Source organism: Acidovorax sp. GW835-FHT14G06 (assembly GCF_058793595.1).
This window is the reverse complement of record NZ_JBXAGA010000013.1, coordinates 1-57671: the sequence shown is the minus strand read 5'-3', so window position 1 is coordinate 57671 and position 57671 is coordinate 1. Positions and strand designations below refer to the sequence as shown.

Sequence of the window (57671 nt, the reverse complement as noted above, 5' to 3'; positions counted from 1 at the left end):
CACAAGGCGGCTGTGCCTGCTGCCACCGCGATCAGCACCGACAGGGCCACGGTGCGCAGGTCCCAGTTGATGTAGCCGCCAATCTTCATGCCGTACATGCCAAGGTAATGCATGCCCGCCACGCCCAGGCCCAGCAGCAGTCCTGCGCCCAGAATGCGTGCCGGCTCCCGGGGTGCCCTGGACACCACAATGAGTGCTGCCGAGGTGCAGGCCACGGCAGCCACCAGCGACACAGCGCTTTCGACGATGCCGTAACTGCTGGCTACATCCAGCCGCAGCGCCACCATGCCCACAAAGTGCATGGACCACACCCCAATGCCGCCCAGTGCCACACCCGCTGTTACAGCAGCTGCGCGGTTGAGCGAGCCGTCCGTGTGGCGGATGCGGCGAGTGACCATCAGCGCGATCAGCGAACCAATGAACGCCAAAGCAAACGAAATGGCGACGAGGTGGGGGCGGTATTCGGAGACGACGGTGGGGTCCATGTAGAGCTGCCTGTGAGGGGTGGAAGTGGCGTTTCACACCGCTCGCTGAGCAGTTGAAACCAATTGTTTCTATATTAGACTAATTGGTTATTTTTTGCTCCGAATGGTTATTTAGCGGAAAAATGCCGCTATTGCCCGCTTGTGCAGGGTTCTCTATGTGGAGGTGGCAGGATGGTGAGATCGCCTGCTATCGGGCATCAGCGAGGCCAAGGGTCCGGCCTGCCGCGCCGCTGGCGCCGGATCAGAGCTGCAGCAGGAACGCCCGCAGCAGGCGCCAATGCTCCTGGCAGGCCTCGGCAGCAGACTCGGCGGCTGCGTTTTCCAACTGGCGGGCGCGCACGCTTTGGGCCGGGTGGCCCAGGGTGAGCAGCACGGTGGCTAGGCTGTGTGCCAGACGGCGCAGCGCAGGCCAGTCTTGCGCTGCACTGGCCGCGTCACCTTGCCGCACGTCGGTAGGGAACTGCTGCAGGCAGCTGGCTCGGTAGGCCTTGAACAGAAACTCGTCGCCAGCAAAGTGAGTGGCAATGGCCTGCGCCTCGTCGTCAGCCGCTTCATTGGCGAGCGTTGCAGCTGCTGCAGGTGCATTGGCGGGGGGCTCGGTCGCCAGTGCCAGCGCATCGGTCACGCAGGCCTCCAGTTCTGCCACCGACGCAGGTTTGGACACCATGCGCCACACCTTCATGGCCTGCAGTTGCTCGCGCACCGGCGGCGTCAGGCCTGCGCTGAACACCGCCACCGGAGTGCGGCGTTTGTGGACAGGCTCCTGCAGCAGCCGCTGTACCAGGTCAATGCCAGACTCGCCCGGCAGCATGAGGTCGGTGATGATGAGTTCCACACCCCCCGCGTGCAGCGCATGCATGGCGTCGGGTACGTTGGTGCAGGTCACCAGCTCGATGGGCAGTTCTTCCAGTGCCATCTGCACAAAGCGCGCGATGGAGCTGTCGTCTTCGACCAGCAGGACCTTGGGGGGGCTCATGCGGGCACCTGGGCCTGGGGAATACAGGCGGCCAGCGCGCTGGGTAGCTCGGCCACCAGCCGGGGTTTGTGGATCACCTTCACGCCCTGCAAGGCAAAAGCGTAGGGTTCGCGCTGCTGTTCGTCGAGCGAGGTGACCACGATGAGGTGGCTGCGCGAAAACTGGGGGTGCGAGCGCAGCGTGGTGATGAGGGTGGCGCCATCGATGCCCGGCAGCAGGATGTCCACGATCAGTACCTCGGGCTGTGTCTGTCCATACAGCGCCAGACCGGTGATGCCATCGTTGGCTACGTGTAGTTGAGCGCCCGGAAAGTGCTGCTGCACGATGAGACCCACAAGGTTCTGGAAGTGGATCGAATCCTCGATCAGCAGGATTTTGGGGGCACGCCCCTTGGCTGGAGCTACCGGCGTGGCCAGGGGCGGTCGGGTGGTCACCGGGGTGCCGGCGGCCAGTGCCTGGGGTGCACCACCTGCGCCATGGGCGGTCATCCACCGTTCCACCGATGCGCGGGAGATGCGGCGGTGTCCGCCTGGCGTCTTCCAGGCCTCCAGTTCGTTGCGGTCCACCATCAGCTGGACCGACCGCACGGCCATGCCCAGCATTTTGGCGACTTCCAGCGTGGTGTAGTGGTCGGCCATGGCGTGCTCCGCGTGGGAATTGTCAGATTGCATAGATCGCGCATTTTCTCCCAATTTTATTTCCTTCAGGCTTGCATTTGATAAAAATGATTGATATGATTCATGCAACAGCAAAAAAATCTCCTTAGAACGATTTTTTTGTATTTGTCAGCTGCCTCCAGGCCTCAAACAGCTACCGTCATGAAAAAAATCCTCATCGTCGAAGACCACATCGATATCCGCAAACTGCTCAAGATGACGCTGGAGTTTGATGACTTCGAGATCCACGAAGCTGCCACGGGCGATGCTGGCTGGCTACTGGCCTGCGAGCTACAGCCCGACATCGTGCTGCTCGATGTGATGATGCCTGGCACCCTGAACGGCCTGGACGTGTGCCGCCGCATCAAGTCCGACCCTGGCATGCGCCACACCAAGGTGATCATGCTGACGGCCCGGGTGCAGTCCAGCGACAAGGAGGCGGGCTTTGCTGCGGGGGTCGACGACTACCTGATGAAGCCCTTCAGCACCCTGCAGGTACTGGAAACCATCTACCGCATGGAGGCATCGCAGTGACCTCACTGTCATCTCTGGAGCCTGCGCCCCTGGCATTCACGGACACTCGCTGCTTTGACGAGGCAGCGGCGGCGCAGATGGAGCGGTTTGTGCGCGACTTCGGGCGCATGTACCGAGAGCGCAACGAAGCCCTGCGCGAGGTCACCCGCGCACACCATGCGGCATTGCTGCACTTGTCGGCAGCGGCTGACCTCAAGGACGACGACACCGGCGTGCATATCGTGCGCATTGGCTACCTGGCGGAGGCCCTGGCTCTGGCCCTGGGGCAAACCGCAGGCTATGCGCGCATTCTGCGCAAGGCTGCACCGATGCATGACATCGGCAAGATTGGCACACCAGACAGCGTGCTCAAAAAGCCCGGCAAGCTCACCCCCGAAGAGCGGCAGACCATGAACTGCCACGCTGCCATGGGCGCCGAGATACTGGGGCGATCGAACATACCGGTGTTTCGCATGGCGGCCGAGGTGGCGCTCACGCACCACGAGCGTTACGACGGCCAGGGCTACCCTGCTGGGCTGTCTGGCGATGCGATTCCTCTGTCGGGCCGCATCACGGCAGTGGTGGATTTTTTTGACGCGCTGACCATGGACCGGGTGTACCGTCCCGCCTTTGCGGTGCCGGTGGCGCTGGAGATGCTGGCTGCTGAGCGCGGACGCGCTTTTGACCCGGTGATCGTGGACACATTTTTGGAACATGCTGAGGCCATCGATGCGCTGCGGTGCAAGATCACGCAGGAATGCCCTTCTTTTGATGCACTGATCGACGCCCCCTGACGCCTCTTTCTACCAACCGCTGTGTGGCGGCCCCCGCAGCACTGGCAGCTTTTGTTGATCCAAGGATTTCTCATGACGAAAACGACGAAGTGGCTGAAGCACTGGGTGTTGACTGCCGTCAGTATTGCGCTGGTCGCCCATGCCACCGGTGCGCAGGCTGGGCCCGTGGCCGACCGGGTACAGAGCCAGTCGGTGTTGCGCGTGTGTGTGTGGCCCGACTACTATGGCGTGACCTATCGCCACCCGCGTACGCAGCAGATGGTGGGCATCGACATTGACCTGTCTGTCGAGCTGGCCCGCGACCTCAAGGCCAAGGTGGAGTACGTGGACTCGTCCTTTCCCACTCTTATCGAAGACCTGAACCAGGACAGGTGTGACGTGGCCATGTTTGCCATCGGCATGCTGCCCCAGCGCATGGAAAAACTGGCTTTTACCCAGCCCTACATGCGCAGCGACATCTACGGCATCACCACCAAGACCAATGCGGTCGTCAAACAGTGGGCCGACATCGACAAGCTGGGCGTGCTGGTGGGTGTACAGGCGGGCACGTTCATGGAGCCCATCATGGCCCAGCGCCTCAAGCAGGCCACCCTGGTGCGTATCCAGCTGCCCGCTACCCGCGAGCGCGAACTCACAGCAGGGCGCATTGATGTGTTCATGACCGACTACCCCTACAGCCGACGTCTGATGGATAACGCCGACTGGGCCCGGCTCATCGAGTCGCCCGAACCGTTCTCGGTGCTGCCCTATGGCTATGCGGTCAAACGTGGCGATACCGCCTGGCTGGCCACTGTAGAGGCCTTCGTGGCGCGCATCAAGGCCGACGGCCGCCTGCAGCGTGCTGCTTCCCAAAATGGCCTGAACGCCGTCGTGGTGCGCTGATATGGCGGGTCTCCCGCTCCCTCTGGTCTGGGTGAAGCTACGTGCGTGGGTGTTGCAAACCAGCCATCTGGTCCTCATCACCGGAGGACTGTCGGCATTAGCGGCTCTGGTGGCCGTCAGCGCATTGGCCGTAAACGACTTCCGCACCGTGCGCATCAGCCACCAAAACCATGCCGCCGTGCTGGCCCGGGTGCTGGAGGATCAGGCCACGCGCACCATGCAGACGGCCGAGCTGGCCCTGGAGTCGCTGGCCACATCGACAGCCCTCACGGCTGTGGTCTCTGAGCCCCGGCGCATGCAAGATGCACTGGGCCAGTCATTGGCGGCGCTGCCATTTTTGCGTGGACTGGCCGTGGTGGATGCCGGTGGTCGTGTGGTCGCAAGCACCTTCCCCGGCGATACCGAGAGTTTTGTGGACTTGGCCAGGCTCGGCCCCCCGGTTGCCGTGGGGCGGATGGTTCAGGGCGACCTCACACCCGGCCGCAGCCTGCAAAGTGTGCGCCTTGGAGGCGCCGCGGTGGCGGTTCCTGCGGGCGTGGCTTTCATCCCCGTGATGCACGGCTACAGGAATGAAGCCGGGCAGACGCTGGTGCTGGTGGCGCTGGTCAACCCCGATTCGCTGTCCAACTTTCAGCATCTGACGCTGGAGTCCGAGATTTTTGATTCGGTGGTGACCTCGTACAACGGCCAGGTGCTGGCCACCTCGGGCGCAGCGGCCGCGCTGACAGGTACGCGAGTGAACAGCATCCCCGTGTTCAGCCAGTTTCTGCCAAGGCACGAGCACGCGACGTACTTGGGCGCAGGCGTGCTGGGCGATCGGCAGATTGTCAGCTTCCGAACTTCATCTGCCATGCCGCTGGTGGTCGTGGTCGAGACCTCGTACCGGGCTGCCGTGCAGAGCTGGCTGGCAGATGCCCACGCGCTGATCGGTATTGGCCTGGCCGTGGTGGCCCTGGTGCTGGGCCTGACCTTTGCAGTGTGGCGGGGCCAGCGCACCCGTGATCTGGCTCGGCTGGCCATTGATGCGGCACAGGCCCGCATTGCCCGCAACGAGCGGGATCTGTCTGTGCTGATGCGCAGCGTGCAGGAGCTGATTTTTCGCACCGATGCCCAGGGCGTTATCACCTATGTTAATGCGCATTGGACGGTGGTGACGGGCACAGCGCCTGATCGCGCCATAGGCAAGCGCCTGCACGACCTGGTAGAGCCACAAAGCCGCAACGATGTGGTCCGGGCCATCGACTCCCGGTCGCCGGATGGAGTGCGGGTATGCCAGGTGGTGTCCCGTTCTGCCGAGGGCAGGGAGATGATGTTTCAGGTGGCGGTGGTGCCCCTGGTGGCTGCCGGGCGTGTGATCGGTTTTGCAGGCAGCGCGGTGGATGAGACCCAGCGCTGGGTGGCCCAGCAGCAGCTGCAGGCGCAGATCGCTTTCCAGGACCTGCTGCTGGAGACCAACCCGCTGCCCATCTCTGTAACCGACGCACAGGACCGGTTCGTGCGCGTGAACAAGGCCTGGGAAGAATACAAGGGCCGTGCGCGCTCCACCGTGCTGGGTAATGCCGTGGCCGAGTGCCTGCCGCCGGACGAGGTCAAGGTGCACTTGTCGGCGAACAAACAGCTCTTGCGCTGGGGTGGGCGTGCCCTGGTCGAAGCCAAAATACGCCATGGCGACGGATCGCGCCGCGACACACGCGTGGTCAAGGCGGCGATTGCCGATGAGCATGGCCAGGTCACAGGTGTGCTCACCATCCTGATGGATGTGAGCGAATTCCGCGAGGCAGAGCGTGCTACCCAGGAGGCACGCGATGCGGCCGAAGAGGCGTCTCGTGCCAAGTCGGAGTTTGTGGCCAACATGAGCCACGAGCTTCGCACGCCGCTGCAGTCCATTCTGGGCTTTGCCGAACTGGGCATGCTGCGTGGTCGCGCGCAGCCCAAGCTGGCGGACATGTTTGAAGACATCCATTCGGCGGGCCAGCGCATGCTTATGCTGGTGAACGACCTGTTGGAGGTTTCCAAGCTGGAGAGCACTGTGGGCACTTTCCACATGGAGCGTATCGACCTGCGCGGCGTGGTGCGCCCGGTGATCCGCGAGCTGGAGCCTTTGCTCGAACGCAGCCACCTGATGTTGGACTTGCGCATGCCCGACCTTCCGCTGGTGGCCAAGGCCGACCCGCTGCGCTTTCAGCAGGTGATCCGGAACGTGGTGGCCAATGCCATCAAGTTTTCCCCGCCTGGCAGCACGATCACGCTGGAAGGATACGCGGATTCCCTGGGCCAGACGCATCTGGTGGTGCGCGACGAGGGCCCGGGCATCCCTCCGTCAGAGCTGCAAAGCATATTTGAGGCCTTTGTGCAGTCCAGCAAAACCAAGGATGGATCAGGCGGCACGGGCCTGGGCCTGGCCATTTGCCGCAAGATCGTCGAGGCCATGGGTGGACGGATCTTTGCTGAGAACGTTCCGGCCAGCGGTGCGGCATTTCACATCGTCCTGCCCGCCAGAGGACAGGTGGAAACCATGCCTGCACCGTTGGAGTAAGCGGTGCACCGCCCACAAAAAAGCCCTCTGACGAGGGCTTTTTTGTGGATGCTGGCGGGGCGCCGCAGCGCCCCCGGAGGACTGATCAGCCGCCCTTGCGCGAACGCTTGCCAGGGTTCTTCTTGCTGCGCGTGGCGACGCCACGCTCCAGGCTCACGCGCTGGCCACGGCCGGGGGTGTTCAGCGTCACACCGGGCAACGGCTTGGGTTGGGGGGTGCGCTTGCGGTCTGCTTCGGTGACGATCTTGTTGCCCATGGTAGGTCTCTGAGAAAGTGGAGAAAAGGGGCATATTAGGCCACAGCCGCAATCAGGGGCGGCCAGCAGGCCTTTCTAAGGTCTTGTTGTGGTGGCAGAGGGAGTGCAAAATCCCTATTGCGCGACGAAGCGGGCCCCGTACGACGTACCCTGGTCGGTGGACAGTGCCTCGGCACAGTGGTAGGGCAGCACCCACCCCTGGGTGGGGTCTTCGACCGCAAGGGTGTGGATGGTGGGAGGCTGTGCGCGCACCCCGCCAAAGATGGTGGCAAATGCCACGTCGGCGGCATCACGGCCGGTGCCAAAACGCAGCAGCCCCATGGGGATGGCCGTGCCTGAGGGGTCGAACAGATACCACCGGTCGCCCAGGTACACCTCCACATAGGCATGAAAGTCCGGCGGGCCCAGTGCAGGGTCGGCGCCGTAGTCTGTGCCCGTGGTAAAGCGGGCCGGAATGTTCACCGCACGGCACAGTGCAATCATCAGGTGGGCGAAATCGCGGCACACCCCCACCTGTTCCACCAGCGTATCGACAGCCGAGGTGTTGGAGTTGGAGGTGTTGGACGTGAACGCCACATGCCGGTTCACCCAGTCGCGGATCGCCTGCACGCGGCTGTGGCCCTGCCACAAGGCGCCAAACTCGTTCAGCGCCAGCCGCAGCAGGCGGTCGGACTGGCAATAGCGGCTGGGGTAGATGTAGCCCATCACATGCGGCGGCAGGTGTCGCACAGGCACCTCGGCCAGCTCGGTGGGATCGGTGCGGTGGTGGCGGATGTCCACCGTGGCGCTGTAGGTCAGCGCCAGCGTGCCAGGCTCGCCATGCAGGCGCAGATAGCGGTTGCCCGTGGCCGGATCGGTGTGGATCTGGTGAGGAATGTCCTGGCTGAGCACCAGGCGCTCGTTGTGGACGATCTGGTGGGGTGTTTGTGCGGCGTGGATGTTGAACACGAAATCGGCGCCATAGCTGTCGATCTCATAGCGCAGGTCGATCTGCAGCTCCATGCGAACACCACGCTGGCTGCCGGGGATGGTCTGTGCTGACGGTGCGCCGGCGTTCGCAGGCCATTGCGCTGGCTCGTTGGACGCGGTAGTGAGGCGAGGGGCGCTGGAGAGGAATGCCATGGCAGTTCTCAGCGGCAGTGCCCGCAAGGCGCGGGCTTACCCAGTGTGTGGGACGGTGTCATCTGCAGCTCCTGGGTGTGCGCCGCGCCGGGGTATCCGGCAGGGCAAAGAACCTTCAGGATACGCCCCGGTGCATCGCCCGCGTGTAGGCCGAAGGCCCCAGTCGGGCTCAGCCCGTCACTGATAGTTTGGCCAACACCTGCAACTCGCCGGCTCGAGGGGCGCGCAGTATCAGCGCCTCGCCCGAGCTGGTGCTGTCGCGTGCCAGATCAGACTGCACAAACATGTGGCTGAACCACACTTCAAACCGGCCATTGCGCGCAGACGCCCCAGCCAGCGCCTGGCGCAGCTCGCGCAGGTGGCTCTCACCCGTGGTCTCGGAGTAACCCCTGGGCGAGCCCAGAGCAGCCCACACCTGCGGCGCACCAAAGGCCAGGGTGGCACTGTCGATGCAGCGGCACCAGGGGCTTGAGAGCACCTTCTCCGGCTGCAGTTGCCGCGCCTGGAACCACTCACCGATGCGCCGGGCCTGGGCCCGGCCTTCATCGTTCAGGTTGCGCTGGGTGCTGCAGTCGCCAAGGCGAAACCCCGGCGGATCGAAAGTGCCGGGGGCCAGCGCGTGGCGAAACAACGCCACCACCCCGCCTTGGCGCAGCAAGGCCTCGGTACCAGCATCCTGGGCCGCCCAGGTCTGTAGGGCTGTGAGGGCCAAGCCGCTGCCCAGTGCGCCCGCCGCGCCCCTGCCCAGCAGGGTGCGCCGTGTGACGCGCGTGCCTGTGGTCGCCGCAGTACCCGCAGCAGCCTCGGTATCAGGCGGCAGGCTGGAAGGCATAGCCGTTGCCCGCCGCCGCAACGCGGCCAAACGCAGGGAAGGGGAAGTGGAAGCCGCCCAGCATGGCGTTGCTGGCGGTGATGCGCTGGAACACCTCGCGGCGTACCTTGCGGGCTGCCTCTGCATCCATGTCAAAAGTCACGGCCCAATCGGGGTTGCGGGCGAACAGGGCGGGAACGTTGGTCAGGTCTGCCACATAGAAGAAGTTCTGGCCTGCAGACTTCAGCTCGAACAACGTGTGGCCGGGCGTATGGCCGTAAGCAGCCACCGACTGGATGCCCGGTGCCACTTCAGCGCCCGCTGCAAACTGCACCAGCGTGTCGGCCGGCATGGTGGCAAAGGTGCGGCGCACGTTGTCAAACGCGCCCTTCATGCCGGCGGGGGCTGCGGCCATGCGCGCATCGTCCATCCAGAAGGCATGTTCGGCAGCAGGCACCATCACCTTGGCCTTCGGGAACACCAGCTCACCCGCCTTGTTGCGAATGCCATTGATGTGGTCGCCGTGGTAGTGGCTGATGAGTACGGTGTCGATGTCGGAAGCCTGCATGCCTGCCGCACGCAGGCTATCCAGCAGCTTGCCGGTCGTTGCGCCACCAAACTCGCCCAGGCCGGTATCGATGAGGATCTTGCGTGCGCCCGCCACCACCAGGAAGGGGGTGTAAGGCACGTCGATGTACTCGGTCGGCAGGCCCTGCGACGCGAGCAGCGCACGCACTTCGGCCAGCGGTGCGTTCTTCACAAATTCTTCCCCCAAAGGGCGGCGCGTGATGCCGTCGTTCAGGGCGATCACTTCCACATCCCCCACCTTCATGCGACGGAAGCCTGGGCTGGGCAGGGTGGGCGTACCGAAATTGGGTGCGTTCTGCGCCCACACGGGAACAAACGATCCCGCAGCGTAAACGGTGGTGGCCAGGCTTGCGCCCAGGAAGTGACGGCGTGACAGCATGAAACTCTCCAGTCTCGGGTTGAACTAATGAGTCGCAACTGTAACGATATGCCCAGCGAAAGCGCAGCCCAGCGCGCTAACCTGTTTGCAACGTGGGGCCTTTTGCCGCTAACTGGGGTTAACCCTTGACCAGTGTCTGCGCAGGGTGTCTCTTTCAAGGCTTTTGCGGAGTTCTGCCAGGATCGCCAGCCGCGTTTCAACCCATGTCGAAGGCTTCGCGCAGGGCGGCGCAAAAGTCGTTGCTCCCGCTGAGGGTGAGCGTCAGGGTCGTGCGCGGCGGTGCCGTGTTGCCCACCGCCACGCGCAGCTGCCCGGTGGCTTCATCAAACGCCAGGTCCAGCGGGCTTTGGACTTCCTGCACGCCTTGCAGGTCGAAGTGCCAGCTGCCGCCATCTTCCAGCGGCGCGCAGGTGCCCGGCCAATGCGCATGCGCCCAGGCCAATACGCCCGTGATCTCGCCCTGTAACGCTGGCAGCTGCGGGGGCAATGCGCTGGCCATGGCATCCAATGTGCCGTTGCCGTCGGCGTCTTCGCTGTATTCAAAGTCGAGGTAGTTCAATTGCATGGTGAGAGTGGGCTTTGAGAACCTGTTCAAGATCTTTTCGGGGTCGCACAAGTACCTTGCCGGGAGGGGATGCAAGGTAGGGTGGGCGGCACGATAGCTCGTGCTATCGGCAAGCGCCGGGTTCTTGAAGTGCCGGGTGTTCATGGTTCAAGCCCAGGTGCGGCCCAGGGCCTGTGCGGACTCCCCCAGGCGGGGCACCAGTTGCAGGGCCCGAGCCAGCGGCATGCGGGCAGAGGGCGCCTGCAATGCCACGGCGCTGCGCACCTGTCGCCGCCCCCCCGCCATCACGGGCACGGCCACGCAGACGAGGCCGTCCACAAATTCCTCGGCGTCGGTGGCATAGCCTTGCCTCAGGATCTGCTCGAGCTCAGCCTCCAGTGCGGCGCGGTCGGTCAGTGTGGTGGACGTGTGGCGGGTGAGGGGCAGGCCGTCGAGGATGGCTGCCCTGCGCGCGGCGGACAGGTGGGCCAGAAACAGCTTGCCGCTGGCCGAGCAGTGGATAGGCACACGGGTGCCGGGCCGCAGTTCCATACGCAGCGGAAAGGCCGACTCCACCCGGTCCAGGTAGATCACTTCGGCGCCACTCAACGCAGTCAGGTTGCAGCTCTCGCCAATGTCCGCCACCAGCTGGCGCAGCACGGCGTGGCGCACCCCATGCTGGGTGCCAGCGCTCAGTGTGCTCTCGGCCAGGTGGAGCAGGCGCGGAGCGGGCGTATAGCGTCGACCGTCTGGCTCGCGCGCCAGCAGGCCGCCGGCCTCCAACTGGCCCAGCATGCGGTGCACGCTGGGTTTGGGCCAACCGGTGGCCTCGATGGCGTCGGCCAGGCTGAAGGGCTGGCCCTGGGCGCACATCGTCTCCAGCAATTCAAACAAGCGCAGGCTGGGCGGTGTGCTGTTCATAAATCTCGGAATTCGAGACGAATTCATAAAACATTTCGGGATTATTCAGCATTGTGGCTAAGCTGCAAACCCAATTCACCGGGAGCTTCATGACCGTCTCATTCCAGAACGTAGTTCTCACTGGCGCCTGTGGCGGACTGGGCCAGGCGCTGGCGCGCGAGCTGATCGGCAAGGGTGCTGCCGTGGCGTTGGTAGGCCTGGACACACCCGTGCTGCAAGCACTGGCGGCGCTGGCGCCAGAACGTTGCGCTGTCTATACCCCCGACGTGGCGGACACCGCCGCCATGCAGGCAATGGCCGCGGACTGGATGGGCAGCCGGGGAACGCCCGACCTCGTCATCGCCAACGCGGGGGTGGCAGGGGGCTTTGACACGGCGCAGACCGATGACCTGGCCGTGATGCGGCGCATGCTGGAGATCAACCTGCTGGGCGCAGCCACCACCTTTCAGCCTTTTGTGACTGCCATGCGCGCTCAGCGGCGCGGCGCGCTGGTGGGGGTGGCCAGCATTGCGGGCTGGCGGGGTATGCCCGGCAATGGGGCGTATTGCGCGAGCAAGGGCGGGCTGATCCGTTACCTGGAGAGTCTGCGTGCCGAGCTGCGCAGTGATTCCATCGTGGTCAGCACGGTCAGCCCCGGCTATCTGCGCACCGCGCTGACCGCCGGTAACCGCTTTGCCATGCCCGGCCTGATGGAGCCCGAGGACGCAGCGCATGCCCTGCTGGCCGCGGTGGCCCGGGGGCGCACCCACATCGTGCTGCCTGCGCGCATCGGTTGGCTGGCGCGCCTGCTGAACCTGTTGCCCGAAGCACTGCACGACCGGCTGCTTCTGGGTCAGCCGCGCAAGCCACGCGTGGGCGAGGCTGGGGCAACGGCCATCCCCGGTCTACCCGTTTCCGTCGACAAGACGATCGACCCCTGAAAGAGAAAAAAGCGAATGACGACAACAACAATGACGCCGGAGACAGAAACCGCCATGCCTTTGGCAGCAGAGGACACGCGCAGCCGCATCGCACTCATCGGTGCGGGCCCGAGTGGCCTGGCCGCTGCACGCAATTTGCAGAAGCTCGGCATATCTTTCCAGGGCTTCGAGGCCCATACCGATGTAGGTGGGCTGTGGAACATCGACAACCCGCGCAGCACGGTCTATGAGTCGGCCCACCTGATCTCCAGCAAGCACACCACGGAGTTCACCGAGTTTCCCATGCGCCCCGACGTGGCCGACTACCCGAGCCACCGGGACATGCGCCAGTATTTCTTCGATTTTTCGGAGCACTTCGGCCTGCGCCCGCACTACTGGTTCGGCACTCGCGTGCTCAAGGTCGAGCCGGTGGGCGAGGGCGCCGCGCCGCTTTGGCGAGTGACCTGGACGCAGCACGGCGGCCCTGCACAGACGGCGGAGTTCAAGGGCGTGGTGATTGCCAATGGCACGCTGGCAGAGCCCAACATGCCCCGCTTCGAGGGCCAGTTTGACGGCGAGCTGTTGCACACCAGTGCCTACAAAAGTGCCGAGCTGTTCAAGGGCAAACGCGTGCTGGTGGTGGGCGCGGGCAACTCGGGCTGCGACATTGCGGTGGATGCGGTGCACTACGCGCGCAGCGTGGACATCTCGGTGCGGCGCGGCTACTACTTCGTGCCCAAGTACGTGTTCGGAAAGCCGGCCGATACGCTGGGGGGAAAGTTCAAGATGCCGCCCTGGCTCAAGCAAAAGGTCGACAGCGTTGTGTTGCAGTGGTTCACCGGCGACCCTGTGCGCTTTGGCCTGCCCAAGCCCGACTACAAGATGTACGAGTCGCACCCGGTAGTGAACTCGCTGGTGCTGCACCACCTGGGCCACGGCGACATCCACGTCAGGCCCGACATTGCGCGTTTCGAGGGCCATACGGTGCGCTTCAAGGACGGCAGCGCGCAGGACTACGACCTGGTGCTCTGCGCCACGGGCTACAAGCTGCATTACCCCTTCATCGACCACAGCCTGCTCAACTGGCAGGGCATGGCGCCGCAGCTTTACCTCAACATCCTGTCGCCCCGTTTCGACAATCTGGCCGTGATGGGCATGATCGAGGCCAGTGGCATTGGCTGGCAGGGGCGCTATGAGCAGGCCGAGCTGGTGGCGCGCTTCTTCAAGGCGCAGGCAGAGGGCTCGCCGCGCGCCGAGGCCCTGCGTCAGGCCAAGGCCGGCCCGCAGCCTGACCTGTCGGGCGGCTTCAAATACCTGAAGCTCGAACGCATGGCGTACTACGTGCACAAAGACACCTACCGCAACGCCGTGCGCGCAGCCTCAGCTGGCCTGGCCTGAAAGGACCGACGCCATGCTGCCCGTCGACGAAATACGCCTGAACTTCAACCCTGCATCGCTCGTGGTGCTCAACGTGGTGCTGGGTTTCCTCATGTTCGGCATTGCGCTTGACACGCGCGTAGCGGACTTCAAGCGCGTGCTGCGCATGCCTGGCGCCATGGCGGTGGGCATTGCCGCTCAGTTCATCGTGCTGCCTGCGGTGACCTTCGGGCTCACGCTGCTGCTAAAGCCTGGCCCCAGCATTGCGCTGGGCATGATCCTGGTGGCCTGCTGTCCGCCGGGCAATGTGAGCAACATCCTCACGCACCGGGCCGGGGGCAATGTGGCGCTCTCAGTGTCGATGACGGCCATCTCGAATGCGCTGGCCATCGTGCTCATGCCGCTCAATTTCGCCTTCTGGGGGGGCATGCACCCCACGGCGGCGACGCTGCTGCGCAGCATTGCGCTCGACCCCCTGGAGATGGCTGGGCACATAGTGGTGATCATCGGGCTGCCCTTTGTACTGGGCATCCTGTGCGCAGAAAAGCTGCCGCGCTTCACGCAGCGCGTGAACAAGCCCGTACGCATCCTCAGCTTTCTGTGTCTCATCGGTTTCATCGTGGGCGCGGTGGCGGGCAACTGGCGCTATTTCCTCGACTACGTGGGCCTGGTGCTGCTGGCCGTGGCGCTGCACGATGCGCTGGCCTTTGGCACCGGCTACGCCTGCGCAAGGCTCAGTGGCTTGCCGGACTACGACCGGCGCGCGGTGAGCATCGAGGTGGGTATCCGCAACGCAGGGCTGGGTCTGGTGCTGATCTTCAGCTTCTTTGGCGGGCTGGGGGGCATGGCCGTGGTGGCGGGTGTCTGGGGCTTCTGGGACATCATCGCGGGGCTGGCGCTGGCAGGCTGGTGGGGGCGCCGGCCCGCCGAACTACCGGCGGCCGATGCCCGCAAGGAGCAGCGCACATGACCGGCATGGGGTGGATAAGCCGCCGCATTCTGGTCACAGGCGCCGACGGTTTTCTGGGCCGCAGCGTGGTGGCTGCACTGGCGCGTGAAGGGGTCGGGACCATTGTGGCGACCGATGTGCGCGATGTGCCCGCCGAGCGCCGCCTGCCCGGTGTGACCTATCGGGTCCAAGACGTGCGCGACCCCGGTCTGGCGCAGACGCTGGCAGACACCGCCATCGACAGCGTGGTGCACCTGGCGTCCATCGTCACCCCCGGCAAGGGTTCCAGCCGCGAGTTCGAATATTCGGTGGACGTGCTGGGCAGCCAGAACGTGCTGGATGCCTGTGTGGCCACCGGCGTGAAGCAGCTCGTCGTCAGCTCCAGTGGCGCGGCCTATGGCTACCACGCCGACCACCCCGCGTGGCTGCGCGAGACGGATGCTCTGCGGGGCAACGAGGTTTTTGCCTATTCGCACCACAAGCGGCTGGTGGAGGAGATGCTGGCGCAGTACCGCATGCGGCACCCGGCGCTGGCGCAGACGGTGCTGCGCATCGGCACCATCCTGGGCGAACGGGTGGACAACCAGATCACCGCGCTCTTTGAAAAACCGCGCCTGCTGGCCATCCGGGGCAGTGCCAGTCCCTTTGTTTTTATCTGGGACGACGACGTGACCGGCGCCATCCTGCATGCGCTGCGCATGCAGCGCGCCGGGTGCTTCAACCTGGCCGGTGACGGCGCCTTGCCCCTGCGCGAGATCGCCCAGCGCCTGGGCAAGCCTGTGCTGGAGCTGCCTGCCGGGTTGCTGCGCACCGCACTGGCCGTGGGCTCCGCGCTGGGGATGAGCCGCTATGGCCCTGAGCAGCTCGACTTTCTGCGCTACCGGCCGGTGCTGCTGAATACCGCGCTCAAGGAAGTACTGGGCTATGTGCCGGGCAAGACCAGCGCGCAGGCGTTTGAGGCCTTCGTCGCTGCCCGGGCGCGGCAGGGCCGCCCCGTAGCTGCGGGCGTGTCCGTGGAGGCCGCATGAGTACGCCAGCGGCCTTGAGCCGTGGCGACCTGTTGCGTGCCCTGGCGGTGGTGGTCATCTGGGGGCTGAACTTTGTGGTGATGAAGCTCGGCCTGCAGGGCCTGAGTCCCATGCTGCTGGGCGCGCTGCGCTTTACGGCGGCATCGCTGCCCTTCTTGCTCTTCGTACCGCGCCCGGTTTTGCCTTGGCGCTTTGTGGTGGGCTACGGGATGGCGCAGGGGCTGGGGCAATTCGGCTTTCTGTTTCTGGGGCTGCAGCTGGGGATGACGGCGGGCATGGCGTCGGTGGTGATGCAGACCCAGGCGTTCTTCACTTTGCTGCTGGCCGCGCCATTGCTGGGAGAGCGTGCCAAGCCCTGGCAGTGGGGGGGCTTGTTGCTGGCGTTCGGCGGTTTGATGACCATCGGCCTCGCGCATGGTGAGGGGCCGGGCCAGATGACGCTGGCGGGGTTTGTGCTCACCCTCGGCGCCGCATTCATGTGGGCGGTGTCCAATCTGGTGGCGCGCCGCGCGGCACAGGCCGGGGCGTATGCGCCGTTTCCCTTCATCGTGTGGAGCAGCGTGGTGCCCATCGGGCCGTTTTTTGCGCTGGCGTTGTGGAGCGAGGGCTCCACCGCCGTCTGGGCACAGCTGCAGTCTTTGAACGGCACCGGGTTGCTGGCCGTGGCCTACCTGGCCTTTTTGGCAACGCTGCTGGCCTACACGCTGTGGACGCAGCTGTTGCAACGCCATGCAGCGGGGCGGGTCACGCCGTTTTCGCTGCTGGTGCCGGTGGTGGGGCTGTGGGCGGCCTATGCCTTTCTGGGTGAAACCCCGGCGCCTCTGCAGTGGTTGGGCGCAGCCGCAGTGCTCTGCGGGCTGGTGGTGAACCAGGTGGGAGGCTTGTGGTGGGCCCGGCGTGCTGCAGCTTCCTAGAATGTTCGCTTTCCGCATCGAGGAGACAGGGTGGCTGAGAGCGTGTTTTTGTGGGTGAAGGGGTTGCGGTTTGCGTACCCGGAGTGTGCGGTGCTGGACAACCTGTCGCTGGCCTGGCCCCCGGGTCTGGCTCTGGTGCGCGGTGATGGAAGCACCGGCAAGACCACGTTGCTGCGTCTGCTGGCTGGCGAGCTGACGGCGCAGGCTGGCAGCATCAGGCTGCAAGGGGTGGACCTGAACCAGGCCGCCAAGGCCTCGGCACCACGGGTCTTCTGGGTGGACCCGCGATCCAGCGAGTGGGACCCGCTCACTGCCAGGGGTTGGCTCGACAGCCTGCCCGCACGCTACCCCCGATGGGATGTGGCAGCCTTGGTGGAGCACATCGACGGGTTCAGCCTGCACGAGCACCTGGACAAGCCCTTTTACGCCCTGTCTACCGGCAGCAAGCGCAAGGTGCTCATGGCAGGGGCCTTGGCCTCGAATGCACCATTGACCTTGATCGACGAGCCCGTGGGGGGGCTGGACAAGCCCTCCATTCGCTACCTGGCGCAGGCCCTGGCATCCCAAGCGGCCAGACCAGACCGCCTGACCGTGGTGGCGCATTACGAAGCCCTGCCCGATGTGCCTTGGGGCTCGGTGCTGGATCTGTAAGAACCTGTCCTAAGGCGTTGTGAGGTGGTAGAGGGCGCCTTGGGGGCATGTGCCCTGGGGTCGGCCGTGTAGGCAGGGTCTGCCGTAGACTGCGGTGCTGACCGTTTCCCCTCACACACGCCTCACCCTGCAAGGACCGTCCCATGGATGCGCTGCTATTTGTTCCGGTTGCCATCGCCATCTCGCTCACCCCGGGGCCCAATAATTTCTGTGGCCTCAACAACGGCATCCGCGCAGGCGTGGGCCCCGCGATGATCGCCACGGTGGGCCGGGCAGCGGCGTTCGCGATCTTTCTGACGGTGTCTGCGGTTGGCCTGGGGGCGATGCTGCTGGCGTCCGAAGCGGCGTTCACGGCGGTGAAGTGGGTGGGTGCTGCCTACCTGTTCTGGCTGGGCTGGAAGGCCTGGCACAGCCGCGAGTTCAGCGGCTTGGCGCTGGAGGATGCACCTGGCAGTGGCCAGGCGTCGGGTCAACCGGCCCAGTTCCATCTGCGTGCTCTCATCGCGCAGGAGTTTTTGCTGGGCATCACCAACCCCAAGGCGATCATCCTGTTCGCGGCGATCTTTCCGCAGTTCATCGACCCCGCGCAGCCTGCAGCGCGCCAGTTTCTGGTGCTGGGCTCCATCTATCTGGGCAGCGAATTCGTCTCGACGGCCGTGTACGCCAGCTTCGGGCGCCAGATCCGCCGCTTCATCCGCACCTCGCGCGGTGTGGCCCGCCTGAACAAGGCCACCGGCGGTTTCTTCATGGGTGCTGGCGGCCTTCTGCTGGCCACCAACCGCTGATTGCTGCCCCCTGGCGGGGCTGAGCCGATACATCGGTAAACCCCGCCCAAAGCGCGCGTAAATCCCCGGTAAAGGGTACCCGCCGGGCGGCAGCCCCGGGGGGTGCGCTGGCTACCATACCCGTTCGCTCATTCCTCGTTGCGCCCCACCATGCCCCTGAACCGTTCGTTGACCCGTCCACAGAGGCCCGCAAGATTGCAGTCTGGCAAGCTGCGCTGGATCTCCGCGTTGTTACTGGCCTCCGTGGCGCTGGCTGCGGTGGGAGGTTGTGCCTGGTGGTGGAAACAGCGCCAGGATGCAGCGGCCGCGGCCAGCGCTGGCGGTGCCGCCACGGGGCCCAACGCGGCGCGCAAGCCCGGCAGTGGGCCCGGGCGCTTTGGTGGGGGCAACGTACAGCCCGTGTCGGTAGGCACCGTGCAGCGGGGCGATGTGCGGGTGGTGGTGAGCGCCATCGGCACCATGAGCGCACGCGCCACCGCCGTGGTGCGCGCCAAGGTCGGCGGCGAGCTGACGTCGGTGCGCTTCAAGGAAGGTGACGAGGTGCGTGCAGGCCAGGTGCTGGCCGAGATCGATGCGCGCAGCTACCAGGCGGCGCTGTCGCAGGCGCAGGGCACGCTGCAGCGTGACCAGGCGCTGCTCAAGAATGCGCAGCTCGACCTCAAGCGTTATCAGGACCTGCTGGCGCGCGACTCCATCGCCAGCCAGCAGGTAGACACCCAGGCCGCACTGGTGCGGCAGCTGGAAGGCACCGTGGCCTCGGACCAGGCGCAGGTGGACGCCGCGCGCCTGCAACTGAGCTACACCCAGGTCACCGCACCATTTGCCGGCCGCCTGGGCTTGCGCCAGGCGGACCGGGGCAACGTGGTGGGGCCGAGCGACGCGAACGGCATCGTCACCATCAACCAGGTGCGGCCCATCGATGCAGCGTTCTCCGTGCCCGAGGCGCACCTGCCCCAGATGCGTCGCCGCATGGCCGCAGGCGAAGAGCTGAGCGTGGAGCTGTGGGACCGCGACAGCCGCCGCCAGCTGGCCAAGGGCCGTGTGGTGGCGCTGGACAACGCCATTGACAGCGCCACCGGCACCATCAAGGTGAAGGCCGCTTTTGCGAATGAAGACGGCGCCCTGTACCCCAACCAGTTCGTCAACGTGCGCCTGCAGGTCAACCTGCTCCAGGGCGTGCTGACTGTGCCGGCCACGGCCGTGCAGAACAACTATGTCTACTTGGTGCAGGAAGACAGCACCGTGACCCAGCGCCGCATCCGCGTGGGCGTTACCGACGGCGACCGGGTGAGCGTCGAAGGCGAGCTGCGCGAGGGCGAGCAGGTGGTCACGGACGGCATCGACCGCCTGCGTGAAGGCGCCAAGGTCGCCGTCATCGATGCCGGTGCTGTCACCCGTGCCGACCAGGCGGCGCAGGACCAGGCCGCGCAGCGCCGCGCCTTCATCGCATCGCTGCCCCCCGATGTGCGTGAAAAGCTGCAGAAGATGAGCCCCGAAGAGCGCCGCGCCTTCTTGCGCGAGCGGCGAGCGCAGATGGGCGCGGGCGGCGCAGCGGCTCCAGCGTCGGCGGCGTCTGCTGCAGCCTCTTCGGCGTCGGGTGTGGGTGCTCCCGGCGCTGCCCCGGCGTCTGCCCCGCAGGCCTCTGCTGCGCCACAACAGCAGCGCAGCGAAGCACCACCCAGAGCAGCTGCACCACAAGCATCCCCAGGCGCTGCACCGCCTGCACCGCATGCAGCCCCCGCAGCGCCTGCAGACCGTAGCTCCGAACCCCCAAGGGGCATCCCTCCGCAGGTGAAGGCACTGCTGGACCAGATGCCCGCCGACGAGCGCGCCCGCGTGATGGCAATGCCGCAGGAGGAGCGCCGTGCCTACATCCGCGAGCGGCTGCAACAGCAGCCGCCGTCCCAGGGTGGCGCAGCCAGCCCGGCGCGCTGAGCGCAGCGGCACCCCGGTTTCTCCCCTGCCTGTCTTGCCAGCGCACCCGCCGCCATGAATCTGTCGCGCCTTTTCATCCTGCGCCCCATCGCCACCGCGCTGCTGATGGTGGCCATCCTGATCGCGGGGCTGATGGCCTACCGGCTGCTGCCCACCTCGGCCCTGCCCGAGGTGGACTACCCCACCATCCAGGTCACCACGCTGTACCCGGGCGCGAGCCCCGACGTGATGACCTCCAACGTCACGGCCCCGCTGGAGCGGCAGTTCGGGCAGATGCCGGGGCTGTCGCAAATGTCGTCCACCAGCTCGGGCGGGGCTTCGGTGATCACGCTGCGTTTTGCGCTCGACATGGCGCTGGACGTGGCCGAGCAGCAGGTGCAGGCGGCCATCAACGCGGGCAGCAACCTGCTGCCCAGCGACCTGCCCATGCCCCCGCTGTACAGCAAGGTCAACCCGGCCGATGCGCCCGTCCTCACGCTGGCCATCACCTCGCCCTCGCTGCCTGTGATCCGCGTGAACGACCTGGTGGAAAACCGCCTGGCACCCAAACTCTCGCAGGTGCAGGGCGTGGGCCTGGTGGCGATTGCGGGCGGGCGCCGCCCGGCCGTGCGCATCCAGGCCAACCCCACGGCACTGGCGCAGCTGGGCCTCACGCTGGAAGACGTGCGCACCTCCATCGCAGCCGCCAACGTCAAGCAGGCCAAGGGAGGCTTCGACGGCCCGGCCCGTGCATCCACCATTGATGCCAACGACCAGCTGCAGTCGGCTGCCGAATACCGCGACCTCATCATCGCCTTCAAGAATGGCGCCCCCGTGCGCCTGAAGGACGTGGCCGAAACGGTGGACGATGCCGAGAACACGCGCCTCGCCGCCTGGGCGGGCACGGCAGACACCGGGGCCAAACCCGGCGTGATCCTCAACATCCGCCGCCAGCCCGGCGCCAACGTGATCGACACGGTGGACCGCATCAAGGCCCTGCTGCCGCAGCTGCAAAGCACCTTGCCCGCGTCGCTGGATGTGCAGGTGCTGACGGACCGCACGGTGACGGTGCGCGCCTCGGTGCGCGACATGCAGGTGGAGCTGGGCCTGGCCGTGCTGCTGGTGGTGGCGGTGATCTTTGTCTTCCTGCGCAGCCCCTCGGCCACGCTGATCCCGAGCGTGGCCGTGCCGCTGTCGCTCATTGGCACCTGTGGCGTGATGTACCTCGCGGGGTTCTCCATCAACAACCTCACGCTGATGGCGCTGACCATCTCCACCGGCTTTGTGGTGGACGATGCCATCGTGATGATCGAAAACATTGCCCGGCATCTCGAGATGCCGGGCAATGTTTCGGCGCAGGCTCATGGGGACGAAGGCCCCGTGAAGGACGCGGTAGCGTCCGGCCGCAGCCAGAACGCTCCCGCACTCCACATCACCCCCTTGGAGGCTGCGCTCAAGGGCTCGCAGCAGATCGGCTTCACCATCATCTCGCTCACCATCTCGCTGATCGCCGTGCTGATCCCGCTGCTGTTCATGGGCGATGTGGTGGGCCGGCTGTTCCACGAGTTCGCCATCACGCTGGCCGTGTCCATCCTGATCTCGGCCGTGGTGTCGCTCACGCTCACGCCCATGCTGTGCGCGCGCCTGCTGCGCCACACGCCCGAGGAGAGCCACGGCCGCCTGTACCGCGCCACGGGACATTTTTTTGATCACACCATCGCAGGCTATGGCCGCATGCTGGGCTGGGTGCTGAACCACCGGGGCACCACCTGGCTGGTGTTTGCGGCCACCCTGGCGCTCACCGTGGTGCTGTATCTGTTCATCCCCAAGGGCTTCTTTCCGGTGCAGGACACTGGCACGCTGCAGGCCACCACCGAGGCCGACCAGTCGATCTCGTTTGCGGGCATGGCCGAGCGCCAGCAAGCCGTGGCCGAGCGCCTTCTGCAAGACCCGGCCGTGCGCAGCGTCTCGTCGTTCATCGGCGTCGATGGCGCCAACACCACGCTCAACACAGGACGCCTGCTGATCGACCTGCAGCCGCACGCGCAGCGCGCCAAGGCCGATGTGGTGCAGCAGCGCCTCGCCGAGCGGGTGCAGAACCTGCCGGGCGTCCGCCTGTTCATCCAGCCTGTGCAGGACCTGACCATTGAGGACCGGGTGGCACGCACGCAATACCAATGGCTGCTGTCGTCGCCCGACATGCAGCAGCTCACCACCAGCACCACCGAGCTACTACGCCGCCTGCGTGCCTTGCCAGAGCTGACCGACGTGGCCAGCGACCTGCAAGACCAGGGCCGCCAGGCCTATGTGCAGATCGACCGTGCCCAGGCCAGCCGCCTGGGCGTGACGGTTGCGGGCATTGATGCGGCGCTGTACAACGCCTTCGGCCAGCGGCTGATTTCGACCATCTTCACGCAGTCCAACCAGTACCGTGTGGTGCTGGAGGTGGCGCCCCAGTTCAAGGTGGGCCCCGAGGCGTTGCAGAGCATCTATGTGCCCTCCAGCATCGGCGCGCCGGTGCCGCTGTCATCGGTGGCACGCATCGAAGAGCGCAACATGCCGCTGGTGGTCAACCATGTGGGCCAGCTGCCGGCTGCGACGATTTCGTTCAACACCGCGCCGGGTGTGTCGCTGGGCAATGCAGTGGCTGCCATAGAGCGGGAGAAGGCCGCTGTGCAGGCCGAGGGGCAGTTGCCGCTGTCGGTGGAGACGAGTTTTCAGGGGGCGGCGCTGGCGTTCCAGGCGTCGTTGTCGAACACGTTGCTGCTGATCCTGGCGGCGGTGGTCACCATGTACATCGTGCTGGGCGTGCTGTACGAGAGTACGGTGCACCCGGTGACGATCTTGTCCACGCTGCCCTCTGCTGGGGTAGGGGCGTTGCTGGCGTTGATGGCAGCGCGGCTGGACCTGGACATCATTGCCATCATCGGCATCGTGCTGCTGATCGGCATCGTGAAGAAGAACGCGATCATGATGATCGACTTTGCGCTGGAGGCGCAGCGGGACGAGGGCTTGAGTGCGCGCGATGCGATCTACCAGGCCTGTCTTTTGCGGTTCCGGCCCATCTTGATGACGACATTGGCGGCTTTGCTGGGTGCCTTGCCGATGATGTTGGGCACGGGGGTGGGCAGTGAGCTGCGGCATCCGCTGGGGGTGACGATGGTGGGGGGGCTGATCCTGAGTCAGTTGCTCACGCTGTTCACTACCCCGGTGATTTACCTCACGTTTGAGGAGTGGGCGCAGCGGTGGCGTGGGCGTTTCGAGGTAGTGAATGCCTGAAGCGTTGCTGTTTATGAATGGCGTGCTTAGTTTGAGCGCGGGAGCCGGGTTGTCGCCCCGGCGGGCGAGGTACTTTTCTTTGCTTCGCCAAAGAAAAGTACCCAAAAGAAAGGCGACCCCCAGTCTGCGACCCCTTCGCGTTGCGAAGGGGCAAACCTGCGGCGGGGCGGTTGCGGGGTGCGCCGTGGAACTCGCTTTGCGCTGCCGCGCGCCGCTCGGACAGCCACGGCGAGTCAGTTCACGAAGCATGGGCGCTTCGACGCCCATGCTCACCCCGCAACCGCCCCGCCGCAGGCGCAGCCAGCAGGGGGTGGACAGCCGAACATCCAAACAGCCGGACATCCATTCGGGCCATCGCTTTGCTCGGCCCAGGCTGCGCAGCGCGCGGCGTTTGCGCCCGCGAGGTGGGGCCGAGCGAAGCAAAGGCCCGTGTGGATGTTCTGCTCCCTTGCCCCTCTGGATGCGCCGAGGAGCGCAGGGTTTGGCGGACCAGGGCTCGCGTGTGTCTGAGCGACGCGCAGCGGCGCGAGTTGAGCGAGACCCCGCCAAACCCGAGCACCGCAGGTTGCCCCGTAGCGAAGCGCAGGGGACGCAGACAGCGGGGTCGCCCTTTCTTTGGTTCCTTTCTTTCGGCGACGCGAAAGAAAGGGACTCGCACGCCGGGCGACTCCCGGCCTCCGCCCTCAACAAAGGCATGCGGCCCAATCAGCGCCCAAAAGAAAACACTACAAAAACAATAGCTGCCAGCGCATATTCCACTAGCGCATCAAGCCAAAAACATCCAAAAACCACCCGGAGAGCCCACCCATGAGCCTCTCCACCCCCTTCATCCACCGCCCCATCGGCACCATGCTTCTCACCCTGGGCCTGGCCCTGGCGGGTGCGGTGTCGTTCTTCCTGCTGCCCGTGGCCCCATTGCCGCAGGTGGACTACCCCACCATCTCGGTCAGCGCCAGCCTGCCCGGGGCCAGCCCCGACACCATGGCCGCCACCGTCGCCACGCCGCTGGAGCGGTCGCTGGGCGCGATTGCGGGCGTGACCGAGATCACCTCGCGCTCCATTCTGGGCAGCACTTCCATCACGCTGCAGTTCGACCTGGACCGCAACGTGGACAGCGCAGCGCGCGATGTGCAGGCCGCCATCAACGCCGCGCGCACGCTGCTGCCCACGGGCATGCCCAGCAACCCGACCTACCGCAAGGTCAACCCGGCCGACTCTCCCATCATGATCCTGGCGCTCACGTCGGACCTGCTCACACGCGGGCAGATGTACGACGCGGCATCTACCGTGCTGGCGCAAAAGCTCTCGCAGGTCGAGGGCGTGGGCCAGGCCACGGTGAGCGGGGGCGCGCTGCCCGCCGTGCGCGTGGAGCTGGACCCGGTGCGGCTCGCGTCCAACGGCATCTCGCTGGAACAGGTGCGCAGTGCCATCGTCAGCACCAACGCCAACCGCCCGCTGGGCGCGGTGGAGCGGGAAGACCACTACTGGCAGGTGGCCACCAACGACCAGGCCCGTGTGGCGGCCGACTACGCGCCCCTGGTGCTGCGCTGGAAGAACGGCCAGGCCGTGCGGCTGCAGGACGTGGCCGAGGTGGTGGACTCGGTGCAGGATGTACGCAACTTTGGCGTGGCCAATGGCAAACCGGCGGTGCTGCTGCAGGTGTACAAGCAGCCTGGCGCCAACATCCTCGAAGCCGTGGAGCGCGTGCGTTCGCTGCTGCCCGCGCTGCAGGCCTCCATCCCGGCGGCCATCGACATCGAGGTGGTGTCCGACCGTACGCCCACGCTGCGCGCCTCCGTCAAGGAGGTGGAGCGCGCGCTGCTGATCGCCGTGGCGCTGGTGGTGCTGGTGGTGTTCCTGTTCTTGCGCAACGGGCGTGCCACGCTCATCCCCAGCGTGGCGGTGCCGGTGTCGCTGGCAGGCACGTTTGGCGTGATGTACCTGGCGGGCTACACGCTCGACAACCTCTCGCTGATGGCGCTCACGGTGGCCACGGGCTTTGTGGTGGACGACGCGATCGTGGTGCTGGAGAACATCATGCGCCATATGGAGCGGGGCAAGACCGCGCTGCGGGCGTCGCTGGACGGCGCGCGCGAGATCGGCTTCACCGTGGTGTCCATGAGCATTTCGCTGATTGCGGTGTTTGTTCCCATCTTGTTCATGGGTGGGATCGTGGGGCGGTTTTTCCGCGAGTTCGCCATCGTCATGTCCTCGGCCATCCTGGTGTCGATGGTGGTGTCGCTCACCACCACGCCCATGATGTGCGCCGCGCTGCTCAAGCCCCACAGTCCGGCAACGGCGCGGCGCAGGGGCTGGGCTGCGGCCTTCAGCCATCGGATCGGTCGCTGGGTGGATCGTATGCAGGTGCGGGGCATGCGCCTGTACCGCCGCAGCCTGGCCTGGTGCCTGCGCCATCAGCCGGTGGCCCTGCTGGCGCTGGTGTGTGTGGTGGGGCTCAACGTGTACCTCTACACCGCCATCGACAAGGGCTTCATGCCCGAGCAGGACACCGGGCGCATCTCGGGCTTCATCCGGGCCGACCAGGCCACGTCCTACCAGGCCATGGAGCAGCGGCTGCAGCGTTTCCTGTCCATCGTGCAGGCCGACCCGGCCGTGGAGCATGTGACCGGCTTCACGGGGGGCTGGCAGCGCAATGCGGCGCAAATGTTCATGACCCTCAAGCGTGGGCCCGGGCAGGAGAGTTCGGAGGCCGTGATAACGCGGCTGCGCGAGCAACTCAAGAACGAGCCGGGCGCGCGCCTGTTCATGGTGCCGCAGCGCGACATCCGCATTGGCGGGCGCCAGAGTGGTGCCTCGTTCGACTACACCCTGCAGGCCGACGACATTGGCGACCTGCGCACCTGGGAGCCACGCATCCGCCAGGTGCTGAGCCAGCTGCCCGAGCTGGAGGACGTGAACAGCGACGTGCAGGACTTTGGTCTGCAGACCTCGCTGGTCATCGACCGCGATGCCGTGACCCGGATGGGCCTGACCATGGCGCAGATCGACGCCACACTCAACAACGCCTTCGGCCAGCGCCAGGTGGGCGTGATCTACAACCCGCTCAACCAGTACCGCGTGGTCATGGAGGCCGCGCCGCGCTACCTGCAGAACCCCGAGACGCTGCGCGGCTTCTTTTTCGTCAACAGCCAGGGGCAGCAGATTCCGCTCACAGCGTTTGCGCGCATCACCACCACCAACACACCGCTGTCGGTCAATCACGACCGGGGCACACCCGCCAGCAGCATCAGCTTCAGCCTGGCGCCGGGGGTGTCGCTGTCGCAGGCCACCGAGGCGGTGAACAACGCGGTGGCCGAGCTGGGCGTGCCGGTGTCGGTGCGTGGCTCGTTCAGCGGCACGGCGGGGGCGTTCCAGGACGCGCTGGCGGGTCAGCCGTTGCTGATCCTGGCAGCCATCATCACCATCTACCTAGTGCTGGGCATGTTGTACGAGAGCCTGGTGCACCCCATCACCATTCTGTCCACGCTGCCGTCTGCAGGCGTGGGCGCGTTGCTGGCGCTCATGCTGTTCAAGACCGAGTTCTCGCTCATCGCACTCATTGGCGTGATCCTGCTGATCGGCATCGTGAAGAAGAACGCGATCATGATGATTGACTTTGCCCTCACGCGGCAACGCCAGCAGGGCGAGCCGGGCCGGGTGCCTGTCACGGCGGCGCAGGCCATCTACCGCGCGTGCAATCTGCGATTGCGCCCCATCCTGATGACCACCGTGGCCGCCATCTTTGGGGCCTTGCCGCTGGCCCTGGGGCGGGGCGACGGTGCCGAGCTGCGGCAGCCGCTGGGCATTGCGATTGTGGGTGGCCTGCTGGTAAGCCAGTGGCTCACGCTCTACACCACGCCGGTGGTGTATGTGGCGCTCGACCGGCTGCGTGCGCGCGTGCTGCGCGCGGTGGGGCGGCGCCGCAAGCCAGCGGGCGCCGCGCCTGCGGCCCCGGTGGTATTGCAAGGAAATGACGGATGACCTCTTTCACTTTTTCACGTCGGGTCGCCTGGCCTGCGCTGGTGGCCAGCGGCCTGTGGCTGGCGGGCTGCGCGCAGACGCCGCCGTACGAGCGGCCCACCATGGACATTCCGGCCGCCTACAAAGAGCAGGCCGCAGCCCAGGCCCAGGGCATCTGGAAGCCTGCGCAGCCACAGGCCTCCACCGCCTTGCCCGAGACCTGGTGGACCGTGTACGGCGACGCTGTGCTGGACCGCCTGCAGCAGCAGGCCGAGGCCAACAGCCCCACCCTGGCGCAGAGCGCTGCCCGCCTGCGTGCGGCCCAGGCGGCTGTGACCAGCAGTGGCGCTGCGGCCTTGCCCACCGTGGGGGCCAATGCCAGCAGCAGCCGCGCGCGCAGCGGCACGCAGCTGAACAATCAGGCGGATGGCAGCAGCACCGCGCGCATCAGCACCAGCCATTCGCTGGGCCTGTCTGCCAGCTGGGAGCTGGACCTGTGGGGCCGCATCTCTGCCGGGGTGAGTGCGGCGCAGGCCAGCGCCCAGGCCAGCGCCGACGACCTGGCTGCCGCCCGCCTGTCGTTGCAGGCCACCGTGACACAGACCTATTTTTCTTTGTGTGCCGCGGAGGCACAGGCCGCGCTGCTGGCCGAAACCCTGAAGGCCTACGACCGCAGCTGGGAGCTGACGCGCAACCGCCAGGCGGCCGGTGTGGCCTCCAGCGCCGATGTGGCGCAGGCGGAGGCACAGTACAAATCCACCCAGGTGCAGCTGCTGGAGGCGCAAACCACGCGCAGCCAGCTGGAGCACGCGCTGGCCGCGCTGCTGGGGCAGGCGCCTGCCGCCTTCGCGCTGGAGGCCACGGCCACATTGCCGGCACCTGCGACCGTACCACAAGCCCTGCCGTCCGACCTGCTGCAGCGCCGTCCCGACATTGCTGCCGCAGAACGCCGCATGGCCGCTGCCAACGCGCAGATCGGCGTGGCCCGTGCGGCGTATTTCCCCACGCTCACGCTGTCGGCAGCGGGCGGATACCGGGGGGCGCCGCTGGCCGACCTCTTCAGCGCGCCCAACCTGTTCTGGTCGTTGGGGCCTGCGCTGGCGGCGTCCATTTTTGACGGAGGCGCGCGCAGTGCCGCCGTAGAGACGGCACGCGCCAACCACGCGCAGGTCACGGCCGCCTACCGTCAGACGGTGCTGACCGCGCTGCAGGAGGTGGAGGACAACCTCACGGTCGCCGCCGCGCTGGCGCAGGAGGAACAATTGCAGCGCGAGGCCACCGCCGCTGCGCAGCGTGCGCTGGACGTGGTGGAGAACCAGTACCGTGCGGGCACCGTGGGCTACCTGAATGTGCTGGCGGCCCAGACCACCGTGCTGTCGTCACAGCGCAGCCTGATCGACGTGAAGAGCCGCCGCCTGACGGCAGTGAATGCGCTGCTGAAGAATGTGGCTGGGCGCTGGGAGGCGCTGCCGCCCGCTTGAACTGAGGGCGCAGCTACATCGCCTTGAACAGGTGCGCGTAGAGGCGGCTCACCGGCAGCCGCTCGGGCCGCCCGCGCAGGCTGATGTGCTGCTTGCCCGCCTCGTCGCGCGTGACGGTGGCAATGGCCGTGGCGCGCACCAGGGTGCTGCGGTGCACCTGCCAGAACTCCTGCGGGTCGAGCTGCTCGATCAGCTCCTTGAGCGCGGTGCGGATCAGGTATTCACGCTCAGCCGTGAGCACGCGCACATATTTGTCGGCCGCCTCGAAGTACACCACCTCCGCCACCGGCACCATGTGGATCTGCGTGCCGTGGCTGGCCTGAATCACGCTCAGCCGTGTTGCGGCAGAAGCAGGCGCGGCGGCGGGCGCGATGCCCAGGCCGGGTGCGCCGAGCAACGCGCGCAGCTGGGCCATGGTGGCTTCGAGTTCGGGTGAATGCGATGCTGCCGAAGGTGCAGCTGGGGGTGCAGCGGCTGTAGATGAACTGGCAGGTGTGCGCTGGGCCAGCAGGCCCTGCACCTTGGCCACGGTGCGGGCCAGCCGGTCGGCCTGGATGGGTTTGAGCAAGTAGTCCACCGCCTGCGCTTCAAACGCCTGCACGGCGTACTGGTCGTAGGCCGTGGCAAACACCAGCGCCGGAAAGGGCAGGTCATCCGGCCAGGCGTCGGCCAGTTCGGCGGCGGCCTCGATGCCACTCTGGCCGGGCATGCGGATGTCGAAGAACAGCACGTCGGGCCGCATGGCCAGCGCCTGCCGCACCGCCGAGCGACCGTCGCCCACCAGGGCCACCACTTGCAGCTCTGGCCATGCGCGGGCCAGGTCCTGCTGCAGGGCCGCGGCCAGCAGCGGTTCGTCTTCGGCAATCAGGGCATGCGGGGCTCGCTCTGTCATGGTGCAGTGGCAGATTTCAAAGGAAATGTGACGGTAGCGCTGGTGCCATTTGGCTCTGTTGCTATCAATTCAAGAGCGCCTGCAGCACCGTGCAGTGTGGCCAGACGCTCGCGCACCTGGGCCAGTCCAAAGCTCTGGCCGGGGCCTGAGACGGGCAGGGTGGCGGGCAGGCCCGCCCCGGTGTCTTGTACCTCGATGACCAGCAGCGGACCCTGGGGGCTGGGCCGGGTGGTTGCACGCACGGTGATGTGGCCGCCTTCCACCTGGGGCTCCAGCCCGTGGCGGATGGCGTTCTCCACCAGGGGCTGCAGCAGCAACGGCGGCACAGGCACATCCCGCAGCGCATCGGGCAGGTCCAGCGTATAGGCCATGCGAGGGCCCATGCGCACAGCCATCAGCTCCAGATAGTCGCGCAGGCGTTCAAACTCCAGGGCCAGCGGGTGCTGGGTGCTGCGCGATGCGCTCAGCGTTGCGCGGAGGTAGGCAATGATCCGGTCCAGCATGTCCTGCGCCCGGACCGGGTCTGTGCCGATCAGAACGCGCAGGTTGGCCAGGGTGTTGAACAGCATGTGGGGCTCTAGCTGGGTCTCTAGCAGCTTGAGCTGGGCCTCACTGGCCTGGCTGCGCACCTCGTTCATCTTGGCATGCAGCCACGCGCTTTTGCCGTTGGTATAGAAGTAGTAGATGGCGGCGATGCCCGCCATCAGCGTGATACCGATGGAGATGCGCAACTGAGCGCGGCCCCGTTCGTCCCACGACGACACGCCGCACCACCAGTCGCCAACCAGTGTGCCGCCTACATAGCCGACGATGATGGCGACCAAGGGCAGCCCAATGCCTGCCATGCCGGCAGGCCAGCCGGTGTTTTCGCTCGACCGGAACAGGTGCCGTCCAAAGTCCACCAGCGCCCAGGTCAGCAGGCCTATGGCCAGCGAGTAGCGGGCCGGGATGTCGTAAGGCTTTTCGGGCTGGAATGCGAACTGGATGGCGGAAATGGCCAGGCAGAACGCAATGGTCTGCAGCATGCGTCGCAGCTTGTCGATCCAGTCGATGGTCATGGTGGTGTTGCGGAGGGGAAGGTGCTGTCAGAGGCCGCTGCGATCACGCTCGCGCTGCAGGCGCTCGCGCTCCTTTTGCACCAAACGCTCGCGCAGCCCGCTGCCCGTGCCCAGCACAAACACCGAGATGCCATGCAACGCCAGCCCCAGCCCCCAGCCCAGCAGGGGGTATACCGACCATGGCCGGTCACCAAAGCCGTAGCGCGACATCCCAAAAATCACCATATTGACGACCAAGTAGGCCAGCGCATGGGTGTACCAACCCAGTTTGGCGCCTGCGCGGCGGCGGGCGAGTTGGTCGAGGTCTTCGGGAGTCATATGCATAGCGCTTTCATTCTAGGCGGCGGCACGTTGTCGGCAGCGCTAGCGGTTGTAGGCTTCACCGGGTCGGCTTTACGGGCGCAGCGTTCAGCGGCTGCAGGTGCTTGGCAAAAAAGGCCACCGTGCTTGCGTCCACCTGCGGCAGCACGCTGCGGTCAAAGGCGGGCGGGTCGCCCAGAAGCTCACGGGTCAGGTCGTTCATGCGGTCCAGCGGCGGCATGGGCGACAACATGATGCCGTGGCTGCCGTCTGGCAGGTCGGCAATGTGGGTGCAGCGGTCCTGGCACGCGGCCAGCACGGCACTGCTGTGAAAGCGTGGGATCTGGTTCACGTCCTTGCCTGCGGTGATGAGCCCTAGCGCGATGCGTGGGGTGGCCAGACTGCCCATGTCGAAGTCGGCTGCAAACGGCACCACGGCCACCGTGGCCACCACGCGTGGGTCGGTGTGCGCGGAGAGCGCTTCGTCGCCAAAGCGGTGGCGGATGATGGCCAGCGCCAGGGTCTTCTTGATGCCGTCCAGCCAATTGCCGCGCAGGCGCGTGGTGAAGCCCACACAGGACGAAAAGTCCTCCTCCAAGTGTGCTTCGCAGTGCTGCCTGAAGCGGGCGGGAGACCATTTCCCCCCGGCAAACACCAGGGCGGTATGGCCCCCGGCCGACCCTCCGAAAACGCCCACCTTGTCCAGCGCCAGCAGCGGCGCCAGGCGCGCATCCTGCGCCACGGCATCCACTGCGCGGGAGACCTCGGCGGGGCGGCGCTTCCAGCTCTCGGGGCCCGGGGTGGAGTGGTCTTTGTAGTTGTCGCCCGCGTGCTCTGGCAAGGCCACCACAAACCCGGCTTGGACCAGTGCGCGGGCCAGGTCGGCGTGCACCCAGGGGCTGCCGCCCGAGCCGTGCGACACCACCACCAGCCGGCCGTTGCCAGGCACGGGAGTGCCCTGCAAGGCCAGCTGCAGCGCAAAGGGGCCGCGCTGCACGGGCTGGTCGGTCTCTTGTGCGGGGTAGAACACCGTGACGGGGCCGTCGCCCTGCTGCCCGGGCAACTCTGCGAGACCCACGCCCGCATGGGCAGGGTTGGCCGTGATGACCGCGGCGGCCAGCAAGGCCAGGCACCAGGCCATCCAGGTTTTGGTCATGGCCGTGTTTTTGTAGCTAGAGGTCATCGTCAGCCGATCAGCGAGGGGTTTGCGCAGCAGCAAGGCGGTCACGTTCTGCCTGCACCATGCGCTCGTGCAGGTCGCTGCCGCCTGCCAGAAAGAACACCACCACGCCATGGATGGCCAGGCCAATGCCCCAACCCAGGGCGGGGAACACCGCCCAGTGCCGCCCGCTGCCCACCGACAGTGCGACCAGCAGCAGGTTGACGAGCAGGTACACGCTGGCATGGATGTACCAGCCCATTTTGGCCCCGGCACGGCGGCGTGCCAGACGTTCGAGGGGATCGGTAGTGAAGGTTTGGTTGCGCATGGGGGCTCCTGTGCTGAGGGATCGTTGTGGGGGCTCAGGCGGTGGCGGGTGATGTGGCCAAGGGGGCGCTGCGTTGCACCAGCTTCCACAGCCGCAGCGCGCGGGCCGCAAACAGACCGTTGAACACGCCATACAGCGCAGCGATCTGCAGTGCAAAGCCGCTGTCGCGTGCCAGGGCGGGCTGCAGGGCCAGCTCCACACCCACGAGGTATTTGGTGAGGAAGATGCCCAGGATCAGGGCCAGTGGCATGGCGCTGCCCGGAATGTAGAAGCAGCGCGATTGGCCCTCGTACAGCGTGCCCTGGGGCGCAACGGGTTGCAGCCACAGCGCCACGCTGGCGATGAGCACGGCAGTCACCAGCCAGGCGCCCACCGGCAGCAGGGCCTGGCCGGCGCCCCCAAAGGCCGAGGCGATGCCGAACACCGACAGGCCGGTCATCGCCACCGGCATGGCCATGGCCCGCACGAGGCCCACACTGCGGGCCAGCAGCTGGCTGCCGCCCAGCCACAGCAGTCCGGCCAGCAAGGCCCAGACCCAGTAGGGCGTGTTTTCGATGATGCGACCCAGCATCTGGGGTTGTTGGACAAGGAGGTTGAGCAGCATGGTGGTTCGTCCTGTGAACAATGAAGAGGGTGGTGTGGTGGTGGGCGTTCAGACCAGTCCGAGTGCGGACCAGACCGTGTGGCCGAGTAAGCGCCCTGGCAGCAATGTGAAGACCCCGGCCACCACGCAGGCGCCGATGTAGGTCCGTTGCATCATCTTGCGGTGGCCCACGATGTTGCGGCGGGCCAGGTAGACGAAGGCCATCGCAAGCATTCCCAGCGTCACCGGGACCAGCAGGTGAATCAGCCCAAAGCTGCCCCAACGCGGGCCGCCGCCGCCAGTGATGAAGATGGCCGACACGGCGGTGGCCACCATCAGCGTGACCCAGGCATACCCGGCTGCACGGTGCAGGCGGGGGCGCTGGGTGGCGCCTTGGCGCGCCCACAGTGCGATGGGACCGATGGCGACAGCGGCCAGTGCGGCGGCAAGGTGGATGGCGATGACGGGGGTGATTTGCATGGCGGGGCTCCTGGCGGGTTCGATGGAGCGAACTGTGCCGATGCGCCCCGGGGTCTGCCAGGGCCGTGCGATGAAATACGGAAAACCAGGAGTGAAATGCATCCACGCGGAGCGAGTTGCAGGCGGTTTTGGCCGCTGAGGACCGTGCGGTGAGGCCAGGAAGCGGGCGCATAGCCCGGGTCCGCGAGCCCTCGGCGGATAATCCCGCACCTATTTGCAAGGAGTGCGCGTGGACGTTGTATTGCTGGTCAAGGCCGCCATCATGGGGGTCGTCGAGGGGTTGACGGAGTTTTTGCCCATCTCTTCCACCGGGCACCTGATCCTGGCCGGATCGTTGCTGGGGTTTGACGATGCCAAGGCCAAGGTGTTTGACATCGCCATCCAGACGGGCGCCATCTTTGCGGTGATCCTGGTGTACTGGGTCAAGATCCGTTCCACCCTGGTGGCTTTGCCCACCGAGCGCCAGGCGCAGCGGTTTGCGCTCAACGTGTTCATCGCCTTTGTACCGGCAGTGGTGCTGGGGCTGCTGTTTGGCAAGGCCATCAAGGCGCACCTGTTCACGCCGGTGGTGGTGGCCAGCACCTTCATCATTGGCGGCTTCATCATTCTGTGGGCTGAGCGGCGCCCACCGTCGGCCACCCGCATCCACAGCGTGGACGCGATGACGCCGCTGGACGCCATCAAGGTCGGTCTGGTGCAGTGCCTGGCCATGATTCCTGGCACCAGCCGCAGCGGCGCGACCATCATCGGCGGCATGCTGCTGGGCCTGTCGCGCCAGGCGGCCACGGATTTTTCGTTCTTTCTGGCCATCCCCACACTGATTGGAGCCGGGGTGTACAGCCTGTACAAGGAGCGCGCGCTGCTGTCTGCGGCCGACATTCCGCTGTTCGCCACCGGGCTGGTGTTCTCGTTCCTCAGCGCCTGGCTGTGTGTGCGCTGGTTGTTGCGCTACATCAGCAGCCACAGCTTTGTGCCGTTTGCCTATTACCGCATCGTGTTCGGCGTCATCGTTTTGGTGACAGCGTGGACGGGCTGGGTGCAGTGGGCCGACTGATAATCGGGCCATGCGTTTCACTACCGGTCGGGTCTCCTCTTCCTTGATCTCCTTGCGGGCGCTGGCGCTCGCCGGCTTAACGGTCAGCCCCTGGGTGGGCGCCCAGGGCTTGCCAGAGGCGGCCAGCACGGAAACCACTGTGTCCGACAAGGCAGAGAGCCAGCAGGCAGCAGCGCCCAGGCTCAACTACGCGATCGGCGCCATCGTGGGCAGCGGCCCCGACTATGCCGGCGGTGATGGCCGCAAGAACAGCCTGCGGCCCGCCTGGGCCATCGAGTACGGCCGGTTTCGCCTGAGCACCTCGCGCGGCAGCGCCTTCATGGGCCACGGCCTGGGGCCCCGCGAATCGGGGGCCAGCGCCACGCTGGCGCAGAGCGACCGCTTCAGCCTGAGCGCAGCCCTGCGCATTGACAAGGGCCGCGACGGGTCGGACGCACCCATCCTGGTGGGATTGCCGTCGGTGCGGTCCACCCTGCGGGCACGGATCAGTGCGGGCTATGCCATCACCGACCGCTGGGCTGTGGGTGCCGGGGTGTCCCAGGACATCCTGGGCCGCGACGGCGGAGCGCAATGGTCCACCAGCATTGGCTACACCTGGCCCGTGACGGAACAGACCAAGGTCAGCTTCGGGGCGGGCGCAAGTTTTGGCGACCGCACCTACCTGCGTGGTCATTTTGGGGTTCCAGCAGGTGGCAGCAGCCCTTTGCCTGCGTTCGAGCCGCGTGGCGGGCTGTACAGCGTCGATGCCGGGGTGGAGGTCATGACGGCGCTCAACCGGCATTGGGTGGTGCTGGGTGCGGCCCGGGTGTCCCAGTTGCAGGGTGATGCGCGTCGCAGCCCTCTGACCATGCAGCCGGTGGGCTATTCGGTATCAGTGGGGCTGGCCTACCGGTGCTGCCGCTAGGCACATCGCCTGCGGCAAGGGTGGACCGGGAGCGAGGGCGCCTGACGAAAGTGCTAAGCTGACGTTCACAGACAGTTACGCCCAGGCGGCCGCACCTTGTGCAATCACCCTTTCCCGGTGTGTGACGCCGCCTCTTTGCTGATCCTCTCCCCCACTGGGGTATTGCCGCATGACGCCAGAAGCGCCTGAGTTGTCCACGCACCCGGAGACCGCCCGCAAGGAGGCGTGGTCCAAGGCGGGCCTGCTGGATGTCATCACCCGCAGCGCGGGCGCCACCATGGCCGTGATCGACCGCAGCCTGTCGATGATCTATGTGAACGACGAATACGCGCGCTGGTTTGGCACCGTGCCGGAGGAACTGGTCGGCAAGACGCTGGTGGAGGTCTATGGCGAGCAGGATTGCGCCCGTTTCATGCCCTTTGTGGACCGCGTACTCAGCGGCGAGCGGGTGCAGTACCAGCGCATGCTGCGAACGCCCTATGGCTTTGACGAGTGGCGCACCATCTGCCTGACGCCCTGGCACAACCCGCAAGGCGCGATCGACGGTTTCATCACCACGGCGCTGGACGTGCACGAGCTGCAGGTCACCATGAATGCACTGCGCGCTGCCAACCAGCGCCTGTCGTCCCACATGGAGAACAGCCCCCTGGCCGTGGTGGAGATGGATCACCAGCTGCAGCTGCTGCATTGCTCGCAGCGTGCGGTGCAACTGCTGGGCTGGCTGCATGTGGCGGGGCTGGAGGGGCGGCTGCTGACGGACCTGCTGGCCCCCGCATCGATGGACGACAGCCTGCAGCAGGCGCTGCAGCGGCTGCAGTCCGGCCAGGAGTCCCAGAACCGGGCCGAAACCTGTTTTGTGCGCAGCGATGGCACCGAGGTGCACTGCGAGTGGTTCAACTCTGCCCTGACCGACGCCGACGGCCAGGTGACCTCCATCATGGCGCTGGTTCAGGATGTTTCCGCCAAGATCCAGATCGCGCGGCAGCAGCACTACCTGGCCAACCACGACTCACTGACCGGGCTGCTCAACCGGGCCGCGTTCCAGGGGCGGCTGGAGCAGTCGCTGCTGCGTGCGCGGCACACCGAGGGGTCGGTGGCGCTGTTGTTCATTGACCTGGACGGTTTCAAGCACGTGAATGACGCCGAGGGCCACCGCGCGGGCGACGAGGTGCTGCGCATCGTGGCCCAGCGCATCGCCAGCACGGTGCGCGCGGGCGACACCATGGCGCGGCTGGGCGGTGATGAGTTTCTGGTGATGCTGGACCACGAGGTGACCCGCGAAGTGACCGACACCATCGGCCACCGCATCATCGACGCCCTGCAGCAGGGCATGACGGTGGACGGGCGCGAGCTGCGCATTGGCGCCAGCATTGGTGTGGCGGTGTACCCACCGCTGGAGGGAGACATCGACGCTCTGATGAACCGTGCCGACCAGGCCATGTACGCTGCCAAACGGGCGGGTAAGGGCCGTCTGCATTACGCGTTGACGGCCTGAGCCCTTTTCCTCCCTCTGCGCCCCCGCAGAGCAGGGGCACGGCATCACGGCAGCCGGATGCTTTGCTGGAAGTGGAAGAAGTTGCCGGGGTCGTAGGCCGCCTTGATCCGCTGAAGCTGCGGGTAGGCCGGGCCCCAGTAGGCGGAGGCAAAGTCGGCCAGCCGCGCATCCGGGTAGTTCTGGTACACGTGGCCGTTCAGGAAGGGTCGCACGAGCTGCATGAAGCCGTCGAGCCAGGCTTCCATCTGGGCGCGCTCCGCCGGGTTGCGCCAGAACACATCCACCACCAGGTCTGCATCCACGTTGCGGTGGACAAAGGCGCTGTCGGCCACCGGGTAGCGGTTGATGGCGCCGCCGTAGGGTTCCAGATAGGCCAGTGACCAGGGGTTGGGCGAGGTTTTGAAGTAATCGATGATGCGTTGCCAGTCGGCGGGTGACAGCCGGGTATTGATGTACCCGCTGGCCTTGGTTTCGGCAATGCCGTCGGGCAGGTTGTCGGGCAGGGTGTAGGGGTGATCCTCCAGCCACACGTTCATGTCGGGGTAGGTGCCAGTTTTGTCCACCAGCAGCTGCGCGCTCGGAATAGCCATCAGCGGCGCGATGGCCGCCAGCCCGTCCTCTCGGGTGCCGCAGAACATGCCCTGCACCATGTACACCGGCACGCCGTTCTGGAACCCGAGGTTCATCATGTAGCCCAAGGCGTCGGGCGCACCGGTCTTCATGTAGCCAGCCTGCATCAGCGTGAGCACCTGGGCCGCGTGGGTGGCGTCCCAGCTGATGGCCCAGGCCCAGACCTGGTCCAGCCGCTGCATGCGGTACGTCACCTGCAGCACCACGCCAAAGTTGCCACCCGTGCCGCCGCGAAGGGCCCAGTACAGGTCGGGGTGCTCCTGCGCGCTGGCCGTGACGATGGTGCCGCTGGCCAGCGCCACACGGAAGGATTCGACCAGGTCGCTCTGGATGCCGAACGCGCGCGAGGTGTAGCCGTATCCACCGCCCTGCACAAAACCACCCACGCACACGCTGCCGCAGGCGCCCGTGGGCACGTGCCAGCCGGTGTGGTTCATGGCGCCATTGAAGTGGTCGAAGTCGGTGCCCGGCAGCACATGTACGCGCTCGCGTGCAGGGTCCAGCACCACGCCTTGCAGGTCGCTCAGGTCCACCACCATGCCGCTGTTGACCGAGTAGCCAGCGGTGCTGTGGCCACCACAACGCACGGCCACCCACACGCCATAGGTGCGGGCCACGGCCAGGCACTCCAGGACATCGTTTTTGCAGGCGCAAAAGACGATGATTTCCGGGTACGACTGGAAAGCCGGGTTCGATTCCTGCCGCGCCGTGTTGTAGTCGGGGCTGGAGGGCAGCACGATGCGCCCCACCAGCCGTGCTTCCAGGGCGGCAACGGCCTCCCAGGTGAGCACCGGCCCGCTGGCCTGTGCTGCGCCCAGGGCCGACTGCCCTGCCGCCAACGATAAAAAGTGTGCGACGCGAGCGTCTTTGGCAAGGCGGGCGGGACTTTTGCGATGGGCCATGGCGAGTGATCCTTCAGGAAGTTGCGAAGCCCCGGGTGTACCGGAGCTGTCGCGCTTTGACCAGAGGGAAATGGCAGAAATGGCTGGCGTGTGTTTGAGCCCGCTTCTGCGCCATGCCCTAGGCTGAAGACAGCGCGAGGTCGCCCGTGTTGCGCCGCAGGCAGAACTTGCCGCCCTGCTTGCCGCTGTACATGGCCGCGTCGGCCAGCTTGAGCAGGCCTATCGCGTCGGTGCTGTCGTGGGGTGCGATGGCATACCCAATGGTCAGTCCGATCTCCACCTGCACGTTGTTCAGCGAAAACGGCGAGCGGAACGCATCCAGCAGCTTGTGGCCCAGCTCTTGCGCCTGCTGCAGGCTGTGCAGCTGTCCAGCCATCACCACGAACTCATCGCCACCCAGGCGAGCCACCAGGTCACTTTGGCGCACATGGCCTTGCAGGCGCCGGGTCACGGCCACGAGCAGTTCATCGCCCACGTCGTGGCCATGTTGATCGTTGACGGGCTTGAACCCGTCGAGGTCCATCACGTACACCGCCAGCATTTTTTCTGCGCTGCAACGCGACAGGGCAGACGCGAGCGAGATGTTGAGCCCGCGCCGGTTGGGCAGGCCGGTGAGCGGATCGGTGTGGGCGAGCGAGCGCATCACGTCGCGCTCGCGGTTGGCGTCCAGCGCCTCCAGCCGCAGTGCCTTGGTGCGCAATCCCAGCACCCGCATGAAGAGCAGCATGTCCAGCGTGGCGCCAAACTGGAAGGAGTGCAAGGTCCAGAAGTTCACCGGCACCCAGCCCTGGATCACGCCAATGACCGTGGCGGTGGCCAAAAAATACAGTAGCCATGCAAGCAACAGGGTGGAGCCGACCGGGTCGCCCAGGCGCGCGCGGCGTACCGCCCCCGGAATGCCCATGAGCGCGGGCACCAGCCCCAGGATGCTGACGATCCCTGTCACTGCGCGGGTGCTAAGCAAGTCCAGTGCATACAGCGCGGCCAGCACCACGCACAGCACCGCACCGCCACGCATGCTGCGCAGCAGCCAGCTGCGGGGGCGGTCACCCGCCAAGGCCTGGCTGATGAAGAGAAAGGAGCCGCAGGTGGCAGTGAGCGCGGCCAGGCTGGCTGCATGCAACTCCACCCACGGCATGTCGCGCCACAGGTACTGCGTGCCCAGACCAAACAGGTGCAGCGAAAACAGCAGGCTCCCCGCAATCAGCAGCGCGTACTGGATGAACAGCACGTCGCGCAGGTTGAGCCATTGCGCCAGGCTGTAGATCAGCAGGCACAGCGCCAGCCCGGTCAGGATGCCTTGCAGCATCTGCTCGTTCAGGGCGTTGCTGTGCCAGGTCGTGGGCTTGTTCAGGGTGATGGGGAGCACCATTGCGCCCCGGGTCTCCACGCGCAGCAGCAGGTCGTAGGTGTGCCCGGGCAGCATGGTGAGCGGCAACGCATGGGTACGGCTGCGCAGAGGGCGCTGGGTGTAGGGCTGCAGGCTGCCCAGGGTGGCCTGCTGGGTCAGGTGGCCTTCCGAAGCCAGGTACACCTCGATGCGCTGCAGCACGGGGTAGTCGATGTCCAGCACCCACAGGCCGTTGGATGTGGTGGGTACGGCAAGCGGTATGCGTACCCACACAGGTTCAGTTCGCACGCCCAGGGTGCCGCTGGTGCCCGATGGTGGCTGAAAGCGCGCCAGCGCAGCCAAGGCATCGTCCAAGAGCAGGGTGCCCGACGGATCCGGCAGCACGGTCACTGAGGGCCAGGCGTTGATGGAGAGTTGGTCATCCCGCAGCTCCAGCGGCGCGGCACTGACGCGCGGCACCAGGGCGCCCAGCAGCAGGCATAGCACCGCCAGCATGCCGGCAGTGCGCCACCAGCAGCTTGCGAGAATTGGGCGGCGCATCAGGCCACAGAAGCGCGAAGGGATCATGAAGTCAGCGCCAGTTCGCCAGGGTTGCGACGGATACAGTGCTTGCCGCTTTCCTTGCCTGCATACATGGCCGCATCCGCGAGCCGGACCAGATGCTGAGCATCGTCGCTGTCCAGCGGTGCCAGCGCGTAGCCGATGGTCAGGCCGACCTGGATGGACAGGTGGCTCAGCCGAAACGGCTGTTCAAACGCATGCAGCAAGGCCTGCCCCAGTTCCTGGGCTTGTTCGGGCGTGGCAAGTTCGCGTGCCATGACGATGAATTCATCCCCGCCCAGACGGGCCACCAGGTCGGTGTGTTGTCGCACGTTGGCCTGCAGCCGGTGGCCCACGGCCACCAGCAGGTCGTCTCCCACATCATGGCCATAGGTGTCGTTGACCGGCTTGAATCCGTCCAGGTCCATCAGGTAGAGAGCCACCAGGCGTTGGGGGCTGGCCTGTGAGAGTGCCGATTGCAGGGCCATTTGCATACCTCGCCGGTTGCTGAGCCCGGTCAGCCAGTCGGTGTAGGCCAGCGAGCGCATGGTGTCTCGCTCGCGCAGAGCCTCGGAGGCAGCATGGCGCAAGGCGGCAGAGCGTTGTCCAAGCACGCGCAGGAAGAGCAGCATGTCAGCCGCAGCGCCGAGCTGGAAGGAGTGCAGCGTCCAGAAGTTGACCGGCAGCAGGCCTTGCACCAGACACACCATGGTCACAGCCGCCGTGAAGTATGCGACCCAGGCCGCCAGCAGCGTGGTGCTGACCGAGTCTCCCTGGCGTGCCCGTGCTATGGCAATGGGCAGGCTGATGAGCGAGGGCAGGGGCCCCAGGACACTGATGATGGCGGTGGTGGTCCGGGTGTTGATCAGGCCGAGCAGGAAGGCCGCGAGCAGCACCAGGCTCAGCACTGCGCCCGCCTTCATCCACCGCAGGAACCTGCTGTGCGGCGTGTGGCCCATCAGCGCGTGACCCATGAACAGGAAAGAGCCGGCAATGGCCAGAAGCCCCGCCGCCCCAGCTGCGTGGACTTCGATCCAGAGCCTGTCGCTCCAGAGGAACTGGGTACCAATGCCGAAGAACTGCAGCGAGAACCCGGCGCTGCCCACCACCAGCATGCAGTAGTAAATGAACAGCTTTTCACGCTGGCTGACCCACTGGGTGAAACTGTAGACCACCAGGCACAGAGCCAACCCGGCCAGCACTCCCTGGAACATCTGCTCGCGCAGCGACCGGTGCACCAGGTAGGGCGCCTTGCTCAGTGTGATGGGCAGGATCATCGCGCCCGAAGTTTGCACACGGATCAGCAGTTCATAGGGCGTGTCGGCCGCCAGGTCCAGCGTCATTGCCGGTGTACGGCCGCGCAGCGGGCGCTCGGAGTAAGGGCGCAGGTTGCCCAGCGCCGCGTGTTGCACCAACCGGCCTTGCGTGGTCAGGTAGATGTCAACTTCGTTGAGCACCGCAAAGTCAATGTTGACGATCCATTCGTTGCCCGAGACGACGCGCGACATCAGCGGCATGCGCAGCCAGATGGCCTCCTTGCGCACGCCCAGGCTACCGCCACGGCTGGGGGGCTCTGCAAACTCGGGCAGACGTGCCAGCGCGTCCTGCACGCCCCATTGCAGCGAAGGGTCGGCCAGCATGGTGGCCACAGACCAGACGTTGACCGGGCGGGCATCGGCTGGCAGCACGAGCGGGCTGGAGTCAGCGGCCCGCGCGGTGGGCAGGGCCAGCACCTGCCACAGTGCCAGTACCAGCAGCCACATCAGGGGGCGACAGGGTGTCGGCCGACCGGGGTGCAGGGCGTTGCGATGCATCGTCGTCATGCCAGTGCTGCCGTGGCAAGGATGCGCCGCACCGAGTGCTTGCCGCCTTGTTTGCCCGCGTACATCGCGGCGTCTGCATGCCGCAGCAGGCCCTGCGGGTCGTCACTGTCGAGGGGGGCCAGCGCGTACCCGATGGTCAGGCCCACCTGGATGCGCAGGTGGCTCAGCGTGAACGGGTGCTCAAAGGCCCGCAGGAGCGATCGGCCCAGGTCCTCGGCCTGCTCGGGCGTGGCCAGGTCGCGGGCCATGATGATGAATTCGTCACCGCCGAGCCGAGCGACCAGGTCGGTCTGGTGCCGCACATTGGCCAGCAGACGGTGGCCCACGGCCACCAGCAGGTCGTCGCCCACATCGTGGCCGTGTGCGTCATTGACGGGCTTGAACCCGTCGAGGTCTATGAGGTACACCGCGACCAGCCGCTGGGGCGAGCAGTGGGCCAGCGCGGCGTGCAGGGCGTGCTGCAGGCCGCGCCGGTTGCTCAGGCCTGTAAGCGGATCGGTGTTGGCCAGTGACTGCATCAGGTCGCGCTCACGCATGGCCTCCTGGGCCTGGGCCTGGGCGGCCCGGGCGCGCAGGCCCATCACGCGAAAGAACAGCAGCATGTCTGACGTGGCGCCAAGCTGGAACGAGTGCAGCGTCCAGAAGTTGGCAGGAACCCAGCCCTGCACCAGGCACACCATCATTCCGGCGGCCACGCCAAAGGCGATCCAGGCCACCAGCAGGGTGGCGCCAATGGGGTCCTTCTGCCGTACCCGCGCCACGGCGGCAGGCAGGCTGATGAGCGAGGGAAGGGCCCCCGCCAGGCTCATGAACGCAATGGCGATGGGCACACTCAACCAGCCCAGCACCAAGGCTATGCAGACCGCCGCCGTGATGCCTGCGCCCACACGCATGGTGCGTGCGTACCAGCTGCCAGGGGTGTCACCGGCCAGCGTATGGCCCAGGAACAGGAATGAGCCTGCCAGTGCCGTGAGCCCTGCTGCCGGACCCGAATACCGGTCCATCCACGGGTTGTCGGGCCACAGATACTGCGGACCGACGCCAAAGAACTGCAGCGAAAAGCCCGCGCTGCCTAGCACCACCAGCGCGTAAAAGCCGAACATGCGATCACGCTGCGTGACCCACTGGATCAGGCTGTATGCGAACAGGCAGAAGGCCAGCCCGTTGAGCAGGCCCTGCAGCATCTGCTCGGCCAGGGCCTGGCGCAGGTGAACAGGCAGTTCGCTGACCGTGATGGGCAGAATCAGCGGGCCGGTGGCCTGAACCCGTATCAGCAGGTCGTAACGTTGCCCAGGCTGCAGGTCGAAGGCCATCGCAGGCGTGCGGCCAGCCAGCTGCGCTGGATCGGACTGGCGTGCGCGGGCCTGCTGCAACACCTTGCCACCCTGGGCCAGATACAAGTCGGCCCTCAGTGAGCTGTAGCCAATGTTGACCACCCACGGGGTGCGCGGCGTCTCTGGCGCAACCAAGGGGATATGCAGCCACATGGCCGCCTTGTGCACACCCAGTGAATTGCTGCTCCGTGCTGGTGCCTTGAACTCGTCCAGGCGGTCCAGCATGTCCTGCACCGAGAGCTGGTACGTAGGGTCGGCCTTGAGGGTGATGGCCTCCCAGGCATTCACTTGCGGCCTGTCGTGCGTGAGCACCAAGGGTTCGCCCGCCTGCGCGCTCCGGGGCAAGGCTGCAGCTATGAGTACCAGCAGACACAGCACCAACGTTGCCACGCCGCAACGCCCGCGCCACAGGCGGGTCAGCATCGGGAGGTTGCGCGGCAGCGATTGCATCGGCGTGGCGGCTACGGCGATGTGGTTTGCTGCGCCTGGCCCGTCTTGCCCGCCGACGCGGGCTTTGCCTTGCCGGCCAGGTCCCGGCTCCAGCTGCCGGTAGTGGTCAGCCGGTCCTCGATGCGGTTAAGCCAGCGGGGGGCATGGGGGTCGTTGCTCCAGCTGTGCACCACGGTGTCCACCTGGTTGAGCAGTTCGGTGGGCAGTTGCAGTGGGCGTGTCTGGCTCATCAGTACCCGGCTCATGAAGTGGTAGCCCAGCGCCCGCGTGAGCATGCGCACGATCGAAAAACGCGGCAGCAGCAGACCTACCACGGCATCGAGGGCACGCGCCAGCAGCAGAACGCACCAGAACAACAGGGCCGACAGCCAGGGCACCGGGTGGTTCAGCCCCAGGTCCTCAGCAGTTGCGGGACCGCACAGGTAGCGGGTCATGAGTTGCGGGAAGGGCTTGACGATGCGCCAGGGCAGCGCGTTGGCCATGGTCTGCATCAGAGCCTGCCCCAGCGCCGGGCGCGGATCGGGCGTCACCGGCTCGGCGCGGCCACGGGCCTGCATCAGCGCCATCAGTGCGTCGCCCTGCGCCATCGTTTCCACCATCAGGGAGTGGTCGATGCCAAGAACGTGGCCCACCACGTTCCAGGCGTGCAGGTAGGCTTCTTCGTCGCCGGGTGGCAACCCGAGGCCGAGCCGGCGCATGCTGCGCAGGAACACGTAGCCGAAGGTCAGCAGTGTGTAGGCCAGCTCCTCCTGATTGCAGGGCAGGCCTTTGGCGGCCAGGTTCCAGCCGCGCGCGTACAGGGTCTGGTACATCACGGACCGGCCGCCACCAGCGGGTGCGGCGCGCGGCACCACCAGTCCGTCTCCTCCCGCCTGCCATTGCGCCATGGCATGTTGGGGGCTGCCGTGCAGGATGAGGTTGCGCACCGTGGCGTGGATCAACCGCACCTTGAGCACTTGCGCCACCCCCGCGCCTGTTGTGCTGAGGCCGCCGTGGAGCATCACCGGGAAGATCATGGCCGCTGTGGAACGGATGCGGTATTCGGTGTTCTGTTCCAGCTGGCCGGTCGTGTGCAACACGCTCGACAGGTCCGGGACCACGTAACACTCGGGCAGGCTGGCACAGAACAGCAGGATGCAAGACAGCGCCCCGTGGTCCATGAAAAGTTTTTCGGCACGCTCGATCTTGCGGGTATCGGCCCAGGACGGCAGCACCCGGGCGGTCTGCACGTAGTCGTTGAGCGCCTTTGCCATCACGGCGGTCACATAGCCTCGGGCGGCCTGGGGGCCATCTCCCACTTGCACCGGGCCTTCAGTCGCCTGCCAGGTGGCCAGCGTGGCGTTGTCGGTCCACTGGCTGAACAGTAGGTTCACCGTGTTGATGTGCGCCCATTGCGGAGCGTCGGTGGCCACGTCTCCTGCGGGCCAGGTCCCGAGGATCTTGGCAATCGCAGCGTCAGCCAGAGGGTCGGCGTGGTGCTGCATGGGCGCCAGATCGGCAGCTGGCAGCAGGGGGCTGTGGGGCTTGCTGGTCATGCCGTGACATTACCCGGAGCGCGCCAGCGTTGGAAGCCCGCCAGTGCGCAAAGCAGCGGGATGCCCATGGCGAATGCAGCGATGGTCCGGATTTCCACCGGGCTACCCAGAATCATCTGGAACACCATGCCGGCAGCGTAGATGGTCAGCGGCACCATGGCGTGGCGCCGCAGGAAGGGGCTGGCGGACTGCAGGGGTAGCTGGCGCACCGACATGCGAAAGCTGAAGATGATCACAAAAGCCACAAACACCCAGCCGAAAAAGCCCTGCACGGTCTCGCCAAACCAAGCGCCATCGGTCTTGGCCATGATCCACGCCTTGAGGGTGTACACAAAGTAGGGGTCTGCGCCCAGGTCGAACGCGGTCACGATCATGGCTGCCAGAAATGACAGCATGGCGGCATTGCCCAGGCCGGGCGCACCGTCCACCGCCGATTGCCAGACGATAAGGTTGCTGATCACATAGCCCGCATACGTCAGTGCAAACCACATCATCGGGATGACCAGTGGCACGTCCAGCAGGCGGGGGCCCAGTACATCGGTGTAGGTGTAGTGCCCAAAGAACCAGCCCCGGCTGGAGCCCATCTGTTCGGCAAACCAGCCCAAGCTGACCGCGATCAAGACAAACTGCAGGGCAGCGCGGGTGCCCAGCAGATGCGCTGCACTGGCCCAGCAGCAGGCAAACATCAGTGCCGAGGCGATGACGATGGCGATGGTTGTGTCATTGTGGGTGCGCACCGCTGTCGCGATGACAAAGGCGGCCAGCAAGGCAAAGCTGAGCGCGGGTAGGCGCCCGGCCGTCGGGGTCTGTGCAGACATGTCGGGTGTATCACGCTGTAACAATTTCGCCAGTGTAGGGGATTGGCGAACGGCATGTGTCCCCTGTTTCCCCTGATCCGGGGGCTGTGTGGGGCGTTTTTTTGTGCCCAGCGGTCCGAATTTGGTGGCTTGGCGGAACGTGGCGACCCTGCGCAGGGGCCGTCCACAACGTCTCAGCGCTGCTGGGGCGTGAGCGCGGCCAGGTTGAGCAGCGCAGCCTCGATGGCTGCTGCAGTGGCCACGGGCTGCTCCATGGGAAACAGGTGGCTGCCGTCCAGCATCATGGTGCGGCCCTCGGTGACACGCAGGGTCATGGCCATGCCGACCTGCTTCATTTCTTCGGAATCGCGCCCGCCGATGAAGGCGGCCGGACACTGCAGCGGGTGCTTGCTCAGCAGGCGGCCCAGGTTGTGCGGCAGGGTGTTGTAGATGGCTGTTTCCACCGCGCGGTCAAAGCCCAGTACCCGTTTGCCATCGTGGTCTTGCAGGCCATGGTTGATGTAATCCTGCAACACCTCGGGGTGCCAGCGTGCAAAGGCCTTCTTCTTGCGAAAGTGCTCCAGCGCCTCTTCGTTGCTGGCCCAGCTGAACCGCCGCTGGCGGCTGACCCGGCCCGGCGATATCGAACCCACCACCTGGGTGCGCTTGGCCACGCTGACTACGTTGGCCTTCCAGCCGCCAATGAGGGGCGAGTCGATCAGCAGTACGCCGCGCACCAGTTCGGGGTGGCGGGCGGCGGCCATCACGCTCAAAAAGCCGCCCAGCGAATGCCCCACCAGAAACACCGGCTGGCCCAGGCGCTGCACCTGCGCCGTTGCAAAGTCGGCCAGCTGCTGCACCAGGTGTGGCCAGTTGCTGGTCACCGGGTACTGCGGGTCGTGGCCATAGCGTTCGACCGCGCTGATTTCAAAGCCCCGGGTCTTGAGGTGCTTGAACAGCACGCGGTAGGTGCTGGCCGGAAAGCTGTTGGCGTGCGAGAAAACGATGGGGAGCATGGAGGGCATGGCGGGGTGGCAGGGCCAGGATGCAGGCGCGCACGCGGCCGGGTGCCGTGGGGTGCGCTGGCCTTCAGGGCGTCAGATCAGCCGGTCGGTATGGTTGGTGATCTTCTTGAGTGGCTTGCTGCGCGCTGGGCTGACCATGATCGGCACCTCGGTAGCGCCGCCGGTCCAGGCGGGGTCTTCGATGCTGTCGAACACCTGGCGCAGCTTCTGCCCCCAGCTGTCGTGCAGCATCCGAAAGTACGGGTTGTTCTCGTCAATGCAGATCACCTTGTCGGTGGCAAAGCGGTCCACCTCGTACACCACCAGGTCCAGCGGCAGGCCCACCGACAGGTTGGACTTGAGCGTGCTGTCCATCGACACCAGCGCGCACTTGGCGGCCTCGTCCAGCGGGGTCTCGGGCGTGAGCACGCGGTCGAGCACGGGTTTGCCGTATTTGGATTCGCCAACCTGGAAGTACGGTGTTTCGGACGTGGCCTCGATGAAGTTGCCTGCTGAGTACACCTGGAACAGGCGCATGCCCTCGCCCTTGATCTGACCTCCAAACACCATGGACACATTGAAGTCCACGCCCGAGCGCTTGAGGGCTGCGCCGTCGCGCTCATGCACATGGCGCACGGCGGCGCCAAGCACGCGGGCGGCGTCGAACATGCTCTTGGCGTTCCAGATGGTGATGGCTTCCCCCGACTCCCCATCCTTGATCTGCTCGGTCTGCAAGATCTCGCGCACCGACTGCGAGATGGACAGGTTGCCCGCCGACAGCAGCACCATGAAGCGGTCCCCCACCTTCTCATAGACCATCATCTTGCGGAACGAGCTGATCTGGTCCAGGCCGGCATTGGTGCGGGAATCGGACAGGAAAACCAGCCCGGCGTTGAGTTTGATGGCGACGCAGTACGTCATGGAGCAATGGGGTTCGTTGTTTGGAGGTAACCCGCGAGTTTAGTCGCCTGTGGCATTGGCGGCCTGTGCCCCTGCAGGTAGCTCCCAGTTGTTGCGGGGTACGGCTATTCAAAAATGATAGCAACCAGGGCATATGGCACTAGCGCCTGATGCCCCTGGGGCTCAAAAATGCGCTGGCGATGTGCCCAGAGCCCGGTCAGCAGCCTGTAGCGCAGCCGGGGTGGGCGTCGCTTCAGCCTGCCAACTTCTTGAGCTGGTACAGCGCATCCAGCGCTTCGCGCGGGCTCAGGGCGTCGGGGTTGATGCCTGAAAGCGCGGCCTCGAGCGGGCTGGCGCCCGCGCTCTCGGGCACCTCGGGCGCGGCGAACAGGTCCACTTGCAACTCATCCTCGCCCGCGCGCTCTTCGAGCGCGGCCAGCGCATGGCGGGCGTGGTGCAGCACGGGCGAGGGCATGCCCGCCAGCTTGGCCACCTGAATGCCGTAACTGCGGCTGGCCGGGCCGGGCTGGATCTCGTGCAGGAACACGATGTCCGCCCCGCTCTCGGTGGCGCTCACATGCATATTGATGGCGTGGCGCGCCTTGGCGGGAAGCTCGGTCAGCTCAAAGTAGTGCGTGGCAAACAGCGTGAAGGCACGGGTCTTGTCGTGCAGGTGCGTGGCAATGCCGCTGGCCAGTGCCAGGCCGTCGAACGTGCTGGTGCCGCGGCCGATCTCGTCCATCAGTACCAGGCTGTGGGGCGTGGCAGCGTGCAGTATTTGCGCAGCTTCGGTCATTTCCAGCATGAAGGTGGACTGCGCATTGGCCAGATCGTCCGCCGCGCCGATGCGGGTGTGGATGGCGTCGATGGGCCCCAGGCGGCAACTGGCGGCGGGCACATGGCTGCCCATGCTGGCGAGCAGCACGATGAGCGCGACCTGGCGCATGTAGGTGGATTTGCCGCCCATGTTGGGGCCGGTGATGACCTGCATGCGCGTGTTGGCGTTCAGCCGCGTGTGGTTGGCGATGAAGCTGCCGCTCGACGTTTCTGCCAGGCGCGCCTCGACCACGGGGTGGCGGCCGCCTTCGATCTCGATGCAGGGCTCGGGCACGAACTGGGGTGCGCACCAGTTGAGGGTGAGCGAGCGTTCGGCCAGCGCGCACAGCACATCCAACGTGGCCAGTGCCTGGGCCAGGCGGGTGAGGGCTGGAACGTGGGGCTGCAGCTGGTCCAGGATCTGCTCGTACAGCCATTTCTCGCGGGCCAGGGCGCGCTCGTTGGCCGACAGGGCCTTATCTTCAAACGCCTTGAGTTCGGGTGTGATGAAGCGCTCGGCGTTCTTGAGCGTCTGGCGGCGGCGGTAGTCGTCCGGCACACGGTCGAGGTGGCTGCCGGTCACTTCAATGTAGAAGCCATGCACCTTGTTGAACTGCACGCGCAGGTTGGGAATGCCGGTGCGCGCCTTTTCGCGCGTTTCCAGGTCCAGCAGGAACGCGTCGCAGTTGGTCTGGATGGCGCGCAGCTCATCGAGCTCGGTGTCGAAGCCGTTGGCGATCACGCCGCCGTCGCGCACCAGGGCGGCGGGCTCTTCGGCAATGGCGGCCTGCAGCAGGGCAGTGCAGCCATCGGGTGGCTGCAGGTGGCTGAAAATTTGAATCAAATAGGGCTCTAGCGCTTGTCCATTAAGCGCTAGAAGCTCTGCTTTTTGTAGCGTTTTGCCCAGGCCCACCAGTTCGCGTGGGCGCACCTGGCGCAGGGCGATGCGGGCGGTGATGCGCTCCACATCGCTCACGCCTTTGAGTTCGCCGCGCAGCACGGCCCAGGGGCCACTGCCCCCACCGGCGCCGCCCGCACCGCGCAGGGCGGTGGTGGCTGACAGGCGCTGTCGTGCTTCGGCGCGGTCACGGCGCGGCTCCAGCAGCCAGGTTTTGAGCAGGCGGCTGCCCATGCCAGTCATGCAGGTGTCGAGCAGCGAAAACAGCGTGGGCGCATCGTCGCCGCGCAGGGTCTTGACCAGCTCCAGGTTGCGCCGCGTGGTGGCGGGCAGGTCGATGAGGTCGTCGTTGCGCTGCACCTGCACGCTGTGCACGTGGGTGAGCGTGCGGCCCTGCGTGTGTTCGGCATACGTGAGCAGCCCGGCGGCGGCGGCGTGCGATTCGCCCAGGTCTTGCGCGCCCCAGGCCTGCAGGCTGGCGGCACCCAGGTTTTCGAGCAGCTTGCGTTCGCCCAAAGCGCTGTCGAACTGCCAGTCGGGCCGGGGGCTCATGGGGCAGGTGAAGGCGCCGCTTTGGCGCAGTACCTGCAGTTGCTGCTCAAAGCGCTCGGTCACGCCCGCGCTGTAGATCAGTTCGCTGGGCGCCACGCGGGCCAGCCAGGCACCCAGTTCGTCGTGGGCGCATTCAGCCAGGAACACGCGGCCCTGCGTCACGCTCAGCCATGCCAGCCCGCAGCGTGCACGGGGCGCCTGGTGCACGGCCATCAGCAGCGATTCGGATTTGTCGGACAGCAGCTCGGTGTCGGTCAGTGTGCCGGGCGTGACCACGCGCACCACCTTGCGCTCCACCGGGCCCTTGGTGGCGCCCACTTCGCCCACCTGCTCGGCAATGGCCACCGATTCGCCCATCTTGATCAGGCGCGCCAGGTAGTTCTCGAGCGCGTGGAAGGGCACCCCTGCCATCACCACCGGCTGGCCGCCTGACTGGCCTCGCTGCGTGAGCGTGATGTCGAGCAGGCGCGCGGCCTTTTCGGCGTCTTGCCAGAAGACCTCATAGAAGTCGCCCATGCGGTAGAACAAAAGCGTCTCGGGGTACCCGGCCTTGAGGGCCAGGTACTGCTGCATCATGGGGGTGTGGTTTGAGAAGTCATTCTCCATGACTTGTGTTTTTACGTAAGCTGTTGAATTTTCTATATTTTTTGTCACTACTCAGCTTTCTTGTCTTGTCATGAATCGCATAGAACCGCACAGAACCGCACAGAACCGCCATTTTTGCGTAGCAAGAATGTAGCAAAATAGAGACCCTCATCACGCAATTTTGGGTGGGTATATGCGCTTCATCTTCACACGCGACAACCTCAAAAAGCTGACCCCGTCCGTGCGCCCTTTGGTGGCAAACGGCAAGATGGTCGGCCTAACTGACGTTGACGAGCCCAAGGCTTACATTGTCTCTGACAGTGGGCCCAACACGCCGCCAGGCCTGTGCTTGTATGTGGGGACGAAGCGTAAGACCTTCTACCTCCAAGTCCGCGTGGGGGGGAAGGTCACGAAGGTGGCCTTGGGTGACTATCCCCGGCTAAATGTGAACACCGACGACCCCCTCACTGATGTCCGACAGATTGCTGGGGATGTGCGTTTCTCGATGAAGCGGGGTGAGGACATTCAGGAACTCCGTGCCGAGGAGCGGGGAATTGTGGCCACTACCCTGGGGCACGTGATGGCGAATTATTTGGAGCAGTACAAGAAGGGGAAAGACCCCCGGCCCAATTCGGTAAAAGCCATTGAGGCGGCCATCCGTCGATTGAACCCGTGGCTTGGAAAGTCGCTGCGCACGATCGGCGTGAAGTCTGTTCAAGAAATCTGGCAACGCATTGCCGAGGAACAGGGACATCGCACGGCAGCAGAACAGACGTTGATGTGGTGCCGCGCTGCGTTTAACGTTCACATTGAAGACCAGCAGGCCAACCGAAACCGGGCATCCTTCGATGGCGAGCTGTTGGTCAACCCGTTCAATATTGCTCGCAGACACATGCGCACACGCGCAGAGTTAGAAGCTGAGTACGAAGACCGGAAAGTTCGCAACCCATTGGAGAACACACCTGAGAAGCTCGGGGTGTGGCTGGATGCGCTTTGGGCAAAGCGCCAGCGCAACCGCGATGCGGTGGACTACATGCTGCTGACGTTGTTGTTGGGTGCACGCAAGAGTGAGACAGCCAAGCTGGTTTGGCGTGATCAGCTGTTGGCGGAGGGCTTAGACGAGTCGGAATTCAGCGTGCTGTCGCTTCCCGAGGGGGTGGAATGCGGCCAAGTTACTTTTAGGGGAACGAAGTCCGGCACAACCCACAGCGTGCCGCTCGGACGCTTTGCCACCTGGCTGATGAGATTGCGCCAGCAAGAGCAGCCGAACCAGCTCTACGTTTTCCCCGCGTCGTCCAAAAACCCCAAAACCGAGTCTGCCCACTACAACAGCCCTCGTGAGTTCGTCGCATCCCTTCGTTCAGCGCTAGAAAAAAAGAGCATGCAGGTGGCTTGGAGTGACTACGCCGCAAGCCGGGGTGCGGAGATTGCCGCGTCAGTAGAAGCCCAAGAGGAGTTTGAGCGGAGATACCGACCCCAGTGGGTGTTCACCATGCACGATCTCAGGCGGACCTTTTGCACCGTCGCCGTGAATATCGAGGGCATGCCCTATGCTGTTGTTCAGCAGCTCATGAATCACGGGCAAATGGGGAACGTAACCGCGCGATACGGTAAGCCCAATCAGGACACCCTGCGCCGATACATGCAGAAGCTAGAAGACGAAATACTCCGGCATGCCACAGTGCTGCCGAGACTTGACGGGGAGGCAGTCAGTGAGCATTGAAGATATGGATGCGGGGCAAAACGCTCTGTTGGCCGAGGTCATGGCGCTTTCGCCGGAAGTGCGGCGGGTCAAGTTGCTCTCAGCCGCAAAAGCCGCGCTGATGCTCGATATGTCAGTGAGCACGCTTGAAAAGCGGCGCAAGAAGTTGAAGCCACCGCCCCCAGCACCCAACTGGGCTGGCGGTAAAAAAGGCGACGAGGTGAAGTACCTGGCGAGCACCTTGGTTGAGTACATCGCCGGAGAGTCGATCAGCCAACCCAATCCTTACCCTCATGTTGAGCATCTGCCGATTGCCAAAAACGCAGCTGCGTCGCGCAAAAATGCTCTGAGCAACACAGGTCCCATGCGTCACGTGATGAGGTTTGGTGTCGTTTCGGCGGTATCCAACGACGATGCCACATGGCCGTTCTTCGTAGACCGCCAAGGTTTGGTGATCGCGCCTTGTTGGGAAAGCATTCAGTCCACTGTGGAGATGTTCATGAACGAGCGCATCGAAGTGAATTGGATGGACTGGATAAATGCTCTCGCAAGCGTCTGGGTTGATGAGGCCGTGAGGCACCAGTGGCTTATCGCTGCTGAGGAAGAGTCCCCTGGCCTCTGTCAACGTGTTGATGAGTCCAGGCGGGCGAAACTCCGCGCTCTCTGATGTGCGCCTTAGCCTTCAAAAAGATCGGCAGGTAGATCTGCATCAATTGGCGCCCCAAGAGCTACGCCGTCCAGCGCCATGCAAACTCTGGCCGCCACTAATTCCGATGTCAATGTCTTGATGAGGTCCTGTAAATCCGGCACCAGGTTCTCAGCCCTTGAAACGAGGTTTGGAAAATCTCTGTATGCATCGACTCCCTCTGGTGTAGCAAATGCTTCGAGCGCCGTGCGCGCGGAAATCAGAGGCTTGTGCAGCAGCAGATAGTCGTGACGTAGTCGGGGCGAAGGTGGGTGCATGGTTTTGCTGAAAGTGGTGAGTCATGGCGTCAATACCTTGTTGCGTGCGATCATCAGGGATTGATGTTGTAGTCCAGCTCTGCCAGAGTAGGGCCGTCTAACGCCTCAACAGCTGGCGTATAGACGGGCGCTCCACCCATCTCCTCGTAGATGCTCAACATTCCCGGTCTTGCATTGAAGTCCTGATCTGTCAGTGCAAGATAGATGCTTAACTCCCACTCCGAATTCTCCGTTTCAGTGGCCGAATTCGACGCAAGTTTAGGGATAGAAACAAAGTGGTAGCCATGTAAGACTACCTTGGTGTTGCCGTCAAATGTCCAGTAGTCCCATGTGCCTTTGATCAAAACGCCGTCAACTTCAAGGCGCCACAAGCCCGAAAAGTCATCATCAGAGAGCGATTCATCCTCCGCAACACGTTCGCGCTCGTCTTCGTTAACGAATTCGAACTCCACCTTGGAAAGATCGCTTTTCAGTCGCTCTTTTGGCTTGGGAACCTGCTTTTCAATGCAGTTGATCCAGTCAGCCAAAACAGCTTCGAGTGGTCTATCAATGATTTGACCTACCCGCCTATAAAAACGCTCGCGATCAACCTTTCGCTCCTCTGGGAGTCCGCCGCACACACCGAATCCAGTCGTATCCATCAGCGAACTTTGCGATAGCATCCAACCAAGCAAATCACGCGACTCGAAGACGCCCAAGGCATCAAACTCAAAGTTGATGTACCGGTGAAATTTTCCGATCTCATCCAAGCGCTTGGCCCTCTCTTGAATCGCAGGCCACACCCCGGCAGCGTCGCGGACTCCGCGCAAATCGACCCAGGGCATGAGTCGCCAGTTATCGGGATACTTATCGACAGGAAGCACCATTAGCGTGACTTGAAAGGGCTGCTGCTCGCAGTCCACAACAACTTGGCAACCCCACTTCTTCTCGAACTGCTGCTTCCATTTAGCGCCGTCTGAATCTGTTTGTTCGAGCGCTTGCTCGATGGAGCCGACCAATCTCTGGGCCTCGTTGGTCAAAGTTTGTTGGCCATGGCTCTCCGATTGACCATTGATCGGGTTTGGGTTTTGCTCATTCATCATTAATTGCTCCTATGTGCAACCAGATTGGCAAACCGATCCCCGATCTGTCAAGTGGGTACCCCGAAGCCAGTATTCATGCGGGTTTGCAAGCCATCATCAGCGCGACCGACGCCTGTCACCCCCCGAAAATCCTGAGCATGACCCCGATCCCCAGGCTGCTGAGTCACCTGTGATGTGGTTTTCTGCACCCCGCTCCACTGCTCGAAGGACCTTTCGTACCAGGCTGGGCACAAAGCACTGATGGACTCCAACACAGTGGGTGTGAACTGGTCTGCCAACTCATCCCACCAAGCTCTCTGCCAGCCTTGGGGAGATCCAGCCAAGCGATTGATGTCCGCTTGGAAGGTTTGCCAGGTGTACGTGCTACCGAATCGTTGACAGCACGAACGGCGGTACTCGAAGTCCCCCAACTGCTGTGGCGTCAACACCTGCTCAACAGCCCACTTCGCCTGCAATTCAAGCTGCTGGAATGCCGATAAGGCTCTGGCCGCTTGTGCGTGGTTTGGCTCCCGAACTGTGCCGATCAGCGCATCTCGCACCAGCTCTTCAAAGAACGCTATGCGCAACGGAGGTACAGCGCGCAGAGCATCTGCCAGACGATGTGGCCTGCGTTTGGCAGCGAAGACCAGGTCCTTGATCAGCAACGATTCGATCAGCGATTCGTTGGTGATGGGTTCTGGTAACTCCTTGCCTTGCGTCATGCGTTGCAAGCGCTTGCGCAGGATTTCTGGGGTGAAGGGTCGGTCAATCGCGGCTGCCAGGCGCTGACAGGCTGCAACGATGTCAGTTGCTGAGCCACCAAGATGAGACAGCTCGGGAAATGACACCAGCACCTCACGAAATGTTGCCGAAGGCACTTTGCGTGCTGTCGCTCGAACCTCGGTGGCCGATGGGTTTGGACGCTGCCGGAATTCAGGCAGCCTGGATTGGGCCTGCTCGATCAGGGCCTCCAACGCCCCCAAGAGCTGGGGCTTGTTTTTGCCCACCCATTCCTTCACGCTGAACGCGGCCCGAATAACGTGGGGTGGATCGGCAGCGTCCAAGCAGTCAGGCAGGCGTTTAGGTGCACGGCTCACTACCCACATCAGTTCTTTGGCCAGTAGTTCCGCCAAGGGGTTTTCTTGGCTCTTGCGAATGCGCTGGTACTGCCCCTGAAAAATGGACCAGGACCAAGATCGGCCCAGCGTTTCACGCCATCGGGCCAATACGTTGAACGCTGTTTCTGCATCAGGCCATGCGAGCAACAGTTGACGGCGTGCATCTGCCTCTGATTGGTCGGCCAGTGCGGGATGGTCCAATGCTTCTGAACGCAACGCCAGTGGGTATGTGCGTGGAGGTTGCGCACCTTGATCTGCGGGGGCGAACCCTTCCCACGAACCAATGTGCCGCACCATCTGAACGCCACAGACACCAGCACACAAGTGCACATGGGCACGTCGTTGGCGCTCCAATCGTCGGCGGTGGTTTCGTTCCTGGACCTTCTTGTTGCGCGCGATCACCTCTTCACGCTTCTGAGCATATTGGGGGTTCGTCTGCTCCACATGAGCGGGGCCAACATGGGCAGTGGCCTCTCGTTGCAGGCCCAGTTCGGCAAAAGACTTGTGCGTGACCCGCTCTGATCGTCCTGCCCGTTGCAAAGCTGTGTTGCAGTGGTCTGCCCAAGACCTTCTCCATCCATACAGTACCTTGAAAGTGTCGAGGGCACGGTTCTTGGGGCCGAATCCGTCAGCGGTCCAATGCCGGGTCGTACACATCATGTGGACATGCGGGTTGCCTGGCTTGTTGTGGATCGCGTAAGTCACCAGCACCCCGTGCGGAGTGAGTTGGTCTCGAATGAAGTGTTCAATCAGCCGTACCCAGGCCTCTGGGGAGGTTCCATCAGCGATTTCTTTGGGGAGGGCGCACTCAAACTCCCGAAAGATGGCAGCGTCCTTGCGCTTCTCGGACTGGTGAACGTGCTGCCAAAGGTCTTGCGGATTGTCTTTCCAAGCAGGACCAAAGCCGGGTGTGATGGTGGCGTTGTGGATGACCTCACGGCTTTTGGACGTGCTGTCATAGATGTGCTGGGTGACTGGATCGACGATTCGCGATCCCGTGCGGTAGGCCAGTGCGCGCAGCGCGTGGAGCTTCTTGTTCCTGGCACGCGAGTGCATCTTGACCGTGAGGTGGTAGATGCTCATAGCGCTCCCCCGAACACTGGGAGGGTGGCACCGGACCAATGAAGCTGGCGACCTCGACAGCGTGGTTTCCGATGAATGTGCGGGCGACCTCGACCGTGGAAGTTGAAGTCTCGACCACCGAAGGGTGGCGCACCAAAGCGTTGTCCCGAAGGGGCAATGCATAAGTGCGCTTGGACAAGTCCCGTGACCGGGAGGTATGGCAATAAATGGGGCATGGAAAGGGTCTCCTTGCCATCCAAAGTGCCAGATGCTGCTCAAAAATGCAGCAATTAACGGGGTCTGACCGCCCGGATCGCGGCTGAGCGGTAGTGCGCGTTTGGCTCGTGGTCGAATCGACGTCGTTTAGTGGGCGAAACGTTGTCGAATCGTGGTGCAGACGACAACCTGTCGTCGGCGGATCGCCGAGGATCGGTTGCGAGGTGTAGGTAATTGTCGAATTGACGTCGTTTCGGTGGCGAAACGCTGCGCATACGCAACCGCAGATTGATTGCAGGTCGCGGCGCAGGCCCTCGGTTTGTATTCCAGAGCTTTAAGGTGTACGAAGGCGTGAGCACCACTGACTCTATTGATAGGCTAGCGTTGCCAAAAGTCACTCGTTGAATCGCCCCGGTTTTTGAGGAGGCTCAACACTCTGAGAGGATTGAGCCATGAAGAAGTCAAACAAGTTTTCACCC

At 64.9% G+C, this 57671-nt stretch carries 48 protein-coding genes (1 of these 48 running past the window's edge); 20 read left to right on the top strand and 28 right to left on the bottom strand.

Features of this window, described 5'->3' with window-relative positions:
• The 3 genes from AC1Q64_RS20785 to AC1Q64_RS20775 all read right to left on the bottom strand — a co-directional run.
• A protein-coding gene (locus AC1Q64_RS20785; RefSeq protein WP_291433891.1) for an MHYT domain-containing protein crosses the window boundary here: on the bottom strand, nt 1–485 show its 5' portion. It extends 283 nt beyond the left edge of the window; the window shows 485 of its 768 coding nt (coding positions 1–485); the start codon lies at nt 483–485; its stop codon lies off the left edge, out of view.
• A gap of 241 nt (nt 486–726) precedes the next feature.
• Nucleotides 727–1461, bottom strand: coding sequence for a response regulator (locus AC1Q64_RS20780; protein WP_492252651.1), 735 nt, complete (start codon nt 1459–1461; stop codon nt 727–729).
• Nucleotides 1458–2099, bottom strand: a complete 642-nt coding sequence (locus AC1Q64_RS20775) for a response regulator (protein WP_291433889.1) — start codon at nt 2097–2099, stop codon at nt 1458–1460. The genes AC1Q64_RS20780 and AC1Q64_RS20775 overlap by 4 nt, the downstream gene beginning before the upstream one ends.
• 180 nt (nt 2100–2279) lie before the next feature.
• Here AC1Q64_RS20775 and AC1Q64_RS20770 point away from each other — a divergent pair, with 180 nt between their 5' ends.
• The 4 genes from AC1Q64_RS20770 (at nt 2280) to AC1Q64_RS20755 (ending at nt 6842) form a co-directional block, all read left to right on the top strand.
• Nucleotides 2280–2651 carry a response regulator transcription factor gene (locus AC1Q64_RS20770; RefSeq protein ID WP_291433887.1) on the top strand — a complete coding sequence of 124 codons (372 nt, stop codon included), beginning with the start codon at nt 2280–2282 and terminating at the stop codon, nt 2649–2651.
• Nucleotides 2648–3424, top strand: coding sequence for an HD-GYP domain-containing protein (locus AC1Q64_RS20765; protein ID WP_492252650.1), 777 nt, complete (start codon nt 2648–2650; stop codon nt 3422–3424). The genes AC1Q64_RS20770 and AC1Q64_RS20765 overlap by 4 nt, the downstream gene beginning before the upstream one ends.
• Nucleotides 3425–3496: 72 nt before the next feature.
• Entirely contained in the window at nt 3497–4306 is an 810-nt protein-coding gene (locus AC1Q64_RS20760) for an ABC transporter substrate-binding protein (protein ID WP_492252649.1), read from the top strand.
• Between the two features lie 49 nt (nt 4307–4355).
• Nucleotides 4356–6842, top strand: coding sequence for a sensor histidine kinase (locus AC1Q64_RS20755; RefSeq protein WP_492252738.1), 2487 nt, complete (start codon nt 4356–4358; stop codon nt 6840–6842).
• Between the two features lie 85 nt (nt 6843–6927).
• On the opposite strand, the gene AC1Q64_RS20750 is transcribed toward AC1Q64_RS20755, so the two are convergent.
• The 6 genes from AC1Q64_RS20750 to AC1Q64_RS20725 all read right to left on the bottom strand — a co-directional run bounded on the left by AC1Q64_RS20750 (nt 6928) and on the right by AC1Q64_RS20725 (nt 11463).
• Nucleotides 6928–7098, bottom strand: a complete 171-nt coding sequence (locus AC1Q64_RS20750; RefSeq protein WP_015015224.1) for a hypothetical protein — start codon at nt 7096–7098, stop codon at nt 6928–6930.
• A 114-nt stretch (nt 7099–7212) separates the two neighbouring features.
• Nucleotides 7213–8100: a transglutaminase-like domain-containing protein gene (locus AC1Q64_RS20745; RefSeq protein ID WP_492252737.1), complete on the bottom strand. Its 888-nt coding sequence runs from the start codon at nt 8098–8100 to the stop codon at nt 7213–7215.
• Nucleotides 8101–8389: 289 nt separating this feature from the next.
• Complete coding sequence (locus AC1Q64_RS20740) at nt 8390–9052, bottom strand: histidine phosphatase family protein (protein WP_492252648.1); 663 nt, start codon at nt 9050–9052, stop codon at nt 8390–8392.
• A complete protein-coding gene (locus AC1Q64_RS20735) occupies nt 9030–9998 on the bottom strand; it encodes an MBL fold metallo-hydrolase (protein WP_492252647.1) in 969 nt (322 codons plus the stop codon). Before AC1Q64_RS20735 ends, AC1Q64_RS20740 begins: the two co-directional genes overlap by 23 nt.
• Before the next feature lie 196 nt (nt 9999–10194).
• The gene (locus AC1Q64_RS20730) at nt 10195–10563 is read right to left on the bottom strand and encodes a hypothetical protein (RefSeq protein ID WP_492252646.1); all 369 of its coding nucleotides are present in this window, start codon (nt 10561–10563) and stop codon (nt 10195–10197) included.
• A gap of 147 nt (nt 10564–10710) precedes the next feature.
• Nucleotides 10711–11463 carry an IclR family transcriptional regulator gene (locus AC1Q64_RS20725; RefSeq protein ID WP_492252645.1) on the bottom strand — a complete coding sequence of 251 codons (753 nt, stop codon included), beginning with the start codon at nt 11461–11463 and terminating at the stop codon, nt 10711–10713.
• An 89-nt stretch (nt 11464–11552) separates the two neighbouring features.
• Here AC1Q64_RS20725 and AC1Q64_RS20720 point away from each other — a divergent pair, with 89 nt between their 5' ends.
• The 11 genes from AC1Q64_RS20720 to AC1Q64_RS20670 all read left to right on the top strand — a co-directional run bounded on the left by AC1Q64_RS20720 (nt 11553) and on the right by AC1Q64_RS20670 (nt 28700).
• Nucleotides 11553–12383 carry an SDR family oxidoreductase gene (locus AC1Q64_RS20720; RefSeq protein ID WP_291433874.1) on the top strand — a complete coding sequence of 277 codons (831 nt, stop codon included), beginning with the start codon at nt 11553–11555 and terminating at the stop codon, nt 12381–12383.
• A gap of 15 nt (nt 12384–12398) precedes the next feature.
• Nucleotides 12399–13760 carry a flavin-containing monooxygenase gene (locus tag AC1Q64_RS20715; RefSeq protein ID WP_492252644.1) on the top strand — a complete coding sequence of 454 codons (1362 nt, stop codon included), beginning with the start codon at nt 12399–12401 and terminating at the stop codon, nt 13758–13760.
• Between the two features lie 13 nt (nt 13761–13773).
• A complete protein-coding gene (locus AC1Q64_RS20710) occupies nt 13774–14709 on the top strand; it encodes a bile acid:sodium symporter family protein (RefSeq protein WP_492252643.1) in 936 nt (311 codons plus the stop codon).
• Entirely contained in the window at nt 14706–15716 is a 1011-nt protein-coding gene (locus tag AC1Q64_RS20705; protein ID WP_492252642.1) for an SDR family oxidoreductase, read from the top strand. The genes AC1Q64_RS20710 and AC1Q64_RS20705 overlap by 4 nt, the downstream gene beginning before the upstream one ends.
• A complete protein-coding gene (locus AC1Q64_RS20700; RefSeq protein ID WP_492252641.1) occupies nt 15713–16630 on the top strand; it encodes an EamA family transporter in 918 nt (305 codons plus the stop codon). Before AC1Q64_RS20705 ends, AC1Q64_RS20700 begins: the two co-directional genes overlap by 4 nt.
• Before the next feature lie 30 nt (nt 16631–16660).
• On the top strand, nt 16661–17281 hold the full coding sequence (locus AC1Q64_RS20695; protein ID WP_492252640.1) for an ABC transporter ATP-binding protein: 621 nt from the start codon (nt 16661–16663) through the stop codon (nt 17279–17281).
• A gap of 143 nt (nt 17282–17424) precedes the next feature.
• Nucleotides 17425–18066, top strand: coding sequence for a LysE family translocator (locus tag AC1Q64_RS20690; RefSeq protein ID WP_436077819.1), 642 nt, complete (start codon nt 17425–17427; stop codon nt 18064–18066).
• 150 nt (nt 18067–18216) lie between these two features.
• Nucleotides 18217–20001, top strand: coding sequence for an efflux RND transporter periplasmic adaptor subunit (locus AC1Q64_RS20685; protein WP_492252639.1), 1785 nt, complete (start codon nt 18217–18219; stop codon nt 19999–20001).
• A gap of 54 nt (nt 20002–20055) precedes the next feature.
• On the top strand, nt 20056–23259 hold the full coding sequence (locus tag AC1Q64_RS20680) for an efflux RND transporter permease subunit (RefSeq protein ID WP_492252638.1): 3204 nt from the start codon (nt 20056–20058) through the stop codon (nt 23257–23259).
• Between the two features lie 807 nt (nt 23260–24066).
• Complete coding sequence (locus AC1Q64_RS20675) at nt 24067–27240, top strand: efflux RND transporter permease subunit (protein WP_492252637.1); 3174 nt, start codon at nt 24067–24069, stop codon at nt 27238–27240.
• On the top strand, nt 27237–28700 hold the full coding sequence (locus AC1Q64_RS20670; protein ID WP_492252636.1) for an efflux transporter outer membrane subunit: 1464 nt from the start codon (nt 27237–27239) through the stop codon (nt 28698–28700). The genes AC1Q64_RS20675 and AC1Q64_RS20670 overlap by 4 nt, the downstream gene beginning before the upstream one ends.
• A 13-nt stretch (nt 28701–28713) precedes the next feature.
• Here the strand turns inward: AC1Q64_RS20670 and AC1Q64_RS20665 are convergent, their stop codons facing one another.
• Genes AC1Q64_RS20665 through AC1Q64_RS20635 form a run of 7 tightly spaced genes read right to left on the bottom strand, consistent with a single transcriptional unit; the run spans nt 28714 to nt 33500 of the window.
• The gene (locus AC1Q64_RS20665; RefSeq protein ID WP_492252635.1) at nt 28714–29592 is read right to left on the bottom strand and encodes a LytR/AlgR family response regulator transcription factor; all 879 of its coding nucleotides are present in this window, start codon (nt 29590–29592) and stop codon (nt 28714–28716) included.
• Entirely contained in the window at nt 29589–30650 is a 1062-nt protein-coding gene (locus AC1Q64_RS20660; RefSeq protein WP_291437052.1) for a sensor histidine kinase, read from the bottom strand. Before AC1Q64_RS20660 ends, AC1Q64_RS20665 begins: the two co-directional genes overlap by 4 nt.
• A gap of 27 nt (nt 30651–30677) precedes the next feature.
• A complete protein-coding gene (locus tag AC1Q64_RS20655; RefSeq protein WP_291437050.1) occupies nt 30678–30974 on the bottom strand; it encodes a 2TM domain-containing protein in 297 nt (98 codons plus the stop codon).
• Between the two features lie 55 nt (nt 30975–31029).
• Entirely contained in the window at nt 31030–32106 is a 1077-nt protein-coding gene (locus AC1Q64_RS20650) for an alpha/beta hydrolase family protein (RefSeq protein ID WP_492252634.1), read from the bottom strand.
• 37 nt (nt 32107–32143) lie between these two features.
• Complete coding sequence (locus AC1Q64_RS20645) at nt 32144–32437, bottom strand: 2TM domain-containing protein (protein ID WP_492252633.1); 294 nt, start codon at nt 32435–32437, stop codon at nt 32144–32146.
• 34 nt (nt 32438–32471) lie between these two features.
• Nucleotides 32472–33041, bottom strand: coding sequence for a DUF6622 family protein (locus AC1Q64_RS20640; RefSeq protein WP_492252632.1), 570 nt, complete (start codon nt 33039–33041; stop codon nt 32472–32474).
• Nucleotides 33042–33089: 48 nt separating this feature from the next.
• Nucleotides 33090–33500 carry a DUF2306 domain-containing protein gene (locus tag AC1Q64_RS20635; RefSeq protein ID WP_291437044.1) on the bottom strand — a complete coding sequence of 137 codons (411 nt, stop codon included), beginning with the start codon at nt 33498–33500 and terminating at the stop codon, nt 33090–33092.
• A 229-nt stretch (nt 33501–33729) separates the two neighbouring features.
• Here AC1Q64_RS20635 and AC1Q64_RS20630 point away from each other — a divergent pair, with 229 nt between their 5' ends.
• The 3 genes from AC1Q64_RS20630 to AC1Q64_RS20620 all read left to right on the top strand — a co-directional run bounded on the left by AC1Q64_RS20630 (nt 33730) and on the right by AC1Q64_RS20620 (nt 36953).
• On the top strand, nt 33730–34554 hold the full coding sequence (locus tag AC1Q64_RS20630) for an undecaprenyl-diphosphate phosphatase (RefSeq protein WP_492252631.1): 825 nt from the start codon (nt 33730–33732) through the stop codon (nt 34552–34554).
• 10 nt (nt 34555–34564) lie between these two features.
• Nucleotides 34565–35458: a MipA/OmpV family protein gene (locus AC1Q64_RS20625; RefSeq protein ID WP_492252630.1), complete on the top strand. Its 894-nt coding sequence runs from the start codon at nt 34565–34567 to the stop codon at nt 35456–35458.
• A gap of 169 nt (nt 35459–35627) precedes the next feature.
• A complete protein-coding gene (locus AC1Q64_RS20620) occupies nt 35628–36953 on the top strand; it encodes a diguanylate cyclase domain-containing protein (RefSeq protein ID WP_492252629.1) in 1326 nt (441 codons plus the stop codon).
• Between the two features lie 44 nt (nt 36954–36997).
• Here AC1Q64_RS20620 and AC1Q64_RS20615 read toward each other — a convergent pair whose 3' ends face one another.
• The 9 genes from AC1Q64_RS20615 to mutS all read right to left on the bottom strand — a co-directional run bounded on the left by AC1Q64_RS20615 (nt 36998) and on the right by mutS (nt 51061).
• Entirely contained in the window at nt 36998–38485 is a 1488-nt protein-coding gene (locus AC1Q64_RS20615) for an FAD-binding oxidoreductase (protein WP_492252628.1), read from the bottom strand.
• Nucleotides 38486–38603: 118 nt separating this feature from the next.
• Nucleotides 38604–40403, bottom strand: coding sequence for a diguanylate cyclase (locus tag AC1Q64_RS20610; protein ID WP_291437036.1), 1800 nt, complete (start codon nt 40401–40403; stop codon nt 38604–38606).
• Nucleotides 40400–42139 (bottom strand): diguanylate cyclase domain-containing protein, encoded by a 1740-nt coding sequence (locus AC1Q64_RS20605; protein ID WP_492252627.1) that lies wholly within the window; start codon nt 42137–42139, stop codon nt 40400–40402. The genes AC1Q64_RS20610 and AC1Q64_RS20605 overlap by 4 nt, the downstream gene beginning before the upstream one ends.
• Before the next feature lie 56 nt (nt 42140–42195).
• Nucleotides 42196–43956 carry a diguanylate cyclase domain-containing protein gene (locus tag AC1Q64_RS20600; protein ID WP_492252626.1) on the bottom strand — a complete coding sequence of 587 codons (1761 nt, stop codon included), beginning with the start codon at nt 43954–43956 and terminating at the stop codon, nt 42196–42198.
• 38 nt (nt 43957–43994) lie between these two features.
• Nucleotides 43995–45518, bottom strand: a complete 1524-nt coding sequence (locus AC1Q64_RS20595; protein ID WP_492252625.1) for an oxygenase MpaB family protein — start codon at nt 45516–45518, stop codon at nt 43995–43997.
• On the bottom strand, nt 45515–46336 hold the full coding sequence (locus AC1Q64_RS20590) for a carotenoid biosynthesis protein (protein WP_492252624.1): 822 nt from the start codon (nt 46334–46336) through the stop codon (nt 45515–45517). The genes AC1Q64_RS20595 and AC1Q64_RS20590 overlap by 4 nt, the downstream gene beginning before the upstream one ends.
• Before the next feature lie 173 nt (nt 46337–46509).
• The gene (locus AC1Q64_RS20585; RefSeq protein WP_492252623.1) at nt 46510–47331 is read right to left on the bottom strand and encodes an alpha/beta fold hydrolase; all 822 of its coding nucleotides are present in this window, start codon (nt 47329–47331) and stop codon (nt 46510–46512) included.
• An 81-nt stretch (nt 47332–47412) separates the two neighbouring features.
• The gene (locus tag AC1Q64_RS20580) at nt 47413–48240 is read right to left on the bottom strand and encodes a proteasome-type protease (protein WP_492252622.1); all 828 of its coding nucleotides are present in this window, start codon (nt 48238–48240) and stop codon (nt 47413–47415) included.
• Nucleotides 48241–48472: 232 nt separating this feature from the next.
• Nucleotides 48473–51061 carry a DNA mismatch repair protein MutS gene (gene mutS, locus AC1Q64_RS20575; RefSeq protein WP_492252621.1) on the bottom strand — a complete coding sequence of 863 codons (2589 nt, stop codon included), beginning with the start codon at nt 51059–51061 and terminating at the stop codon, nt 48473–48475.
• A 202-nt stretch (nt 51062–51263) separates the two neighbouring features.
• On the opposite strand from mutS, the gene AC1Q64_RS20570 reads away from it, so the two are divergent.
• On the top strand, nt 51264–52793 hold the full coding sequence (locus AC1Q64_RS20570) for a site-specific integrase (protein ID WP_492252620.1): 1530 nt from the start codon (nt 51264–51266) through the stop codon (nt 52791–52793).
• Nucleotides 52783–53439: a hypothetical protein gene (locus AC1Q64_RS20565; protein WP_492252619.1), complete on the top strand. Its 657-nt coding sequence runs from the start codon at nt 52783–52785 to the stop codon at nt 53437–53439. The genes AC1Q64_RS20570 and AC1Q64_RS20565 overlap by 11 nt, the downstream gene beginning before the upstream one ends.
• 8 nt (nt 53440–53447) lie before the next feature.
• On the opposite strand, the gene AC1Q64_RS20560 is transcribed toward AC1Q64_RS20565, so the two are convergent.
• From AC1Q64_RS20560 to AC1Q64_RS20550, 3 genes are read right to left on the bottom strand one after another with little or no spacing between them, the layout of a single operon-like run.
• Nucleotides 53448–53735: a hypothetical protein gene (locus AC1Q64_RS20560; RefSeq protein WP_492252618.1), complete on the bottom strand. Its 288-nt coding sequence runs from the start codon at nt 53733–53735 to the stop codon at nt 53448–53450.
• Between the two features lie 53 nt (nt 53736–53788).
• Complete coding sequence (locus AC1Q64_RS20555) at nt 53789–54814, bottom strand: hypothetical protein (protein ID WP_492252617.1); 1026 nt, start codon at nt 54812–54814, stop codon at nt 53789–53791.
• A 50-nt stretch (nt 54815–54864) separates the two neighbouring features.
• A complete protein-coding gene (locus AC1Q64_RS20550) occupies nt 54865–56997 on the bottom strand; it encodes a MobA/MobL family protein (RefSeq protein WP_492252616.1) in 2133 nt (710 codons plus the stop codon).
• Between the last annotated feature and the right edge of the window lie 674 nt (nt 56998–57671).

Coding starts and splice junctions, on each gene's coding strand:
- AC1Q64_RS20655 (WP_291437050.1), bottom strand. CDS start 30,974: ATGCATATGACTCCCGAAGACCTCGACCAACTCGCCCGCCGCCGCGCA.
- mutS (WP_492252621.1), bottom strand. CDS start 51,061: ATGATGCAGCAGTACCTGGCCCTCAAGGCCGGGTACCCCGAGACGCTT.
- AC1Q64_RS20640 (WP_492252632.1), bottom strand. CDS start 33,041: ATGCTGCTCAACCTCCTTGTCCAACAACCCCAGATGCTGGGTCGCATC.
- AC1Q64_RS20645 (WP_492252633.1), bottom strand. CDS start 32,437: ATGCGCAACCAAACCTTCACTACCGATCCCCTCGAACGTCTGGCACGC.
- AC1Q64_RS20570 (WP_492252620.1), top strand. CDS start 51,264: ATGCGCTTCATCTTCACACGCGACAACCTCAAAAAGCTGACCCCGTCC.
- AC1Q64_RS20585 (WP_492252623.1), bottom strand. CDS start 47,331: ATGCTCCCCATCGTTTTCTCGCACGCCAACAGCTTTCCGGCCAGCACC.
- AC1Q64_RS20560 (WP_492252618.1), bottom strand. CDS start 53,735: ATGCACCCACCTTCGCCCCGACTACGTCACGACTATCTGCTGCTGCAC.
- AC1Q64_RS20635 (WP_291437044.1), bottom strand. CDS start 33,500: ATGCAAATCACCCCCGTCATCGCCATCCACCTTGCCGCCGCACTGGCC.
- AC1Q64_RS20700 (WP_492252641.1), top strand. CDS start 15,713: ATGAGTACGCCAGCGGCCTTGAGCCGTGGCGACCTGTTGCGTGCCCTG.
- AC1Q64_RS20750 (WP_015015224.1), bottom strand. CDS start 7,098: ATGGGCAACAAGATCGTCACCGAAGCAGACCGCAAGCGCACCCCCCAA.
- AC1Q64_RS20715 (WP_492252644.1), top strand. CDS start 12,399: ATGACGACAACAACAATGACGCCGGAGACAGAAACCGCCATGCCTTTG.
- AC1Q64_RS20770 (WP_291433887.1), top strand. CDS start 2,280: ATGAAAAAAATCCTCATCGTCGAAGACCACATCGATATCCGCAAACTG.
- AC1Q64_RS20705 (WP_492252642.1), top strand. CDS start 14,706: ATGACCGGCATGGGGTGGATAAGCCGCCGCATTCTGGTCACAGGCGCC.
- AC1Q64_RS20775 (WP_291433889.1), bottom strand. CDS start 2,099: ATGGCCGACCACTACACCACGCTGGAAGTCGCCAAAATGCTGGGCATG.
- AC1Q64_RS20730 (WP_492252646.1), bottom strand. CDS start 10,563: ATGCAATTGAACTACCTCGACTTTGAATACAGCGAAGACGCCGACGGC.
- AC1Q64_RS20690 (WP_436077819.1), top strand. CDS start 17,425: ATGGATGCGCTGCTATTTGTTCCGGTTGCCATCGCCATCTCGCTCACC.
- AC1Q64_RS20680 (WP_492252638.1), top strand. CDS start 20,056: ATGAATCTGTCGCGCCTTTTCATCCTGCGCCCCATCGCCACCGCGCTG.
- AC1Q64_RS20670 (WP_492252636.1), top strand. CDS start 27,237: ATGACCTCTTTCACTTTTTCACGTCGGGTCGCCTGGCCTGCGCTGGTG.
- AC1Q64_RS20605 (WP_492252627.1), bottom strand. CDS start 42,139: ATGTGGCTGCTGGTACTGGCACTGTGGCAGGTGCTGGCCCTGCCCACC.
- AC1Q64_RS20660 (WP_291437052.1), bottom strand. CDS start 30,650: ATGACCATCGACTGGATCGACAAGCTGCGACGCATGCTGCAGACCATT.
- AC1Q64_RS20735 (WP_492252647.1), bottom strand. CDS start 9,998: ATGCTGTCACGCCGTCACTTCCTGGGCGCAAGCCTGGCCACCACCGTT.
- AC1Q64_RS20650 (WP_492252634.1), bottom strand. CDS start 32,106: ATGACCAAAACCTGGATGGCCTGGTGCCTGGCCTTGCTGGCCGCCGCG.
- AC1Q64_RS20725 (WP_492252645.1), bottom strand. CDS start 11,463: ATGAACAGCACACCGCCCAGCCTGCGCTTGTTTGAATTGCTGGAGACG.
- AC1Q64_RS20780 (WP_492252651.1), bottom strand. CDS start 1,461: ATGAGCCCCCCCAAGGTCCTGCTGGTCGAAGACGACAGCTCCATCGCG.
- AC1Q64_RS20595 (WP_492252625.1), bottom strand. CDS start 45,518: ATGACCAGCAAGCCCCACAGCCCCCTGCTGCCAGCTGCCGATCTGGCG.
- AC1Q64_RS20710 (WP_492252643.1), top strand. CDS start 13,774: ATGCTGCCCGTCGACGAAATACGCCTGAACTTCAACCCTGCATCGCTC.
- AC1Q64_RS20600 (WP_492252626.1), bottom strand. CDS start 43,956: ATGCTGACCCGCCTGTGGCGCGGGCGTTGCGGCGTGGCAACGTTGGTG.
- AC1Q64_RS20760 (WP_492252649.1), top strand. CDS start 3,497: ATGACGAAAACGACGAAGTGGCTGAAGCACTGGGTGTTGACTGCCGTC.
- AC1Q64_RS20740 (WP_492252648.1), bottom strand. CDS start 9,052: ATGCCTTCCAGCCTGCCGCCTGATACCGAGGCTGCTGCGGGTACTGCG.
- AC1Q64_RS20590 (WP_492252624.1), bottom strand. CDS start 46,336: ATGTCTGCACAGACCCCGACGGCCGGGCGCCTACCCGCGCTCAGCTTT.
- AC1Q64_RS20615 (WP_492252628.1), bottom strand. CDS start 38,485: ATGGCCCATCGCAAAAGTCCCGCCCGCCTTGCCAAAGACGCTCGCGTC.
- AC1Q64_RS20665 (WP_492252635.1), bottom strand. CDS start 29,592: ATGACAGAGCGAGCCCCGCATGCCCTGATTGCCGAAGACGAACCGCTG.
- AC1Q64_RS20675 (WP_492252637.1), top strand. CDS start 24,067: ATGAGCCTCTCCACCCCCTTCATCCACCGCCCCATCGGCACCATGCTT.
- AC1Q64_RS20720 (WP_291433874.1), top strand. CDS start 11,553: ATGACCGTCTCATTCCAGAACGTAGTTCTCACTGGCGCCTGTGGCGGA.
- AC1Q64_RS20685 (WP_492252639.1), top strand. CDS start 18,217: ATGCCCCTGAACCGTTCGTTGACCCGTCCACAGAGGCCCGCAAGATTG.
- AC1Q64_RS20620 (WP_492252629.1), top strand. CDS start 35,628: ATGACGCCAGAAGCGCCTGAGTTGTCCACGCACCCGGAGACCGCCCGC.
- AC1Q64_RS20555 (WP_492252617.1), bottom strand. CDS start 54,814: ATGAATGAGCAAAACCCAAACCCGATCAATGGTCAATCGGAGAGCCAT.
- AC1Q64_RS20610 (WP_291437036.1), bottom strand. CDS start 40,403: ATGATCCCTTCGCGCTTCTGTGGCCTGATGCGCCGCCCAATTCTCGCA.
- AC1Q64_RS20745 (WP_492252737.1), bottom strand. CDS start 8,100: ATGGAGCTGCAGATCGACCTGCGCTATGAGATCGACAGCTATGGCGCC.
- AC1Q64_RS20550 (WP_492252616.1), bottom strand. CDS start 56,997: ATGAGCATCTACCACCTCACGGTCAAGATGCACTCGCGTGCCAGGAAC.
- AC1Q64_RS20580 (WP_492252622.1), bottom strand. CDS start 48,240: ATGACGTACTGCGTCGCCATCAAACTCAACGCCGGGCTGGTTTTCCTG.
- AC1Q64_RS20625 (WP_492252630.1), top strand. CDS start 34,565: ATGCGTTTCACTACCGGTCGGGTCTCCTCTTCCTTGATCTCCTTGCGG.